This window comes from Streptomyces sp. TOM-9 (genome assembly GCF_056858595.1).
Genome location: NZ_JBXEQB010000001.1, coordinates 846625 through 899376, shown reverse-complemented (window position 1 = coordinate 899376; position 52752 = coordinate 846625). Strand labels below are relative to the sequence as shown.

Annotated in this window: 60 protein-coding genes and 1 tRNA gene; 33 read left to right on the top strand and 28 right to left on the bottom strand. The window is 72.7% G+C overall.

Annotation, left to right across the window (positions count from 1 at the left end; all coding sequences use genetic code 11):
- Positions 1 to 147: 147 nt before the first annotated feature.
- The 3 genes from AC1VWI_RS04130 to AC1VWI_RS04120 form a co-directional block, all read right to left on the bottom strand.
- Complete coding sequence (locus AC1VWI_RS04130) at positions 148 to 1344, bottom strand: PP2C family protein-serine/threonine phosphatase (RefSeq protein ID WP_499509533.1); 1197 nt, start codon at positions 1342 to 1344, stop codon at positions 148 to 150.
- 77 nt (positions 1345 to 1421) lie between these two features.
- Positions 1422 to 1856: a nuclear transport factor 2 family protein gene (locus tag AC1VWI_RS04125; RefSeq protein WP_499509532.1), complete on the bottom strand. Its 435-nt coding sequence runs from the start codon at positions 1854 to 1856 to the stop codon at positions 1422 to 1424.
- Between the two features lie 79 nt (positions 1857 to 1935).
- The gene (locus AC1VWI_RS04120; protein WP_499509531.1) at positions 1936 to 2214 is read right to left on the bottom strand and encodes a DUF6510 family protein; all 279 of its coding nucleotides are present in this window, start codon (positions 2212 to 2214) and stop codon (positions 1936 to 1938) included.
- A 398-nt stretch (positions 2215 to 2612) separates the two neighbouring features.
- Here AC1VWI_RS04120 and AC1VWI_RS04115 point away from each other — a divergent pair, with 398 nt between their 5' ends.
- The 3 genes from AC1VWI_RS04115 to AC1VWI_RS04105 all read left to right on the top strand — a co-directional run bounded on the left by AC1VWI_RS04115 (position 2613) and on the right by AC1VWI_RS04105 (position 5325).
- Positions 2613 to 2846, top strand: a complete 234-nt coding sequence (locus AC1VWI_RS04115) for a hypothetical protein (protein WP_499509530.1) — start codon at positions 2613 to 2615, stop codon at positions 2844 to 2846.
- A gap of 824 nt (positions 2847 to 3670) precedes the next feature.
- Positions 3671 to 3973, top strand: a complete 303-nt coding sequence (locus AC1VWI_RS04110) for a hypothetical protein (protein WP_499509529.1) — start codon at positions 3671 to 3673, stop codon at positions 3971 to 3973.
- A gap of 105 nt (positions 3974 to 4078) precedes the next feature.
- Positions 4079 to 5325 (top strand): IS3 family transposase gene (locus AC1VWI_RS04105; protein WP_499509528.1). Its coding sequence is split into 2 segments (ribosomal slippage): positions 4079 to 4361 and positions 4361 to 5325, totalling 1248 coding nucleotides; the frame shifts between segments, so codons are not numbered across the junction.
- Between the two features lie 694 nt (positions 5326 to 6019).
- On the opposite strand, the gene AC1VWI_RS04100 is transcribed toward AC1VWI_RS04105, so the two are convergent.
- The gene (locus AC1VWI_RS04100; RefSeq protein WP_499509527.1) at positions 6020 to 6298 is read right to left on the bottom strand and encodes a hypothetical protein; all 279 of its coding nucleotides are present in this window, start codon (positions 6296 to 6298) and stop codon (positions 6020 to 6022) included.
- 176 nt (positions 6299 to 6474) lie between these two features.
- Between AC1VWI_RS04100 and AC1VWI_RS04095 the strand changes: the two genes are divergently transcribed.
- Both AC1VWI_RS04095 and AC1VWI_RS04090 read left to right on the top strand, forming a co-directional pair.
- Positions 6475 to 7254 carry a hypothetical protein gene (locus AC1VWI_RS04095; RefSeq protein ID WP_499509526.1) on the top strand — a complete coding sequence of 260 codons (780 nt, stop codon included), beginning with the start codon at positions 6475 to 6477 and terminating at the stop codon, positions 7252 to 7254.
- Between the two features lie 261 nt (positions 7255 to 7515).
- Positions 7516 to 7590: transfer RNA gene (locus AC1VWI_RS04090), tRNA-Trp, on the top strand.
- Between the two features lie 249 nt (positions 7591 to 7839).
- Here AC1VWI_RS04090 and AC1VWI_RS04085 read toward each other — a convergent pair.
- Together AC1VWI_RS04085 and AC1VWI_RS04080 are read right to left on the bottom strand one after the other, a co-directional pair.
- A complete protein-coding gene (locus AC1VWI_RS04085) occupies positions 7840 to 8223 on the bottom strand; it encodes a VOC family protein (protein ID WP_499509525.1) in 384 nt (127 codons plus the stop codon).
- Between the two features lie 138 nt (positions 8224 to 8361).
- Positions 8362 to 8649, bottom strand: coding sequence for a DUF1905 domain-containing protein (locus tag AC1VWI_RS04080; protein WP_499509524.1), 288 nt, complete (start codon positions 8647 to 8649; stop codon positions 8362 to 8364).
- A 238-nt stretch (positions 8650 to 8887) separates the two neighbouring features.
- Between AC1VWI_RS04080 and AC1VWI_RS04075 the strand changes: the two genes are divergently transcribed.
- Positions 8888 to 9703, top strand: coding sequence for an SAM-dependent methyltransferase (locus AC1VWI_RS04075; protein ID WP_499509523.1), 816 nt, complete (start codon positions 8888 to 8890; stop codon positions 9701 to 9703).
- Between the two features lie 53 nt (positions 9704 to 9756).
- Here AC1VWI_RS04075 and AC1VWI_RS04070 read toward each other — a convergent pair whose 3' ends face one another.
- Positions 9757 to 10665, bottom strand: coding sequence for a Sco1979 family transcriptional regulator (locus tag AC1VWI_RS04070; RefSeq protein WP_499509522.1), 909 nt, complete (start codon positions 10663 to 10665; stop codon positions 9757 to 9759).
- Positions 10666 to 10754: 89 nt separating this feature from the next.
- Positions 10755 to 10991 (bottom strand): DUF397 domain-containing protein, encoded by a 237-nt coding sequence (locus AC1VWI_RS04065; RefSeq protein ID WP_499509521.1) that lies wholly within the window; start codon positions 10989 to 10991, stop codon positions 10755 to 10757.
- Positions 10992 to 11165: 174 nt separating this feature from the next.
- Between AC1VWI_RS04065 and AC1VWI_RS04060 the strand changes: the two genes are divergently transcribed.
- The 3 genes from AC1VWI_RS04060 (at position 11166) to AC1VWI_RS04050 (ending at position 14055) form a co-directional block, all read left to right on the top strand.
- Positions 11166 to 11627 carry an ATP-binding protein gene (locus AC1VWI_RS04060; RefSeq protein WP_499509520.1) on the top strand — a complete coding sequence of 154 codons (462 nt, stop codon included), beginning with the start codon at positions 11166 to 11168 and terminating at the stop codon, positions 11625 to 11627.
- 431 nt (positions 11628 to 12058) lie between these two features.
- Complete coding sequence (locus AC1VWI_RS04055; RefSeq protein ID WP_499509519.1) at positions 12059 to 13018, top strand: NAD(P)-dependent oxidoreductase; 960 nt, start codon at positions 12059 to 12061, stop codon at positions 13016 to 13018.
- Between the two features lie 137 nt (positions 13019 to 13155).
- Positions 13156 to 14055 (top strand): LysR family transcriptional regulator, encoded by a 900-nt coding sequence (locus AC1VWI_RS04050; protein ID WP_499509518.1) that lies wholly within the window; start codon positions 13156 to 13158, stop codon positions 14053 to 14055.
- A 9-nt stretch (positions 14056 to 14064) separates the two neighbouring features.
- Here the strand turns inward: AC1VWI_RS04050 and AC1VWI_RS04045 are convergent, their stop codons facing one another.
- Positions 14065 to 14697, bottom strand: a complete 633-nt coding sequence (locus AC1VWI_RS04045; protein WP_499509517.1) for a CGNR zinc finger domain-containing protein — start codon at positions 14695 to 14697, stop codon at positions 14065 to 14067.
- 68 nt (positions 14698 to 14765) lie between these two features.
- Between AC1VWI_RS04045 and AC1VWI_RS04040 the strand changes: the two genes are divergently transcribed.
- Positions 14766 to 15698 (top strand): 2-dehydropantoate 2-reductase, encoded by a 933-nt coding sequence (locus AC1VWI_RS04040; RefSeq protein WP_499509516.1) that lies wholly within the window; start codon positions 14766 to 14768, stop codon positions 15696 to 15698.
- A 42-nt stretch (positions 15699 to 15740) separates the two neighbouring features.
- On the opposite strand, the gene AC1VWI_RS04035 is transcribed toward AC1VWI_RS04040, so the two are convergent.
- Entirely contained in the window at positions 15741 to 17186 is a 1446-nt protein-coding gene (locus tag AC1VWI_RS04035; RefSeq protein ID WP_499509515.1) for an alpha/beta hydrolase, read from the bottom strand.
- Positions 17187 to 17326: 140 nt separating this feature from the next.
- Between AC1VWI_RS04035 and AC1VWI_RS04030 the strand changes: the two genes are divergently transcribed.
- Positions 17327 to 17587: an acyl carrier protein gene (locus AC1VWI_RS04030; RefSeq protein ID WP_499509514.1), complete on the top strand. Its 261-nt coding sequence runs from the start codon at positions 17327 to 17329 to the stop codon at positions 17585 to 17587.
- 82 nt (positions 17588 to 17669) lie between these two features.
- On the top strand, positions 17670 to 17882 hold the full coding sequence (locus AC1VWI_RS04025) for a hypothetical protein (RefSeq protein WP_499509513.1): 213 nt from the start codon (positions 17670 to 17672) through the stop codon (positions 17880 to 17882).
- A gap of 100 nt (positions 17883 to 17982) precedes the next feature.
- Here AC1VWI_RS04025 and AC1VWI_RS04020 read toward each other — a convergent pair whose 3' ends face one another.
- The 3 genes from AC1VWI_RS04020 to AC1VWI_RS04010 all read right to left on the bottom strand — a co-directional run bounded on the left by AC1VWI_RS04020 (position 17983) and on the right by AC1VWI_RS04010 (position 21692).
- A complete protein-coding gene (locus AC1VWI_RS04020; RefSeq protein ID WP_499509512.1) occupies positions 17983 to 18759 on the bottom strand; it encodes a class I SAM-dependent methyltransferase in 777 nt (258 codons plus the stop codon).
- 151 nt (positions 18760 to 18910) lie between these two features.
- Positions 18911 to 20314 (bottom strand): Si-specific NAD(P)(+) transhydrogenase, encoded by a 1404-nt coding sequence (gene sthA / locus AC1VWI_RS04015; protein WP_499509511.1) that lies wholly within the window; start codon positions 20312 to 20314, stop codon positions 18911 to 18913.
- Between the two features lie 133 nt (positions 20315 to 20447).
- Entirely contained in the window at positions 20448 to 21692 is a 1245-nt protein-coding gene (locus tag AC1VWI_RS04010) for a glycoside hydrolase 5 family protein (protein ID WP_499509510.1), read from the bottom strand.
- Positions 21693 to 22137: 445 nt separating this feature from the next.
- Between AC1VWI_RS04010 and AC1VWI_RS04005 the strand changes: the two genes are divergently transcribed.
- Entirely contained in the window at positions 22138 to 23166 is a 1029-nt protein-coding gene (locus AC1VWI_RS04005; RefSeq protein WP_499516713.1) for a LacI family DNA-binding transcriptional regulator, read from the top strand.
- 45 nt (positions 23167 to 23211) lie between these two features.
- A complete protein-coding gene (locus tag AC1VWI_RS04000; protein ID WP_499509509.1) occupies positions 23212 to 24180 on the top strand; it encodes an SDR family NAD(P)-dependent oxidoreductase in 969 nt (322 codons plus the stop codon).
- A gap of 39 nt (positions 24181 to 24219) precedes the next feature.
- On the opposite strand, the gene AC1VWI_RS03995 is transcribed toward AC1VWI_RS04000, so the two are convergent.
- On the bottom strand, positions 24220 to 24705 hold the full coding sequence (locus AC1VWI_RS03995) for a winged helix-turn-helix transcriptional regulator (RefSeq protein WP_499509508.1): 486 nt from the start codon (positions 24703 to 24705) through the stop codon (positions 24220 to 24222).
- 101 nt (positions 24706 to 24806) lie between these two features.
- On the opposite strand from AC1VWI_RS03995, the gene AC1VWI_RS03990 reads away from it, so the two are divergent.
- Both AC1VWI_RS03990 and AC1VWI_RS03985 read left to right on the top strand, forming a co-directional pair.
- Entirely contained in the window at positions 24807 to 26408 is a 1602-nt protein-coding gene (locus AC1VWI_RS03990) for an MFS transporter (protein ID WP_499509507.1), read from the top strand.
- A gap of 35 nt (positions 26409 to 26443) precedes the next feature.
- Positions 26444 to 26869 carry a PaaI family thioesterase gene (locus AC1VWI_RS03985; RefSeq protein ID WP_499509506.1) on the top strand — a complete coding sequence of 142 codons (426 nt, stop codon included), beginning with the start codon at positions 26444 to 26446 and terminating at the stop codon, positions 26867 to 26869.
- Positions 26870 to 26904: 35 nt separating this feature from the next.
- Here the strand turns inward: AC1VWI_RS03985 and ddaH are convergent, their stop codons facing one another.
- The 3 genes from ddaH to AC1VWI_RS03970 form a co-directional block, all read right to left on the bottom strand.
- The gene (ddaH, locus tag AC1VWI_RS03980; protein ID WP_499509505.1) at positions 26905 to 27741 is read right to left on the bottom strand and encodes a dimethylargininase; all 837 of its coding nucleotides are present in this window, start codon (positions 27739 to 27741) and stop codon (positions 26905 to 26907) included.
- Positions 27742 to 27863: 122 nt separating this feature from the next.
- Entirely contained in the window at positions 27864 to 28367 is a 504-nt protein-coding gene (locus tag AC1VWI_RS03975) for an Lrp/AsnC family transcriptional regulator (RefSeq protein ID WP_499509504.1), read from the bottom strand.
- Between the two features lie 17 nt (positions 28368 to 28384).
- Positions 28385 to 29356 carry a transcriptional regulator gene (locus AC1VWI_RS03970; RefSeq protein ID WP_499509503.1) on the bottom strand — a complete coding sequence of 324 codons (972 nt, stop codon included), beginning with the start codon at positions 29354 to 29356 and terminating at the stop codon, positions 28385 to 28387.
- A gap of 84 nt (positions 29357 to 29440) precedes the next feature.
- On the opposite strand from AC1VWI_RS03970, the gene AC1VWI_RS03965 reads away from it, so the two are divergent.
- Positions 29441 to 30655 carry an MFS transporter gene (locus AC1VWI_RS03965; RefSeq protein WP_499509502.1) on the top strand — a complete coding sequence of 405 codons (1215 nt, stop codon included), beginning with the start codon at positions 29441 to 29443 and terminating at the stop codon, positions 30653 to 30655.
- Here the strand turns inward: AC1VWI_RS03965 and AC1VWI_RS03960 are convergent.
- The 5 genes from AC1VWI_RS03960 to AC1VWI_RS03940 form a co-directional block, all read right to left on the bottom strand.
- Positions 30609 to 31295, bottom strand: coding sequence for an alpha-ketoglutarate-dependent dioxygenase AlkB family protein (locus AC1VWI_RS03960; RefSeq protein WP_499509501.1), 687 nt, complete (start codon positions 31293 to 31295; stop codon positions 30609 to 30611). The genes AC1VWI_RS03965 and AC1VWI_RS03960 overlap by 47 nt on opposite strands.
- A complete protein-coding gene (locus AC1VWI_RS03955; protein WP_499509500.1) occupies positions 31292 to 32128 on the bottom strand; it encodes an Ada metal-binding domain-containing protein in 837 nt (278 codons plus the stop codon). The genes AC1VWI_RS03960 and AC1VWI_RS03955 overlap by 4 nt, the downstream gene beginning before the upstream one ends.
- Positions 32125 to 32862 (bottom strand): 2OG-Fe(II) oxygenase, encoded by a 738-nt coding sequence (locus AC1VWI_RS03950; protein ID WP_499509499.1) that lies wholly within the window; start codon positions 32860 to 32862, stop codon positions 32125 to 32127. The genes AC1VWI_RS03955 and AC1VWI_RS03950 overlap by 4 nt, the downstream gene beginning before the upstream one ends.
- A gap of 11 nt (positions 32863 to 32873) precedes the next feature.
- On the bottom strand, positions 32874 to 33389 hold the full coding sequence (locus AC1VWI_RS03945; RefSeq protein ID WP_499509498.1) for a methylated-DNA--[protein]-cysteine S-methyltransferase: 516 nt from the start codon (positions 33387 to 33389) through the stop codon (positions 32874 to 32876).
- 104 nt (positions 33390 to 33493) lie between these two features.
- On the bottom strand, positions 33494 to 34975 hold the full coding sequence (locus AC1VWI_RS03940) for an AlkA N-terminal domain-containing protein (protein WP_499516712.1): 1482 nt from the start codon (positions 34973 to 34975) through the stop codon (positions 33494 to 33496).
- A 100-nt stretch (positions 34976 to 35075) separates the two neighbouring features.
- On the opposite strand from AC1VWI_RS03940, the gene AC1VWI_RS03935 reads away from it, so the two are divergent.
- Both AC1VWI_RS03935 and AC1VWI_RS03930 read left to right on the top strand, forming a co-directional pair.
- On the top strand, positions 35076 to 35597 hold the full coding sequence (locus tag AC1VWI_RS03935) for a hypothetical protein (RefSeq protein WP_499509497.1): 522 nt from the start codon (positions 35076 to 35078) through the stop codon (positions 35595 to 35597).
- 83 nt (positions 35598 to 35680) lie between these two features.
- Positions 35681 to 36649 carry a YihY/virulence factor BrkB family protein gene (locus AC1VWI_RS03930; RefSeq protein ID WP_499509496.1) on the top strand — a complete coding sequence of 323 codons (969 nt, stop codon included), beginning with the start codon at positions 35681 to 35683 and terminating at the stop codon, positions 36647 to 36649.
- Positions 36650 to 36692: 43 nt separating this feature from the next.
- Here AC1VWI_RS03930 and AC1VWI_RS03925 read toward each other — a convergent pair whose 3' ends face one another.
- Together AC1VWI_RS03925 and AC1VWI_RS03920 are read right to left on the bottom strand one after the other, a co-directional pair.
- A complete protein-coding gene (locus AC1VWI_RS03925) occupies positions 36693 to 37784 on the bottom strand; it encodes an NAD-dependent epimerase/dehydratase family protein (RefSeq protein ID WP_499509495.1) in 1092 nt (363 codons plus the stop codon).
- A 155-nt stretch (positions 37785 to 37939) separates the two neighbouring features.
- Complete coding sequence (locus AC1VWI_RS03920) at positions 37940 to 39106, bottom strand: MalY/PatB family protein (protein ID WP_499509494.1); 1167 nt, start codon at positions 39104 to 39106, stop codon at positions 37940 to 37942.
- Positions 39107 to 39254: 148 nt separating this feature from the next.
- On the opposite strand from AC1VWI_RS03920, the gene AC1VWI_RS03915 reads away from it, so the two are divergent.
- Positions 39255 to 39911 carry a class I SAM-dependent methyltransferase gene (locus tag AC1VWI_RS03915; protein ID WP_499509493.1) on the top strand — a complete coding sequence of 219 codons (657 nt, stop codon included), beginning with the start codon at positions 39255 to 39257 and terminating at the stop codon, positions 39909 to 39911.
- Between the two features lie 329 nt (positions 39912 to 40240).
- On the opposite strand, the gene AC1VWI_RS03910 is transcribed toward AC1VWI_RS03915, so the two are convergent.
- The gene (locus AC1VWI_RS03910; protein WP_499509492.1) at positions 40241 to 40987 is read right to left on the bottom strand and encodes a histone protein; all 747 of its coding nucleotides are present in this window, start codon (positions 40985 to 40987) and stop codon (positions 40241 to 40243) included.
- Between the two features lie 126 nt (positions 40988 to 41113).
- Here AC1VWI_RS03910 and AC1VWI_RS03905 point away from each other — a divergent pair, with 126 nt between their 5' ends.
- From AC1VWI_RS03905 to AC1VWI_RS03870, 8 genes are read left to right on the top strand one after another with little or no spacing between them, the layout of a single operon-like run.
- Positions 41114 to 41476, top strand: a complete 363-nt coding sequence (locus AC1VWI_RS03905) for a gas vesicle protein GvpO (protein ID WP_499509491.1) — start codon at positions 41114 to 41116, stop codon at positions 41474 to 41476.
- A gap of 29 nt (positions 41477 to 41505) precedes the next feature.
- Positions 41506 to 41985, top strand: coding sequence for a gas vesicle structural protein GvpA (locus tag AC1VWI_RS03900; RefSeq protein WP_499509490.1), 480 nt, complete (start codon positions 41506 to 41508; stop codon positions 41983 to 41985).
- Between the two features lie 2 nt (positions 41986 to 41987).
- Positions 41988 to 42701 carry a GvpL/GvpF family gas vesicle protein gene (locus AC1VWI_RS03895; protein WP_499516711.1) on the top strand — a complete coding sequence of 238 codons (714 nt, stop codon included), beginning with the start codon at positions 41988 to 41990 and terminating at the stop codon, positions 42699 to 42701.
- Positions 42702 to 42716: 15 nt separating this feature from the next.
- Positions 42717 to 42971, top strand: coding sequence for a gas vesicle protein GvpG (locus AC1VWI_RS03890; RefSeq protein WP_018559348.1), 255 nt, complete (start codon positions 42717 to 42719; stop codon positions 42969 to 42971).
- 14 nt (positions 42972 to 42985) lie between these two features.
- Positions 42986 to 43432, top strand: a complete 447-nt coding sequence (locus AC1VWI_RS03885) for a gas vesicle protein (protein WP_499509489.1) — start codon at positions 42986 to 42988, stop codon at positions 43430 to 43432.
- On the top strand, positions 43425 to 44231 hold the full coding sequence (locus tag AC1VWI_RS03880; RefSeq protein ID WP_499509488.1) for a GvpL/GvpF family gas vesicle protein: 807 nt from the start codon (positions 43425 to 43427) through the stop codon (positions 44229 to 44231). Before AC1VWI_RS03885 ends, AC1VWI_RS03880 begins: the two co-directional genes overlap by 8 nt.
- Complete coding sequence (locus AC1VWI_RS03875) at positions 44228 to 44443, top strand: gas vesicle protein (protein WP_499509487.1); 216 nt, start codon at positions 44228 to 44230, stop codon at positions 44441 to 44443. Before AC1VWI_RS03880 ends, AC1VWI_RS03875 begins: the two co-directional genes overlap by 4 nt.
- Complete coding sequence (locus AC1VWI_RS03870; RefSeq protein ID WP_499509486.1) at positions 44440 to 44838, top strand: gas vesicle protein K; 399 nt, start codon at positions 44440 to 44442, stop codon at positions 44836 to 44838. The genes AC1VWI_RS03875 and AC1VWI_RS03870 overlap by 4 nt, the downstream gene beginning before the upstream one ends.
- Before the next feature lie 25 nt (positions 44839 to 44863).
- Here the strand turns inward: AC1VWI_RS03870 and AC1VWI_RS03865 are convergent, their stop codons facing one another.
- On the bottom strand, positions 44864 to 45628 hold the full coding sequence (locus AC1VWI_RS03865) for a YqjF family protein (RefSeq protein WP_499509485.1): 765 nt from the start codon (positions 45626 to 45628) through the stop codon (positions 44864 to 44866).
- Positions 45629 to 45826: 198 nt separating this feature from the next.
- On the opposite strand from AC1VWI_RS03865, the gene AC1VWI_RS03860 reads away from it, so the two are divergent.
- The 4 genes from AC1VWI_RS03860 (at position 45827) to AC1VWI_RS03845 (ending at position 48877) form a co-directional block, all read left to right on the top strand.
- Complete coding sequence (locus AC1VWI_RS03860; protein ID WP_499509484.1) at positions 45827 to 46270, top strand: ATP-binding protein; 444 nt, start codon at positions 45827 to 45829, stop codon at positions 46268 to 46270.
- A 172-nt stretch (positions 46271 to 46442) separates the two neighbouring features.
- Entirely contained in the window at positions 46443 to 47654 is a 1212-nt protein-coding gene (locus tag AC1VWI_RS03855) for a PP2C family protein-serine/threonine phosphatase (protein WP_499509483.1), read from the top strand.
- Positions 47617 to 48231: a class I SAM-dependent methyltransferase gene (locus AC1VWI_RS03850; protein WP_499509482.1), complete on the top strand. Its 615-nt coding sequence runs from the start codon at positions 47617 to 47619 to the stop codon at positions 48229 to 48231. Before AC1VWI_RS03855 ends, AC1VWI_RS03850 begins: the two co-directional genes overlap by 38 nt.
- Before the next feature lie 49 nt (positions 48232 to 48280).
- Positions 48281 to 48877 carry a ferredoxin gene (locus AC1VWI_RS03845; RefSeq protein ID WP_499509481.1) on the top strand — a complete coding sequence of 199 codons (597 nt, stop codon included), beginning with the start codon at positions 48281 to 48283 and terminating at the stop codon, positions 48875 to 48877.
- Between the two features lie 127 nt (positions 48878 to 49004).
- Here AC1VWI_RS03845 and AC1VWI_RS03840 read toward each other — a convergent pair whose 3' ends face one another.
- Together AC1VWI_RS03840 and AC1VWI_RS03835 are read right to left on the bottom strand one after the other, a co-directional pair.
- Positions 49005 to 50807, bottom strand: a complete 1803-nt coding sequence (locus AC1VWI_RS03840) for a S8 family serine peptidase (protein ID WP_499509480.1) — start codon at positions 50805 to 50807, stop codon at positions 49005 to 49007.
- Between the two features lie 117 nt (positions 50808 to 50924).
- The gene (locus tag AC1VWI_RS03835) at positions 50925 to 51506 is read right to left on the bottom strand and encodes a hypothetical protein (RefSeq protein ID WP_499509479.1); all 582 of its coding nucleotides are present in this window, start codon (positions 51504 to 51506) and stop codon (positions 50925 to 50927) included.
- A 686-nt stretch (positions 51507 to 52192) separates the two neighbouring features.
- Here AC1VWI_RS03835 and AC1VWI_RS03830 point away from each other — a divergent pair.
- Positions 52193 to 52639: a nitroreductase family deazaflavin-dependent oxidoreductase gene (locus tag AC1VWI_RS03830; protein ID WP_499509478.1), complete on the top strand. Its 447-nt coding sequence runs from the start codon at positions 52193 to 52195 to the stop codon at positions 52637 to 52639.
- Positions 52640 to 52752: the final 113 nt, after the last annotated feature.

Sequence of the window (52752 nt, the reverse complement as noted above, 5' to 3'; positions counted from 1 at the left end):
GAACGCCCGCGCAACGCCAACCGAGCCACGGACTTCCCCCCTCTTCTGGTCTGTTCCGGTCGTGGTCTCCCCGTGTCACAGACCGGATACCCCGAGCGCCCTCCGGGATGCCGGGTGACCGCCGCTCTCCGCGGCGGTCAACGGGGTTCACCCCGGGGGCGCCGCCTGCTGGGGAGGCGGCGGGGCCGAGGGCGGGCGACCGCCCGCGCGGCCGGTCGCCGCCACCAGGGCCGGGGACCGGCTGATCGCCAGCACGGCCGCGTCGTCGCCGAGGCAGCCTCCCGCGTAGGCCAGCAGGTCGGTGCACAGCCGTTCCACCAGCGCCTCGGGATCACCGGCCGGCTGCCCGGCGAGCCGTCCGGTCAGCGGGTAGAACGCCCCGGCCACGTCGCGCGCCTCGACGACCCCGTCGGTGTACAGCAGCAGGGTGTCGCCGGGCTCGAAGGCGAACGTAAGCACCGAGGGCTCCCCGCCGGCGAACTGCGTCAGCCCCAGCGGCGGCGCGGGCGCCGGCATGTCGAGCGGGGTCACGCAGCCTTCGTGGAGCCGCAGCGGCGGGGGATGACCGCAGGTGACGAGGTGGACCACCGGCTCGTCGTCCGGGATGTCGGCGACGACCGCGGTGACGAAGGACTCCGCCTCGTCCTCGGCCGGCCCGGCGTCCGCCGCGGGGTCGGTGAGGTCGGAGGAGATCGCCTGTTCCAGCCACAGGACCAGCGCCGGCAACTCCGCCTGCCGGTGCGCCACGGCACGGAAGGCGCCCAGGGTCAGGGCGGCCTCGTTCACCGCCTCCATGCCCTTGCCGCGGACGTCCCCCACGATCACCCGGGTCCCGGTGTCCGTGCGCACGGCCGCGTACAGGTCCCCTCCGATCTGTGCCTCCTCCTCCGCGGCGAGGTAGACCGAGGCGATGCGCAGCGGCCCGATGCGCCGGGGGATGGGCCGCAGCAGCACCCGCTGCGCGGTCTCCGCCACCGAGCGCAGCCGGGTCACCTGCCGCTCGTGCTTCACGCGCAGATGGGCGAAGAAGGTCGCCAGCACCGACATCAGGGCCAGGGTGGCGATCTGCGCCGAGTGGTTGAGGTCCAGGGGTGTCGTGCGCACCGCCGCCACGAGGACCTGCGCGGCCACCGCGACGCCGCCGACGACCGCGGTCGTCCTGGCCCCCGCGAACGACGCGGTGATCGCGGGGGCGGCGACCAGGAACGGCCCCAGATGGACGTCGGGCGGTGACATGATGTCCACGACGGTGACCATCAGGATCAGCGTGAGCATGGCGGCGACCAGCAGATGCCCGGGCCGCCACGACCGCCCCCACTGTTCCAGGCGTCGTGCAACATCCATGACTCTTGGATACACCCGCGTCCGTGGCCCTGCCCGCTCGTACGCCCTCCGCCCCCTCCATCCGCTCCGCCCACGCCTCAGGAGCGCCACTTCTCCCGGACGAGCACCTCCTCGATCCGCCAGCCCGTCCCCGTGTGCCGCAGGCCGAAGGTGTAGCGGCCGCCGCACACGAAGTTGGGGGCGGTCGGGCCCGCCCCCACTTCGCCGAGCCGCATGGGGTTGACGTAGTCGGCGTGCGCCACGGCGGACGGCGGGTCGAGCGCGATCCGGCGGTTGACGACCAGGTGCTGGCGCACGGGGAACAGGCGCATGGTCGTGGCGAGCCAGTCGGCGACCTCGGTGGCGGGTCCGGCGATGCCGCCCGCGGACGAGTAATCGGCCCGGCCGTCCGGCGCGAAGAGCGCGACGTACGCCGCCCAGTCGCCGTCGTCGACGGCCGCCGCGTAGCCACTGATCAGCTCGTCGACGGCCAGCCGGTCCAGCAGGGTCTCCCATGCCGCTCGCGTCGTCATCGGCACAGTGTTGGGCATACGGCACGAAGAGCCAAGACCCGTGCGGCGGTCGACCGGGCCGGTAGTGGGCCCGGCGACGTCACTCGGGGAGCGGGATGCGCATGCTCACCGAGCCCCGCAGGTCCAGCCACGCGGCGGACGGCCCGCGCACCACCCGCAGGATCACCGTGTCGCACCCGGGACAGCGGGCCACCAGCCCGGGGGAGTGGTCGTACACCCGCAGCGTGGCCACCGGCCCGGTACGCCCGCAGCCCACGCAGCGGCCCTCGGCAGCCGTCATGTCCACCGCGAAGATCTCCCGGAGCGGCCCGGCCAGCGCGTTGCCGTCGGTGTACGCGTCCGTGCCCTGTGCGCTCATCCCAGCCTCCCGTAGGTAGCCCCGGCCGCCCCAGCGCCACCCACCCTATGCACGCGCAGCCCGCCCCGCGCGGTGCACCAAGGTCAACGGGGGCCGCCGTGAGCTTCCCGCATGACCTCACAGGGGGTGTTGCCACTGGTCGAAGCCGCTGCCGAGCCATCCAGGCCACGATGCGGCGTACGGCGCCTTCCGTCCTGGCCAGCCAGAGAACTCAGTCACCCGCCTTGCCTCGGGACGAAGTGGCCGGCAGCAGCCGCGGCGTCACGGCCGGCCTCGGATCGAGTCGGCCGCTGGGAACCCGTCCCTGAGCGACGTCCGGCGCTCGGCAGGTGAGATCATCGTCCGGTGGCAGAAACGCAGCTCCCCCCCCGGGATGGACCCTCCAGCAGATCCGCGACGTGTCCGGGGACCAAGAGGCTGTCGTCCTGGACCCGAACCGGACGGTGAAGTGGCTCTCCTTCGACGGAAATCACGAGATGCTGCGTCCAGAGATCATTTTCGGGTTCCATAGCCTGTGCATCGTGAAGCCTGTCGGTGATGATGACTGGTACATGGGCAGCATGTACGACGACGGCAGCGTCGATTGTTGGGCAGCCTACGACGATCTGTACGAGGCGCTGCGCGGTCTGTAGCGGAATGCAAGAGGAGTGTCCAACCGCGCTAGAGCGGCAGCGCATCAATGCGCACCCTCACGGCTTCTTGTGGACGTCCGTCCGCTCAGGCCGTAAGGCGGCCCGCATAGTTCGGGGCGAAGCAGGCGCCCTGCCAAGGCGCTCGACATGTCCAACGACGTTTGCGCCTGTCCCAGGCGCTCTGTGGGAAACGGTGAGCACGCACGGGTGATAACCATCGCGAGCCCGACGGGACCCGGACCGGGCCCATTTCTGCTCGTCTGGAGCTTGCTCGCCATCGCCGGCGGAGGCCTGCTGGCGACGAGGAAGTGGTCCGCTCGCTTCCACGGCTTGGTTGTGACCGGCCTGGAGGGCCGGCCGGAGTCGCAACAGCGGGCAACAGCAGCGCCGACATGGCTTCTTCGGCTCATAGGCGGCATCTTCGCCATCGGCGGCCTCATTGGCTTGCCGCTCTCAATGTTCATGATCGTGAACGGGTAGATCCAGAGACCGTCCGAGCCCCGGCAAGCCGATGGGGCCCCGATATGTCGCCCCATGACAGCTCCCACCCAAAGCCTGGGGCTCCCGTGCCGCCTTGCGTGTCACTTAAGGGCTGTCCCGTAATCGATCTCCCAGTCACGCTGGGCAGCGGCAGTCGCGGTGCGTGCGCTCGCCGCTATCCGGCCAAGGCGGAGGTTGTGCAGGTCGCAGGAGCAATTGTCAAGAGTTGTGGATCTGATGCCGGGCAGCAATCAGGCCGCCGGCCAAGTCAAGGTAGGTTGAGGGCGACTCGGCCGAAGGGGGGTCTGACGGTGAGCAAACGACCTTATCCATTCCGTGACGGCATGAACGTCGCATGGGACCTTGTGGTCTGGCGCGGTGACCAGGAGCGCGTTGAAATCGTCGTGCTGAGCCGCAAGGACATTGCTCAGGTTCGCGGACACTTTGACCGTGGCGACGATGCGTGGATGTACAACGTCTACCCCGTACCGGATGCTGTCCTGCCAAAGATCGCTGATCTTGTTCCAGGAGTGCAGCTCAATCCAGAGCTCGAGCACTACATTGAGGCGCGTCAGGAACTTCCGGGCGGAGAACTCTGGTCCCCTGAGCCTGGAGAGCTTCCGCCTGGTCACGTGCCGCCTCCGTGAGGCAGTCGTCAAGGCTCGGCGTTCGGTGTGATCAGGCGGCGGTGGTCTCCTCGCCTGAACCGTTCCGGGTTCGGTGGGGACTCGATCATTTGAGAGGATCGAGTCATGGCACGTCCTTCCCCTTATCCCCTTGAGCTGCGCAAGCGCGCGGTCCGCATGGTCGCCGAGGTGCGGCCCGAGTACGACACGGAGTGGTCCGCGATGAAGGCGGTCGCGGCGAAACTGGGGATCGGGACGACCGAAACGCTGCGCAAGTGGGTCCGCCAGGACCAGATCGACAGTGGTGCCAGGCCGGGCACCACGACGGAGGAGTCGGCCGAGCTCAAGCGCCTACGCAAGGAGAACGCCGAGCTCAAGCGGGCAAACGAGATTCTGAAGGCCGCGTCGGCTTTCTTCGCGGCCGAGCTCGACCGGCCACACACACGCTCGTGACGTTCATCGACGAGTACCGGAACCGCTTCGGCGGCGTCGAGCCGATCTGCACCGTGCTCACCGAGCACGGTCTCAGCATCGCCCCCTCCACCTACTACGCAGCCAAGAGTCGCCCACCTTCGCAACGGACCAACCGAGACGCGGAGTTGAAGGTGCTGATTCAGGCGGTGTTCGATGCCAACTACCGCGTCTACGGGGCTCGCAAGATCTGGCGTCACCTACAGCGACAGGGTCATCGGGTGGCCCGCTGCACCGTCGAGCGACTGATGCGGGAACTGGGAATCACCGGGGCAGTCCGCGGCAAGAAGGTCATCACGACGATCCAGAACCACGCGGCCGAGCGGGCACCGGACCTTCTTGACCGCGACTTCGTGGCTCCGGCCCCGAACCAGTGCTGGGTGGCCGACTTCACGCACATCGCGGCCTGGGCCGGCACCGTCTATGTCGCCTTCGTCGTCGACACCTTCTCCCGCCGCATCGTCGGCTGGTCCGCTGCCACCAGCAAGGAGACCCAACTGGTACTGGACGCACTGGAGATGGGGTTGTGGCAACGTGACCGCGAGGGCCATCGCCATGTCGCCGGGGAGTTGGTGCATCACAGCGACGCCGGGTCGCAATACACGTCCTTCAAGCTCGCCGAACACCTGGATACGGCAGGCATCGCGGCATCCATCGGTTCAGTCGGCGACGCCTACGACAATGCCCTGATGGAGTCGGCGATCGGCCTGTTCAAGACCGAGCTGATCAAGCCCCGGCGGCCCTGGAAGACTCTCTCCGAGGTCGAGTTGGCCACCGCCGAGTGGGTCGACTGGTTCAATCACCGCCGCCTGCACGGTGAGATCGGCCACGTCCCGCCCGCAGAATACGAAGCCGCCTACCACCAACAGAACGCAAATCCCCAGGTCACAGTCACAACCTAGAGTCTCGATCAAACCCGGAACGGTTCACCCGGAGAAGCCCCGGATCTGAACGAGGAGGGTCGTCTCTACTACGTCCAGCATCTGCCGGGTTGGCCTGCGGGCGACCGGTCGTTCTGGCCGGACACAGATGGGTTCCACACCCTGGCGGACGCGGTCGCTGCGGCAGAACTCACCGTTCCCGGCCCGATCTCATGGCGGTAGGGGCTTCCCGCAGCATCAGATCGATCGAACGCCGCAGCGGCTGTCCCGCCCAGCGATCGCATCGAGGGGCGCGTGCCACCCGCGTGCCACGTCAGGCAGAGCCGCACGGGGAACAGCAGTGAAGTCGGCGCATTGACCCACGTGGGCGTTGGGCCAGGTGAGGTAGGGTCCGCAGCCTCAGTCCCCGGGGCACGAGGAAGTGCCCGCCCGTGTTCCGGCCTCCCAGGCCAGAGCCATCCGCGTAGGCTGCAAAGGGAGGGGTAGCAGATGGAATCGCTCGGACACCTCGTCGGTGCTCTGATCTGGGGCATCCCGGTCGCGACGCTGTTGACCGGGTCGCTCGTCGGCGGTCCTGGTCGTGCGATGGCACCGCAGAGCCATCGAGGCCTTGGAACGTGCTGAGAACGATGCGACCTGACCTTCACCGTCCCTCCGGCGCCGCGCGGCGCGCCCATTGTTCACAGCGAGGGACGCCACCTCGGCTGGTGTCGACTCAGCTCTCTTGTTCCTCGGTCATGCCGATAGCGAAGGGGAACGACTCCAGGAACTCGCGTCGCGCAGGATCCTGCTCCGCTTCGGCCAAGTCTGCGAGCGTCTGCAAGAGCCGTGTGCGTTGGTCTGCCGGGAGTTGCTGCAGCACCCAGCCAACACCCTCCATCATCTTGACCGCAGAGTCGGGATCCACTTCCTCATCCCCGCAGCTCTCCAGCCACCAAACGACGTCAGCAAGCAGTCCGGTGAGCGCCGGCACGAGCGGATCCATGGCAGTCATTCGGGCAACCTAGCCGCCTCCTACGACACCGCCTCGGGGAGCGGGGAATGTGCAACTGCGCTACAACAGCCCCGCACGTGGGCATACGCCCATGGACACGTGCGGAACCTCGTGCGGAGGCGCACCCTGCTCCACGCATGACGCCCTGCGCCACGCCGGTGCTATAGCCTCCGCCCGTGACCTACCGCCGCAGCCGGGCCGGGAAGCCTCGTCGCCACGAGCTACCTCACTACCAAGCGCTTCTGGACGATACCGATTGGGCGTCGCTCGCCACCGTGCGCGGGACGGGCGAATCCCTGCCGACGGCGCTGGCGCGCGTCATCGACCCTGACCCGGCCGTCAGGGCGGCGGCCACCGACAACGCACTCAGAGAAGTGACCCACCAGAACACCATCTACGAAGCCACCGTGCCCGTCGCACTCTACGTTGCGGCCATCCTCAACCATCCGGTCATCACCACAGACGACTTCGGCCACAACGCCGGGAGACTACTTGAGTGGCTCGGCAACACCGCCTACGACGCCGACGACGAGTGCGTCACCATCGGCGAACGCCACGTCGGCAAGGGGTTCCTCGACGAGGACAGGGATATGCGGGCGTTCCGGGACCTGCGCCCGGCGATCTTCTCAGCTGTCCATCCCCTTCTCAGCCACGACAACGCGGACGTACGCGACGCGGCCCTCGTCGCTGCGATCCCTCTCGCCGAGCACCCCGTCCTCGCCGCGCACCGGGCCGATCTGGTCGACCACGCCGTCCGTTTGCTGGCCACCAGCACCGACCGCCGCAATCGAGACCGCGTCCTGGACGCCATGAAGGCATGGGGTCACGACACCAGTGCCCTGGAGAACGCGGACGACATCGCGGCCCGCGAGCGTTACGCCCGTCTCAAGGCGGAGCGTGATTCCTGGTGGGCGGCCCACGGGACAGGCGGCTACTCCGAAGACCCACCGTTCTGATCAGGGACGGACAGCGCCCCCAGGCATCCATCTGTCTCGGCGTGGCCGCATCACAGAGTCGCTCCTACGGAAGGCGTCCGAGCGCCCCGCCGGCCACGTCCAGCGCGCCCGCATCGCGACGTTTCTGGAGTTCCGCGACGGCAGGATCGCCGCCCAGCGCAACTACGACTGCTACGAACGCCCTGGCCTCTGACCGGCCTTCGCCACCCCGGAAATTGCGTGGCCCGCCCACCGCCGCGCATGCCAAGGTGGAGCCACCGAAGGGGCGTAGCTCAGCCCGGCCAGAGCAGCGGACTCCAAACCCGCACGCCGCAGGTTCAAATCCTGCCGCCCCTGCAAGCAACCGACGCGGCCCCGAGCGCACATGCGCGGCGTTCGCACCGCGGAGCGCAGGAACTCGTCGCGGGCAACACGCAAGGTGAGGCCGCGGCGTACGAGCTCGGCCTCCATCCCGTCCGCGCGGGCGGCGCTGACGCACGCGCCCACGACGACGCCGTCAGCGATCAACTCGTCGATCTGTGGGATCGCATGAGGCGTGCCGAGCGTGACGCGGCCGGGAGCACGCGTTCACCGCACCGCTCGCGCCTACTCCTCGTCCAGGCAGAGGCAGAAGGGGTGGCCGGCCGGGTCGAGGAGGACGCGGACGTTCTCCCGGGGTTGGTGGCCGGCGAGCGAGGCGCCCAGCGCGACCGCGTCGGCGACGGCGGCGTCGAGGTCGCCGACCTGGAAGTCGAAGTGCATCATGGGCCGCTGGTCACCATCTGCGGGCGGCCACGTGGGGGCCTGGTAGCCGGTCGCCTGCTGGAACACGAGGTAGGCCGGACCTTCGGGCGCGGCGACGACGGACGTGCCCGGTTCCTCGTGCACGACGGGCCACCCGAGCAGCTCGGCGTAGAACGCCGCGAGGGCGGCGGGATCCGGTGCTTCCATGGCGGTGCCCCACCACATGCCCCGCGTTCGTGATCGCACGGCCGTAGTCTGTCGCGGCGCCGGGGCGTTGTCCACGCCTTCGCGCGGAAGGGCGTTCGGCCTGCGACGACCGGTGGCGGGTCGGTTGAGCGCGCGCCGCCCCCACTGGACCGAACCGCGCGGGGCGTCGCCGTCACGTCAGAGGCGGACCGTCATCTCCACGGTCACGTCGTCCCCGGCCGCGATGCCCTGGGGTCTGCGTACGGCGACCTTCAGAGGCAGCAGGTAACCGCCGTCCTTGGGGAAGAGCGACGTCGTGAAGGAGGTGCCCCCGATGCGGGCCTCGACGGGGATGACGCCCCAGCCGTAGGTGGCCATCGCGGCCACCTCGCGGATGTGCTCGGACTCCTCCTCCGGCACGGTCACGAAGTAGTACGGCGATGGTCCGCGCCACTCGATCACACGGCCGGCGAAGACGAGCTCCATGAGGTCGGTCCCGTTCCTGCAGGGTGGCCGGACCGCCTCAGCGTACAGGCGGTGCCCCCGAAGGGAGGGGGAAACGTCCGGTAGCGCGGTGACTGATGGTGTTTCAGGAGTCAAACATGTTGGCGATCAATTCACTTCGCATGGGTGAAACCGCAGGGCGGGGAGGTGACTTGAGCCTAGAATGGGACTTCCGCGATCACCCCGCGTTCAGGGCGTGGGCAGGACTGTGAGGGGCCGGATGAGCCAGGAGCGAGAGCCGCTGCCGACCGCGATCGACACCGGGATTCCCAGCGTCGCCCGGATGTACGACTTCCTGCTCGGCGGCAAGGACAACTACGCCGTCGACCGTGAGGCCTCCGAGGAGCTGCTCAAGGTCGTCCCGAGCACCAAGGAACTTGCCGTCAACAACCGCAGGTTCCTGCAGCGCGTCGTGGGCGTGCTCGCCCGCGAGTACGGGATACGCCAGTTCCTGGACCACGGGTCAGGCCTGCCGACGCAGGACAACGTCCACCAGGTCGCCCAGCGCGTCGACCCGGCCGCGCGCGTCGTCTACGTCGACAACGACCCGATCGTGCTGGCGCACGGCCGTGCGCTGCTGGAGGAGAACGAGAACACGGCCGTCATCCAGGCAGACTTCCGTGACACCGACGGCATCTTCGGCCACTCCGAGGTGGAGCGGCTGATCGACTTCAGCCAGCCGGTCGCCGCCCTCTTCGTCTCGGTGCTGCACTGCATCCCCGACGAGGACGACCCGGCGGGCCTGGTCAAGCGCGTCGCGGAGCGGCTGGCGCCGGGCAGCTTCCTCGTGGTGTGCCAGCTCGTCAGCGAGGACAAGGCGGTGCGCGACTTCGTCACGGAGTTCATGGACGCCAGCACCCAGGGCAACTGGGGCCGGGTCCGCCAGGAGAGCGACGTCGAGGGCTTCCTCGACGGTCTGCGGATCCTGGAGCCGGGGCTGGTCGAGGTGTCCACCTGGCGCCCCGACACGGACCTTGCGCCCCGGCAGGCCACCCAGGAGTGGATCGAGTTCGGCGGGGTCGGCCGCAAGGCCTGAGGACGTCAGGGGTCCCGGGGCCGGAAGGGCCGGCCCCGGGGAACCGTGTCAGCTCACGACAGCTGCTTGAGGAAGTCGCGCAGGAAGTCCGGCGTCCGGACCGGGGGTTCGGCCTCGGCGCTGAGCCGGTCCATGACGGCCAGGTAGTTGTCGACGTCGTCCTGCTTGTCCAGGTACAGCGAGCTGGTGAGCTGTTCCAGGTAGACGATGTCGGGCAGGTCCGGCTCCAGGAAACGCAGGATCGTGACCGGTCCGCCGGCGGTGGCGAGGCCGCCGACGCTGAACGGCGCCACCTGCAGCGTCACGTTCGGCATCGCGGCCGCCTCGATGAGCCGCTCCAGCTGGCGCGCCATCGCCTCGGCGCCGCCCATCGGACGGCGCAGCGCCGCCTCGTCCACGACCGCCCACAGCCGGGGTGCGTTGGGCCCGTTCAGCAGGTGCTGGCGCTCCATGCGCAGCGCGACCCGGCGCTCGACCTCGACCCCGGACGCCCTGGGGTGCCCCAGCCGGATGACGGCGCGGGCGTACTCCTCGGTCTGCAGCAGACCGGGGATGAACTGCACCTCGTACGTACGGATGACGGAGGCGGCCTCCTCGAGGCCCACGAGCGTCTCGAACCAGCCGGGGAGCACATCGGCGTATCGGTGCCACCAGCCGGGGGTGTTGGCCTGGTGGGCGAGCTTGAGGCAGTCCGCGCGCTCGGTCTCGTCGGTCACGCCGTAGAGGGTGAGGAGGTCGGCGACGTCACGCTCCTTGTAGCCGACGCGGCCCAGTTCGAGGCGGCTGATCTTGGCGTGGGAGCCACGGATCGCGTCACCCGCCGCTTCGCGGGTGATGCCCCGGGACTCCCTCAGCCTCCGCAGCTGGGTGCCGAGCACGATGCGCAGCACCGTCGGACCACCGCGCGGGTGCTCCAGGTACTGCCTTATCGACGGTTCGTTGCTCGGCCGCGTCGCGGTCATGCCGGCTCCCGTGGTGACTGGGCGGACCGTCAGTGTCTCACTGAGTGGTGCCCGAATACAGCCGCATCTTATGGCATGCCGACGTTTTGTCAGCCGGTCATGTCATCGAAGTCCCCGTCCTTCACGCCGCCGAGGAAGGCCTCGATCTCCGCGCGCGTGTAGATGAGCGCAGGTCCGCCCGGGTGGCGGGAGTTGCGCATCGCGAAGCCTCCACCGGGCAGCGCCGCCAGCTCGACGCAGTTGCCGCTGGGGTTGCTCCGGCCGCTCTTCCTCCAGACCGCGCCCTCGATGTCGGTGGCCGGTACGCCGTTGTCGAACTCCCGCATGGCTACGCCTCCTTGACGGGCCATCTGCACGTGCAGATGCACGTGCAGATGTACTTACCCTTGCACTTACGACTGTAATTGCAGATGTGCTTGCACGGGTAGGGATCCGGCGGGGATAGTGGTGGACGCAGACAGCACCGCGCCCCCCCGCCCGACAGCTCTGCGGAGTTCCCGATGACCACGCATCCGGCGATCCCCCTCGACTACGGCCTGACCGAGGACTCAGGGTCACGCTTTGCCGCCTGCGGCCTGAGCGGTGACCTCCACGCCGCAGGTTCCGCACGGCAGTTCACGCGTGCCACCCTGAGCAACTGGGGGATGCTCGCGATCGTCGACACCGCCTCGATCGTGGTGTCGGAGATGCTGACCAACGCCGTGCGCTACGGCCTCGACGACCCGGCGTACGCGCCGCTGTCGAGCCGGCCGGTCTGGCTGGGCCTGCTCCGCCGCGACGAGTCCGTGCTCTGCACGGTCGCCGACCCCGGCACGGGCGTCCCGGTGGTGAAGGAACCGGACTGGTTCGCCGAGACCGGGCGGGGGCTGCACATCATCGACTCGCTGAGCGAGTCCTGGGGGTGGACACCGCCCGACGAGGCGGGCAAGTCCGTCTGGGCGCTGATCTCCGCGCCCATGTGACTTCCGCCCCACGGCGTCCCGCAGACCGGACGCCGTGGGACGGGGGAACGGGGGCCAGAAGCGCCGCGGCGGGGCACCGGGGGGATGCCTCGCCGCGGCCTGACGGTTCGCCGCTCCGCTCCGCCGCTCCGCGCGGCCGGGAGGACGCATGCGCTCCCCGAGGGCGGTCGATGACTGCGTCTTTGCCCTTCCCGGGACAGGAATTCACCTTTTGTTGACGCGCCGCCGGTTCCTGCCGCTCGCCGTCAATGGCCCTTTCGTCAGGTGTGCTAGCGTTCGTGAGGTTCACGGTTTGACAACGATGTCAGATTCTCCGGGCCCGCGGACGCGTCCGTCCGCGACGGAAGGGCCCCTGCTCTGAAGGACGGAGCCCCGGGGCACCCGGCGTGGCACGCCCGTCCTCCGAGCTCCACAGAAAAGCACAGCGAATCATGCAAGAAAGCCGCGCGGTCTGGCTCCCCTATCGGTCCGGTGAATTCGCCGGACCGCTGCCCGACGGCCTGTCGTACCACTTCTGGGACGGTCTTTCGGCCTTCCCCTCCGATCCCCGGGACGTACGGTTCGTCGTCGTCCCGCCCGTCCCGGCCAAGCAGCACCAGATCCTCGACCGGCTGCTGCACCACGCCGAGCGGCTGGAGGTCCTCCAGGTCCTCAGCTCCGGGCACGACTACCTCGCACCCTTCCTGGGGCTGCTGCCCTCCGGCACCCGTGTCGCCACGGCCAACGGCGTGCACGGCGAGGCCACGGCCGAGCTGGCGGTGACGCTGCTGCTGGCCGCGGGGCGCGGTCTCGACGACTTCTCCCGCCGGCACGCCCTGGGTCAGTGGCAGCCCCGTGTCTTCCCCACGTTGTCCGGCAAGGAGGTCCTGATCGTCGGACAGGGCGCGGTCGGAAGGGCCGTGGCCGCCAGGCTCGCCCCGTTCGGCTGCCGGGTGGTCCGGCTGGCACGTACCGCGCGCGACACCGCGGACGGCCACGTGCACGGGTTCGCGGACCTGCCCGGGCTGCTCCCCTCCGCCGACGCCGTCGTGCTGTGCGCGCCCCTGACGGACGAGACCCGCGACCTGATGGACGGCTCCCGCCTGGCCCTGATGAAGGACGGGGCCGTCCTGGTCAACGTGGCCAGGGGGGAACTCGTCGACACGCGGGCGCTGGTGCGGGAAGCCGGACGCGGGCGGCTGCGTGCCGCCCTGGACGTCACCGCGCCCGAGCCGCTGCCCAGCGGCCACCCGCTGTGGTACCTGCCCGGCGTCCTCATCACCCCGCACGTCGGGGCCTTCACCGACGCCTTCACGCCCACCTCCCTCGCCTTCATCGCGCAGCAGCTGGCCCGCTACGCGGGCGGCGAGTCCCTGGTGAACGTCCTGCCGCTGATGGCCGCCGCGCGCTGAGCGGTGGCGGCCCCCGGGAAACATCCCGGGGGCCGGTCGGCCCGGCGAATCACCCCCAGGGGTCGGCGTGTTCCCCGATCGGGAATTCGCCTGGCCTGTCGGGACGTCCTTCCGGCGCCGCGTGGTGGGATGGCCGGATGGAACTGCGGGAGTTGCGTGTCTTCGTCGCCGTGGCGGAGGAGGGCGGGATGTCCGCCGCGGCGCGGCGGCTGCACGTGAGCCAGTCGGCGCTGTCGCAGACCGTCACCGCGCTGGAGCGTCAACTCGGCGTCAAACTCCTGGTGCGGTCCAGTTCCGGCGTACGGACGACGGAGGCCGGGGCGGTCCTGCTCTCCGAGGCGCGCGCCGTGCTCGCGCGCCACGACCAGGCCGTGCGGACGATGGCGGCCCTGACGGCGCAGGGCGGGGGCACCCTGCGGCTGGGCATCCCGCTGGAGCTGCCGCCCGACCTGCTGACCCCCGTGCTCACCGAGTTGTCCCGGGCCTACCCCGACACCCGGGTGCAGGCCCGTCATCTGTCCACGGCGGCCCAGTTGGAGGCGCTGCACGCGGACGAGCTCGACGTCGGCCTGACGCGTGAGCGCCCGGCCGGGCCCGAATTCGACGCGATGCTGGTGGTCCGGGAGAACCTCGGAGTGCTGCTCGCGGCCGACCAGGCGGCCGAACTCGCCGGACCGGACGGCGTCCGCCTGGAGTGCCTGGCGGGGCTGGAGTGGGTGGGCTTCCCCCGGGCCGGCAGTCCGGTCTGGTGGGACGAACTGACCTCGGTGCTGCGCAGCCACGGGCTGGACGTGGGTCCCGAGGCGGGCGCGGGGGAGCCGCTGATCGCGGAGGTGAAGCTGGCGGCCGTGATCACCGGGCGGGCGTTCGCACTGGCCCCGCCGAACTGGGCGCAGCCGATCCCCGAAACGGTCGTGTGGTCGCCCCTGGTGGGAGACCCCCTGGTCCGCAGGACCTGGGCGGTGTGGCCGTCCAGTTCGCACCGGCGTGACCTCGGGCATTTCATCGCGGCCTTCGCCCAGCCGGTGTCGCCTTAGGCGGTGGGGCTACGGGGTGGGCGCGGAGGCGCGGTGCCGGTGCCGGGCGGCCTTCGCGTTGTTGCCGCAGCGCTCCATGGAGCACCACTTGCGCGGCTTCCCGTTGCCGGGGTCGAGGTAGAGCATGCCGCAGATCTCCGCGGCGCAGGTGCGCAGCCGGTCCCGCAGGCGCGGCTCGGTGACCAGCGCGATCAGGTCCCGGGCGACGGCGGAGAGCAACTGGGCGGCCGACAGCGGTTCCGTCCCGGCGCTCGGGCGCCCTTGGGCGTCGATGCGGAGGAGGGGCGCGGGGGGTTCGATGCGGGCCAGGTCGTTGAGCAGGCCCACGCTCTCCGCTTGCGGCGTGCGGCCGTCGACGACCGCGGTGGCGACGTCGGTGGCGGCGGCGCGCAGTTCGTGGAGGGCCCCGAGCAGGGCCGTTGCGTCCTCCCCGTCCCGCAGGGTCAGTCCGACGCCGCCGCACCAGGCGCGGAGGCGGTCGTGATCGCCGAGCCGCTCCACGGGGGTGCTGGGACGGCGGCCGACGGTGGCGACGAGGTCGAGCGAGAGGGTGCCCGCGTCGAAGCGCAGTGCACGGACCTTGGCCGTGACGCGGGTGCGGGGAGTGGCCGGGGCCCTCGTGGCCGGTGCGCGCTCGCTCATGTGTCCATAGTAACCTTGAAGACGGTTATTAAGCCATCGGCCAGGCCGGACCGGGAAGGGAGCACGCCATGCGCATAGCGGTCGTGGGAGCGGGCGGAGTGGGGGGCTACTTCGGCACCCGCCTCGCGGAGGCGGGCAACGAGGTCACCTTCGTCGCCCGCGGTCGGCATCTGGAGGCGATCCGGGCCAACGGCGGGCTGGCCGTCCGGAGCCCGCTGGGGGAGTTCCGGGCACCGGCCGACGGGTTCGTGCCGGACATCGGCGAGGTCGGTCCCGCCGACGTCGTGCTGGTCGCGGTCAAGCTGTGGGACACCGAGGACGTCGCCGCGCAGTTGCGTGGCCTCGCCGAGGCGGGCGCGCGGGTGATCTCCCTTCAGAACGGCGTCCGGAAGGACACGGTCCTGCGCCGGCACCTGCCGCCCGAGGCCGTGTGGGGCGGGGTCTGCTACATCTCCGCCGTCATCGAGGAACCCGGCGTCGTCTCCCACCGCGGGACGATGCAGAAGCTGGTCTTCGGCCCGTACGACGGGGAGGGGGCGGCGCGGGCGGAGGAGTTCCGCGAGGTGTGCGCGAAGGCCGGCGTGGACGCGGAGGTCAGCGTCGACATCGCGCGGGTCGTGTGGCAGAAGTTCGTGTTCCTCACGGGCCTGTCGGGCACCACCTCGGCCGTGCGCCAGCCGATCGGCGTCGTCCGCGCCGATCCCGCGACGCGGTCGCTGCTGCGGGACGTCATGGCGGAGGTCGTCGCCGTCGGCCGGGCCTCGGGCGTGCACCTCGACGAGTCCTTCGTCGACGAGCAACTGGCCTTCTGCGACACGCTGCCCGCCACGATGACCTCCTCCATGCACAACGACCTGGAGCAGGGCAACCGCCTGGAACTGCCGTGGCTCAGCGGAGGCGTCGCCGACCTCGGCCGCGAACTGGGCGTCCCCACGCCCCGCAACCGCACCGTGGCCGACATCCTCGCGCCCTATGTGCCGGGCCGGCCGCGCGTGGGGTGACCGCCGTACGGGGTCGCCGGTCGCCGGTCGCCACGCCCCGGGTCAGCGCACCGAGAGCGTGTCCTGCAGCCAGTCGAAGACGACCTCGCAGTGCTGCTGGGGGGCCATCGGGGAGCAGTGCAGCTGCGCCCCGGTGGCCGCGGTGAGCTTCACGTAGTCCTTCGGGGCGGTGAGCCCGTCGTACATCCGGCGCGGCTGCCCTGGGTAGAACTGCTCGAACTCGTAGTCCAGCACCAGGGTGGGCGCCTTGATGCGGCCCAGCACATCGCTGACGTCCAGTGAGGCGATGAGCCGGGCGGGGGTGAAGAAGTCGGTGAACATCCTGCCCTCCCGTGCCTCGGTCATCGCCGGGGCCGAGAAGGGTTCGAAGCGCTTCTTGAGCGTCGCCGCCTCGGACGGGCTCAGCGCCGGGACGACCTCCTTGTTCCAGACGGCGTTGGCCCGCTCCTTGTCGGCGGTGAGGATCTCCCGGACCTCCCGGGGGAAGGCCAGCCAGGGGGACACACAGCCGGGCATCGCCACCAGGGCGGCGATCCGGTGCTCGAAGGCGGCCGCCCGGGGCGCCAGGTTGCCGCCCATGCTCAGCCCGGTGAGGGCGATCCGGTCGGGGTCCACGTCGGAGCGGGCGGTCAGCCAGTCCACCAGCGGGGTGACGACCTTCTCCCAGCGCGGGGTGAAGACGACTTCTTCCACGAAGAGCACATGGCCCTGCCCCGGGCCGTCGTAGACGAGCGCGTTCCAGCCGCGGTCCAGGGCCGCCGCCACACCGTAGGTCCACATGTCGACGTTCTGGCCGTCACTGCCGTTGGTCAGGATCACGGTGGGCCGCCGCCGTTGCGCCCCTTCCGGGCGGAAGAACCACACCGGCATCCGCGTCCTCCCGTAGTCCACCGCCGCCGTCACCGGGGCCGGATCGCAGCGTTCGCAGAAGGCGTCCCAGGCGCGGCGCCCGGCACGGTAGAGCTGCTCCTCGCTGCCCGGGTCCTCGGAGCCGAGGACGAAGAACAGCGCCTGGCCGTAGTACTGGGCCGCCCGCAGCGTCCGGAACCGTGTCGTCTGGCGCCCGGGCATGCTGCCCCTCGGCGTCGTGAGCAGCCGGTCGCCCAGCTCCCTGAAGGTGCGGGTGTACGACTGCGCCGACACCCCCGCCGTGGTGACGGCGTTCACGGCGGTGAGCACCTCGCCGGCCTCGGCGGAGCCGTAGCCGCAGGCGCCGAGGGCCAGGAGCGCGTTGAAGTCGTAGGCGGGGTCGTCGAAGAGGGCCATCACCCCGGGGGTGGCACCGCCCGCGGGACCCGTTGCGGAGGCCGACGTCCGCCCGGACCCGGGCCCCGTTCCCGGACCGCCGGGCGAAGGCGGGCCCGCGGGGGAGGCGCCCGAGGGCGTGCACCCGGCGGCCGCCGCCAGGGCCCCGGCCCCCACCGCGAGCCCGGCCAGCGCGGTGCGACGGGTGGGCGCGGGGGCGGAGTCGTGCGGAAGGTGCGTCATACCGGCCGAACGTACGAGCCGCGCCCCGGCACGCCGCACCACGACACCGGCCGTTCCCCCGAACGGCCCGGCGCACCGGTGCGGTCCTCCGCCGCCGGCGGGGTAGGCGTATCGGGCAGTCACCGGAGGGGAGAGGGAACATGACCGAGGATGTCGCCGGCATCGTGCGCAGGGTGGTCGCCGGATGTGCGGACGTGGCTCCGGAGGAGATCGGGCCGGACACGACCTTCGCCCAGTTGCGCCTGGGCGACCGGGCCAAGCAGCATGCCGCCGACGCCGTCGAGCGCGAGGTCGGAGTGATGCTGCTGGCCGACGAGGTCGAGCGGATGGGCACCGTGCGCGACCTCGTCGAGCACGTGGCCGGCAAACGCGCCGAACAGGAGGCCGCGGAGGCCCCCTGACGACGGCCGCGCCTCGTCGGCGGCGTGGTCGTCCCACACCGCGCACGGCACCACGTAGCTCTCGCCGAGGACCGGGAAGGCCGTGTCCCGCGGCAGGTCCGGGTCACGGGACGCGGGTGCGGGCGGGGCCGGCACCGGGGACGCCGCGCTGCGGCACTGCGGCATCGACACCGGCCGCCCGGCCGCGGTGACGGAGCCGGGCTCGCAAGCGCGCCCGCACGGCCTCGTGGCCGACGTCGGCCCTGCGGGTGACGGCTCCCTCGATGCGGGAGCCTGCGTGCTACGCGCCTCCTGAACACGTCGCCGTCGTACGCGCGGGGGCCGTCACCGGCGGGAGGACCCTTCCGGCCCCACGACGGGGTCCGCCCCCGGCGTGCCCGGACGTCCGGCACGGCTCAGCCCGCGTGGACGCGGATCTTCGACTGCCCGTGGCCGCGCAGCTCCCAGTCGTCCATGAAGCGGGCGCGCAGCTCGTGCCGGGCGGCCAGGTCCACCAGCGTCTCGGTGCGGTAGTAGAAGTCCTCGCGCAGCACGTGGTGTTCCTTCCCCTCGGTGCGGTCGAACGTGAAGTCGAACCACCCGCCGGGGGCCAGGATCCGCGCCACGTGGGCCAGGCACTCGTCGATGACCTCCAGGGGCGAGTGGGAGAAGACGCTGTGCGCGTGGACCACGTCGAAGTGGCGGTCCGGCAGGAAGTCGAAGGTCAGGTCGTGGGTGAGCGTGAGGTACGGCAGCTTGCGCTGCAGGCCCTGCGCGGTCACGGTGCGCTTGGCGGCGATCAGGATGTCGGGGGAGATGTCGATGCCGTAGTAGTGGCCGGCGTCCAGGTGCTCGATCAGGCGCCAGCCCGCCCGCAGGTTGCCGCACCCGATGTCCAGCAGCCGGTGCCGGGGCGACAGGCCGTGCTCACGCAGGTAGTCGAACTGCATCGCGCCCAGCGCCAGCCAGCGGTCGTGGCTGGCGCTGCCGACGGCGGCCTCGGGGTCCCGCGCGGTGTCGCTGGCCATGACGGCCCGGTAGTACGCCACGTGGTCGCGGTGCCGGTGCGCGAGCCAGCGGTCCCGCGCGGCCCGGCGCGCGTATCCGGCGACCCGCGTGGGGTGCCGGAGGGCGTAGCCGACCTTGTGGGTGAGGCTCGTGCGGTCGGCCCGGAGGTTCTTCCTGGTGGCCATGGCGGGTACTCCCTCGGAGGTCACGGGGGACGCGTTCTCCGTCCCTCTCGGGAGGCTGCCACGCAGCGCCCCCGCCGTTCCCCCTCCGAACGGGTGGTACCGGTGTGCGGGGCGCCCCCGGCCGGGGCACCCCGCACGCGACGGCCCGGCGTCAGCCGGTGAGGCGGTTGATCTGGCGGAGCTTGTTGGTGGCGTCGAGGGCGGCCACCTTGTACGACTCGGCGAGGGTCGGGTAGTTGAACACGGCGTCGACCAGGTAGTCGACCGTGCCGCCGCAGCCCATCACCGCCTGGCCGATGTGCAGCAGCTCCGTGGCGCCGGTGCCGAAGCAGTGGACGCCGAGCAGCGTGCGGTCCTCCGTGGACACCAGCAGCTTCAGCATGCCGTGCGAGTCGCCGATGATCTGGCCGCGGGCCAGCTCGCGGTAGCGCGAGATGCCCACCTCGAAGGGCACGTTGTCGTCGGTGAGCTGGTCCTCCGTACGGCCGACGAAGCTGATCTCCGGGATCGTGTAGATGCCGATGGGCTGCAGGCCGTGCATCGCGTTCACCGGTTCGCCGCAGGCGTGGTACGCGGCGAGCCTGCCCTGCTCCATGGAGGTGGCCGCGAGCGCCGGGAAGCCGATGACGTCGCCGACGGCGTAGATGTGCGGCACGGAGGTGCGGTAGTGCTCGTCCACCGATATCCGGCCCCGCTTGTCGGCGGTGAGGCCCGCCTTGCCGAGGTCGAGGGCGTCCGTGAGGCCCTGCCGCCCGGCCGAGTACATCACGGCGTCCGCGGGGATCTTCTTCCCGCTCTGCAGGACGGTCAGCGCGCCCGTCGCGTGCCGCTCCACGGCCGCCACCGTCTCGCCGAAGCGGAAGGTGACGGCGAGGTCCCGCAGGTGGTACTTGAGCGCCTCGACCACCTCGACGTCGCAGAAGTCCAGCATCCCGTCGCGCTGTTCGACCACCGTCACCTTGCTGCCCAGCGCGGCGAACATCGAGGCGTACTCGATGCCGATGACGCCGGCGCCGACGATGACCATGGAGCGCGGGACCCGGTCCAGGTTGAGCACGCTGTCGGAGTCCATCACCGTGCGGTCGTCGAACTCCACGGTCGACGGACGGGCCGGGCGCGTCCCGGTGGCGATGACGATGTTCCCGGCGGTGACCAGCACCTCGCGGCCGGAAGGGTCCTCCACGGCGACCGTGTGGTCGTCCATGAAGCGGCCGGTCCCGGTGAGCATGGTGACGCGGTTGCGGGAGAGCTGACTGCGGATCACGTCCACCTCGCGGCTTACCACGTGCTGGGTGCGCGCGGTGAGGTCCGCGATGGTGATGTCCTCCTTGAGGCGGTAACTCTGGCCGTACAGGTCCCGCTGGGTGAGCCCGGTCAGGTAGAGCACGGCCTCGCGAAGCGTCTTCGACGGGATGGTGCCGGAGTGGATGGAGACCCCGCCGACCATGTCGGGGCGGTCGACGACGGCGACCCGGCGGCCCAGCTTGGCCGCGGCGATGGCGGCCTTCTGGCCACCCGGGCCGGATCCGATGACGAGCAGGTCGAATTCGGTCACCGGACGAGTCTGTCAGGCCACGGCGTCCCCGGGAAAGGGCTGTCGGCGATGCGGCCGGTGGCGTCCCCGGGTCCCCGGGCACGGGTGCGGGACCCGTGCCCGGGGGCCCGCCGGGGGACGGGGCACGGGGGGCTCAGCGGGCCTGGGCGGGCGTGACGACCTCGGTGATGCCGCGGGCGGCCAGGTGCGCCGCGTCCGCGGCCCGGTCGGCGAGCACCAGGGCGGGCCGTACGCCCCGGGCGGTCAGCGCGGCCCACGCCTCGAACACCTCGCCGCCGGGGGCGCATCCGGCCCGGCGGGGCGCCGTCAGGGCGTCGCCCGCGTCGACGACGAGCGCGGTCGTCCGCGGCCGCGGCGCGTACCCGCGGTCGCGCAGCTCCGCCACGGCGCGGGCCACCGCGGTGCCCGCCGGCTTGACCTCGCGGTCGTTGGTGAGGAGCCCGAGGGTGTACTCGAGTTCGGGGAAGTCGGCGAGGGACCGGGCGACGTCGTGCGAGCACCACCAGGTCACCCCCCACACGTCCTCGCAGTCCAGGGCGCCCGCGACGGTGGCGGTGGCGAACGCCGCCGCGTGCTCGGGCGGCACCACCGGCGCGGGGGCGCCGACCTCCTGGAGCCAGACCGGGCGGTGCGGATCGGTGGCCCAGGCCTTCGACAGCTCGATCAGGTACGCGGCGTGGTGCTCGGTGGCCACGCCCGCGTGGCCGTGGCGCTGGGCCGTTCCGTTGAAGACCCAGGAGTGCACCGCGGTCGCGAAGCCGAGGCGGGCGGCCTGCGCGGGGGTGAAGGCGTGGTCGTCCTGGTACCAGGCGGCGTCGTACTCGGCGTGCAGGTGGAGCTTGCCGGGGGCGCCGCGCTCGCACGCGTCGAGCATCAGGCGCAGCCAGGCCTCCGCCTCGGCCGGGCCGATGGGGTCCGGGTCCGGGTGCGGCGGGCCGGAGAACTGGTTGATCTCGTTGCCCACGGTCATGCCGAGGAAGTTGGGCCGGTCCGCGAGTGCCGCGGCGAGCGTGCGCAGGTACTCGGCCTCGGCGGCGACGACGTCCGGGTCGGTGAAGATGTTCCGGCGGTGCCAGGTGGCCGTCCAGGAGGGCAGGAAGTCGAAGCTCGACAGGTGGCCCTGCAGCCCGTCCACGTTGACGTCCAGGCCGTGCTCGGCCGCGGCGTCGACCAGCGCGACCAGTTGCTCCACGGCGCGCGGCCGGATCAGGGTGCGGTTGGGCTGGAACAGCGGCCACAGCGGGAAGACCCGGATGTGGTCCAGGCCGAGGCGGGTGATGGAGTCCAGATCGGCGCGGACGGCGTCGAGGTCGAAGTCGAGCCAGTGGTGGAACCAGCCTTGGCTGGGCGTGTAGTTGACGCCGAAGCGCGGTGTCATGGCGGTTCCCGTGATCGTACGAGCTGGGGTGGGCGCGCGGCGGCGGAACCGGTGGTCGCAGGGCGGTCGGGGGATGTCCGTCCCGTGATCGGCGCGGCTGGGGGAGTCGCCGCCGGCGCCCACGACAAGGTGACACCGCGCCCCCGGGAAAGTCAACTCGGCCCTCTCGCTTACGTCTTGGGGCCGTGAATCCGCAGATCAACGGAGTGCGAAGGGAATTCGGGCGTCAGCGCTAATGCGCTTTAGGGCCATGTCGCTCAAGCGCTTTAGTGCCCAACCCTCCCGGGCTGGGGGATACTGGTCCCCGCGTCGCGCCGCCCGGGGCCCGGCGCGTACGACGTCAGGCGGACGATCCGAGGGGGCCACGATCGCGGCGCACGAGCCACCGGTGGAGCCGCCGCCCGCTGCCCGGACCGGCCGGCGCGTCCCCGCCCGGCGCCCCACGATGAAGGACATCGCCCGGCGGGCGGGCGTCTCCGAGAGCGCCGTGTCCTTCGCGCTCAACGACCGTCCCGGGGTCTCCGAGACCACCCGCAGGCGTGTGCGCCGGGTCGCCGACCAGCTCGGCTGGCGGGCCAGCACGGCCGCGCGGGCCCTGTCGGGGGAGGGCGCCGCCACCGTGGGCCTGGTGCTCGCCCGCCCGGCGAGCTCGCTGGGCATCGAGTCGTTCTTCCTCCAGCTCGTCTCGGGCATCCAGGAGGTGCTGTCGGAACGCCATCTCGGCCTGCTCTTCCGGGTGGTGGCGGACGCCGAGGAGGAGTGCGCGGTCTACCGCAGGTGGTGGGCCGAGCAGCGGGTCGACGGGGTCATCGTCGTGGACCCGCGGATCGGCGATCCCCGGCCGGCCCTCCTGGACGCCCTGGGCCTGCCCGCCGTGGTGGTCGGCGGCCGCGACGTCGACCGTGAACCGCACGAGCCGGTCCCGTACCCGGTGATCTCCACCGTCCGGGTGGACGACGCGGCCGCCATGGGCGCGATCGTCGACCACCTGGCGGGGCTGGGCCACCACCGTGTCGTGCACGTCGCGGGCCTGGCCGGCCTGGCGCACACCACGCGCCGCATCGGCTCGCTGCGGGCCGGGGCCGCGCGCCGGGGGATGTCCGGTGTCCGCTCGGTCACCACCGACTACTCCGAGGGCCAGGGCGCCGAGGCCACCCGCCTCGCGCTGGCCGGACCCGAGCCGCCCACGGCGATCATCTACGACAACGACGTGATGGCGGTCGCGGGCGCCGGTGTGGCGCTCGGCATGGGCCTGTCCGTACCGCGCGACCTGTCGGTGGTCGCCTGGGAGGACTCGGCGCTCTGCCGGGCCACGCATCCGCGCCTGACCGCCCTGGACCGCGACGCGACGGCCTTCGGGCGTCGTGCGGCGCAGGAACTGGTCTGCCTGCTCGGCGGCCGCCCGGCCCGCGACGTGGCCCAGCCGACGCCGGCACTCGTCGTCCGCAACAGCACGGCGCCGCCGCGCGGCTGAGCGGGCACTTGCCCTGGAGCGCACTCCAGCTCCCAGCATGGGGGCATGACAGCTCAGACCAGGATCGGAACCGGATTCGGTGCCCGCACGACCGCGCGGGAGGTGCTGCGCGGGATCGACCTCACCGGGAAGCTCGCCGTCGTCACCGGTGGTCACGCGGGCCTCGGACGGGAGACCACACGTGCCCTCGCCGGCGCGGGCGCCCACGTCGTGGTGGCCGCCCGGCGTCCCGAAGCGGCCAGGAAGGCCCTCGCGGGGATGGGCGGGACGGAGGCCGACGCGCTCGACCTCGCCGACCTCGACAGCGTCCGCGACTTCTCCGAGCGCTTCCTCGCCTCCGGCCGCGGCATCGACCTGTTGATCGGCAACGCCGGGATCATGGCCTGTCCGGAGACGCGGGTGGGCCCGGGCTGGGAGGCGCAGTTCGCCACCAACCACCTCGGGCACCACGCCCTGGTCAACCGGCTGTGGCCGGCGCTCGCCAGGCGCGGTGGGCGCGTGGTCTCGGTGTCCTCGCAGGGCCATCAGCTTTCGGGCATCCGCTGGGACGACGTCATGTTCGAGCGCGGCTACGACAAGTGGGCGGCGTACGGGCAGGCGAAGACGGCGAACGCGCTGTTCGCCGTCGAGCTGGACCGGCGGGGCCGGGAGTGGGGTGTACGGGCGTTCTCGGTGCACCCGGGCGTGATCCTCACGGACCTGGCCCGTCACGTCCCGCTGGAGGAGAGGGTCGCCGCGGGCTGGATCGACGCGGAGGGCAACCCCGCCGATCCGGCGCTCAAGACACCGCAGCAGGGCGCGGCGACCCAGGTCTGGGCCGCCACGTCACCGATGCTCGACGGCAGGGGCGGTCTCTACTGCGAGGACTGCGACGTGGCGGAACGCCTCACCGAGGACGCGGACCGGCTCACCGGCGGGGTGCGCGACCACGCCACCGACCCCGAGCAGGCCGCGCGCCTGTGGCGGCTGTCCGCGGAGCTGACCGGCGTCGACGCGTTCGCCGCGGGCGCCTGAACGCCCGCGCCCCCCACCCCGGGCGCCGCGCGGCCGGTCTCAGGCCGTCGCGCCCGCGGTGGGGCGGGGCCGGGCGCTGGGGCCGGGGCGGCGGTCGACCTCTTCCGGGGCGTCGATCACATGGCCCTCCTCGCAGACCAGCCTGGCCCGGATGGGCGCGCCGCAGCCGTGGTGGGTGGTCAGGAGGGAGGGCCCCTCGGGGTCGGCGAGGTACTTGTCGCCCCACTGCCGCAGGGCGGTGATCAGCGGGTACAGGTCGCGGCCCTTCTCGGTGAGCACGTACTCGGAGCGGCTCCGGGCGCCGGGCTCCCGGTACGCGCGCTGCCCGAGCAGCCCTTGGGCGACCAGGCCGTTCAGCCGGTCGGTCAGCACCGAGCGGGACACGCCCAGGTGCTCCTGGATGTCGCTGAAACGCCTGACCCCGCGGGTGACCTCGCGAAGGACCAGCAGCACCCAGGAGTCGCCCACGAGGCCGATGGCGCGGCCGACGGAGCAGTTGGAGACGTCCTGGTCGAGGTATTCCATGGTCCGGATCCTACCTGAGTTCGCGGAAAGAACTCAGGGCTGGTAGCGTTCGACCCGCAGCTAGGTTCGAAATGCGGACTCAGCTCAGGAGGGAACCGTTCATGACGAGCACGAGCGCCGCCGCGGCAAAGGCCGTGACCGTGGGTGCGACCACAGCAGGGACCACAGCAGGGACGACCGCGAGGACACCGCACGCGGGGGAGTCGAGGAAGCGCTGGATCGGCTTCGTCGTCGCGAGCCTCGGCCAGATGGCGATGTTCGTGAACATCACCCAGACCGTCGCGGTCCTCGCCCCGCTCCAACAGGACCTGCGGGTGTCGGGTGCGGCGTTCGTGTGGATCGCGGGCATCTACTCGATGATGGTCGCCAGCTTCGTGCTCGCCGCCGGCACCGTCGGAGACCGCTTCGGCCGTCGCCGCGTGTTCGCCCTCGGCATGCTGCTGCTCGGCGCGGGCAGCCTGGTCACCTCGCTGGCCTCCGGCGCCGCGGGCGTCATCGCGGGCCAGGCCCTCATGGGCCTCGGCGGCGCCGCGATCCTGCCGAACAGCCTGTCCCTGGTGACGCACATGTTCGCCGAGCCGCACGCCCGCACCCGGGCCGTCGGCATCTGGGTCGCCGTGTCCGGCATCGGCCTCGCCTTCGGCCCCGTGGCCGCCGGGCTGATCCTGGAGCACTGGTCCTGGCACGCGGTGTTCCTGGTCAACGTGGTCCTCGCCGTCCTGGTGCTGGTCCTCACGCCCCGTTTCGTCACCGAGAGCCGGCAGGCCGGACGCCACCTCGACCCGCCGGGCCTGGTGCTCGCGGTCGTGTCCATCGGCGCGCTGAACTACGGCCTGATCGAGGGCGGCCACACCGGCTTCGGCACGGCCAAGGCGATCACTGCCTTCGCCGTGGCGGCCGCGGCGCTCGTCGCCTTCGTCGTGCACGAAGCGCGCACCCGTACGCCCATGCTGAAGCTCGGGCTCTTCCGCGGCCGCTCCTTCGCCACGGCCAACGTCGTCGCGATGATCGCCCAGTACGCCTTCGTGGCCACCGCCTTCGCCCAGGTGCTGTACTTCGAGCGGATCCGGCACGAGTCCATCCTCGACGCGGGACTCCTGCTGCTGCCGATCATGGGTTCCTACGTGCTGGTCAGCTACGTCGCCGCGGGGATCGCACGCCGGATCGGTTTCAAGGCCACCCTCGGCGCGGGCGCGGCGCTCGCCGCGGCCGGCGCGCTGCTGATGACCGCCCAGACCCCCACCGCGTCCATACCCGTGCTCGCGGTGCTGATGGCGATGTTCGGGGCCGGCGCGGGCCTGGTCCTGCCGCCGAGCACGGCCGTGGCCGTCATCAGCGTGCCGCACACCGACGGCGGCATGGCCAGCGGCACCGTCAACCTCTTCCGCCAGGTCGGCGGCACGCTCGGGGCGACCGTCACGGGCACCGTGCTGACCAGCGGCCTCGCCTCCCGGCTGCCCGGCGAGCTCGCCGACCGGGGCGTCCCGTCCGGCCTCGCCGACCAGGTGACCCAGGCCGTCGGCACCGGAGACCAGGGCTCCACGTTGCCGGCGGCGATCCGCGACACCGTCACCGCGGCCGTCGGCGACGCCTTCACCGGAGCCCTGCACCTGGCCGTGCTCATCCCGGGCGTCGGCCTGGCGGTCGCCGCCGTCGCGGCCCTCGTGCTCATCGCCAACCGTCCCGCCCCGCAGGCCCACTGAACCCGGGCACGTCCAGGACGAACAGGAGAGTCACGATGACGGAGACGACCGGCCCCGACCCCGCCCTCGACCCGGAGGCCGCCGGCGCCTTCCTGCGCGCCGTCGGGCTGCGCTTCGACGCGATCAGCGCGCAGGAGGTCACCGCCCACCTGGAGGTCACCGAGGACCACCACACCCCGTGGGGGATCACCCACGGCGGCCTCCACACCACCGTCATCGAGAGCGTGGCGAGCGTCGGCGCCTCCCACGCGGTGCGCTCCGAGGGCCGGTTCGCCGTCGGCGTGAGCAACCAGACCGACTTCCTGCTCCCGTACGTCAAGGGCCGCCTCGACGTCCGCGGCACACCCCTGCAGCAGGGCCGGAGCCTGCAGCTGTGGCTGGTGGTGATCACGGACGCCGAGGGCCGGACCATCGCCCGTGGGCAGGTGCGGCTGTTCAACCGGTCGCTGCCCGGTCGATGACCCCGGTCAGCGGCCACGGGCAGCGACCACGGACGTCAGACCGCCGGGCGGAGCTCCTGCGTGCAGCACTTGATGCCCCCGCCGGCCTTGTGGAACTCCGTGAGGTCGACCGGGACGGGCACGTAGCCCCGCCCGGCGAGCTGCTCGACCAGCCCCGTCGCCGCGGGTGCCACGAACACGTGCCGCCCGTCCGACACCGAGTTGAGGCCGAACGCCAGCGCGTCGTCCGCGGTGGCGACGACCGCGTCCGGGAACATCCGGCGCAGCACCTCACGGCTGCCGGGGGAGAAGGCCTCCGGGTGGTACGCGATGTTCGCCTCGCCGCCGCCCGCCCCGTCGTCCAGGACGAACAGCGCGGTGTCCAGGTGGTAGAAGCGCGGGTCCGTCAATTGCAGGCCGATCGTCGGCACGCCGAAGAACTCCTGCACCTCGTGGTGCGCCGCCCGGACCGTACGGAAGCCCGTACCCGCCAGGACGAACCCGCCGACCGGCACCAGGTCGCCCTCGCCCTCGCAGACCGACTCCGGGCGGTGCACCTCGAAACCCGCCGCCTTGAACCAGGCCGCGTACTCGTCGGCCTCCGGGCGCCGCTCGGGCGCGTGGAAGGACGAGCCGAACACCCGTCCCTCCACCACCAACGCCGCGTTGGCGGCGAACACCATGTCGGGCAGCCCCGCGACCGGCCCGACGGACTCCACTGTGTGGCCGTGCTCCCGGTAGGCCCGCACCAGCGCGGCCCACTGCTCCCGGGCGAGCGCGGTGTCGACCCGCACGCCCTCCCGCATCCAGGGGTTGATCGCGTAGCGCACGTCGAAGTGGTCGGGCGGGCAGACCAGATAGCGCCGGGGGCGGGCCACACGGTTCTCGGGCACGGCGAACTCCTCCGCTTCCTGCGGGACGGCCAGGGGATGGCTCAACGGTAGGAAGCGCAGCCCGCGGGCGACAAGATCGGGACGCTGCGCACAGGCGCAGCGATGCTGCGTCGAAGGGCCCGTCAGCGCAGGTCCGTTGCGCTTTCCGCGGCGGACCGCCCCGCCCCCGCCTCCGGGCTCTCCGGCAGCAGGTGCGACAGCACCATGTAGCTGATCGTCTTCCGGATGAAAGGCTCGGTCCTGATCCGCTCCAGGACCTCCTCGAAGTGCTCGACGTCGGTGGCCCGGACGTGCAGCAGGGCGTCCGCGCCGCCCGTCACCGTCATGGCCGCCGTGATCTCCGGGTGGTTCCTGACCACCTCGGCCAGCCGCCGGGGCGGCGCCGCGCCCTCGCAGTACACCTCCACGTACGCCTCCGTGCGCCAGCCCAGCGCGGCGGGCCGGACGGTGGCGGTGAAACCCGTGATGATCCCGGACTCGCGCAGCCGGTCCACCCGCCGCTTGACGGCCGTCGCCGACAGGCCGATGTCCGCGCCGATCTCCGCGAAGCTCGTCCTGGCGTTCACGATCAGGGCCGCGACGATCTTGCGGTCGAGTTCGTCGAACGGCACGGGTCTGTGGACCATGCCCGGTGCTCCTTCCCTCAGCCGTCCTGCTGGGCCGCGACCAGGGCGTCGCCGGTCTCCGTCCGGTAGTAGAGCACGGAACGCCCCGCGCGCCGCCGCCGCACCAGACGGGCGTCGAGCAGCACCCTCAGATGACGCCCCACCGAGCCCAGCCCCTGGCCGGTCAGGGCCACCAGCTGCGTCGTGCTCATCGGCGTCGCGAGCAGCACCAGGACCGCGGCCCGCGCCGGACCGAGCAGCGCGCCCAGCGCCTCGGGGACCCGCTGCCGCCCCGCCTCGGCCAGCGCCCCCGAGCACGGGTACACCACCGCGTACCGTACGTGCTCGTCCCAGGACACCCAGCCGGTGCGCGGGGTGACGGGCACGAACATCAGCCGGGCGCCCGACAGGTCGCGCGGCGGGTACTCCCGCGTGTTGATCTGCAACCGGCCCTCACCGAGCCAGCGCATCCCCCGGCGCATGTCGTCCAGCGCCTCGGCCCAGCCGCCCCGGCCCAACTGGGCGGTACGCGCCACGATGTCGGCCTCGATGACCCGCCGGCGGCGCGGCCAGTCCGGCAGCACCGTGTGCGTCCACACCCAGGCGACGACGTCCGCCGCACGCTCCGGCAGGTCAGCGCGGCGCAGCCGCTCGGGGACCGGTCCGCCCAGCGACACCGCCAGGTGCTCGCGGGCGGCCTCCGGCGAGGTCTCCCGGATCCGCGTCAGCTCCTCCTCGAATCCCGGACTGCCCTCGCCGCTGGGCGTGGGCGTCAGGAAGTCCGCGTTCCAGGTGCGCCCCAGGGCGGCGCGCACCAGCAGCCCGGTCACCGGGTCGGCGGCCAGCCGCTCCCGGTACGCCGCCAGGTGCGCGTCGAGCCAGGCGCGCTCCCCGGGATGCGCGGCCGTGCCCCGCTCGAGCAGCTTCAGGGCCGCGATGGTCTCGGCCAGCGGGGAGACGACGAAACGGCTCGCCACCAGCGTCTCCGCGTCGACCAGCCACCAGCCCATGCCCCGCCCTCCTCACCTGTCGCGACCTTTCGCGTCTGTGCGAAACATTAACCGCCCGGTGCGCCGCCGCCGAGACTCAGGTCCATGCGCACTTACCAAGAACTCCTCCGCACAAGGGAGTTCACCCCGCTGTTCCTGGTCTCCACCGGGCAGGTCGCGGCGCAGACGGTGAGCGGTCTGGCCCTGAGCACCCTGGTCTACGACGCCACGGGCTCGCCGCTGCTGTCCGCAGTCGCCATGTTCGGCCCGTCCCTCGCGCAGGTGGTGGGCGCGACGACGCTGCTGTCGGCGGCCGACCGGCTGCCGCCGCGTGCCGCGCTCACGGCGGTCGCCCTGCTCTTCGCGCTGGGCACCGCCGTTCTGGCCGTCCCCGGTCTGCCGATGTGGGCCGTCTTCGTCATCCTCCCCGTCGAGGGCCTGGTGGCGTCGCTGGGCGGCGGAGTGCGCTACGGACTGCTCCACGAGATCCTGCCCAAGGGCGGCTTCCTGCTGGGTCGTTCCGTGCTGAACATGGCGACCGGCACCATGCAGATCTGCGGCTTCGCCGCCGGCGGCCTGCTGCTGGCCGCACTCTCCCCCCGCGGGGTCCTGCTCGCCGGCGCGGCGCTCTACCTCGCGGCCGCGGCCGCCGCCCTGACCGGACTGCGCCCCAGGCCCCCGCGCGCGGGCGGCCGCCCCTCGGCGGCCGAGACCTGGCGGACCAACGTACTGCTGTGGTCCGCCCGGCCCCGCCGCTACGTGTACCTCGCGCTCTGGGTGCCCAACGGCCTGATCGTCGGCTGCGAGTCGCTCTTCGTGCCCTACGCGCCCGACCACGCCGGGCTGCTCCTGGCCGCCGCGGCCTGCGGCATGCTCGCCGGCGACACGATGGCAGGCCGGTTCGTCCCGCCGTGGTGGCGCGAACGTGCGGGCGCCGCGCTGCGACTGCTGCTCGCGGCCCCCTACCTGCTCTTCGCGCTGCACCCGGCCCTGCCCCTGGCGGCGGCCGTCGTCGCCGTCGCCTCCGTCGGCTACGCGGCGAGCCTGCTGCTGCAGGAGCGTCTGATGGCCCTCACCCCCGACGAACTGAGCGGTCACGCCCTCGGGCTGCACTCCTCGGGCATGCTCGCCTGCCAGGGCCTGGGCGCCGCGCTTGCCGGTGCCGTCGCCCAGCACACCTCCCCGGCCACCGCGATGACGGTCATGGCCGCGGTCTCCGTCGCCGTCACCTTGGCGCTGGCCCCGGGCCTGCGCCCGGGCACCGCGGACACCGTCACCGCCGCGGCGCTCGCCCCCGCGTCCCGTCGTCCAGTCCCGTGACCCGCATCGTGATGTTCAGCCGGCCGGAGGCGAGACCGGTGGCCGGGTCACCCGTGCCCGGATGGACCTTCGGCACGGCGTGGTAGGCGAAGCGGGACGGGCCGCCGAAGACGAACAGGTCGCCGGAGGCCAGCTCCAGGTCCGTGTAGGGGCGGTTGCGGGTCTCGGTGTTGCCGAAGCGGAACACACAGGTGTCGCCGATGGTCAGCGACACGACGGGGGCGGCGCTGCGCTCGTCCTTGTCCTGGTGCATGCCGAGCGTGGCGTCGCCGTCGTAGAAGTTGATCAGCGCGGTGTCCGGGGTGTAGCCGTCGCCTGCCGCGGGGTCCTCGTACGCCTCGACCAGGGCGCGGCGGCCCAGGTCCACCATCCAGTCGGGGAAGGGGGCCACCCGGGCGCCGTTCACGTCGTCCGCGGTACGGGTGTAGCGGTAGGGCTGCCAGTGCCAGCCGACGCACACCGTGCGCACCGACATCACCCCGCCGCGGGGGAGGCGGGTGTGCCGGATCGGGACCGGGCCCATGGCCCAGGCACGGCAGGCGACGACCAGCTCCCGCTGCTGGTCCAGGGTGAGCCAGCCCGGCACGTGCACCGCGCCCGGCGCCACCTGCAGCCGGGGGCGCGGGATGAGCGCGCTCACCGGGCGCCGTCCGTCCCCGGGGCGGCCGCGGTCACCCAGCCCCGGTCCACGCGCCAGGTCCCGCCGTCGGCGGCCGCGCCGCGCAGGCCCTGGAGCGTCTCCGCGCCCGCGGCGGCCACCACGCGTGCGTCGCCGAGGGAGGCGAAGCCGTACGTACGGGCCGGGTCCCACGGTGTGCTGTGCCGCAGACGGCGAGCCAACTGCGCCCACCCGGCGGGCGCCGCGGCCACCACCCAGGCGTCCGGCGCCGGCGCGGTCAGCCGCCCGGCGGCCCGCAGCCAGGACGCGGCCCGTTCGGGCCAGTCCACGACGGCCACCACGGTGCCGCCCGACGCGCGCCACGCCGCGGCGAAGGCCCCTGCGGCGGCACGGGAGGGGGCGTCCCGGCTGTGACCGACGGCGACGGCGCGCGGGCGGGGGCGGGCGTCACCGAGCAGTCCGAGCAGGGCGGTGAGCTCGGTCCCGGTGTGCGGCCGCGGCGCCGGCACGCCGTCGAGCACGGCGAGCCCCTCGGGCGTCACCAGCGGCGAAGCCGGTACCGCGGCGGGTGCGTCGGGGTAGGTCATGGCGTTCCGCTCCGTCGGTGTCGCCTTCCATTGTCGGTACGGTCCGGGCAGGCAGCGGGCGCAGGGCCGGTAGCCCGCGGCGACCGCCGTCGCCTCGTCCGCGAAGAACACCCGCTCCCGCACGTATCCGCCGCGGGCGATTGCCTGCTGGGCTGCCGGGCAGTCGAGGCGGCCGTACAGCCGGCCGCGCCGGTGCCCGCCCAGCGTCCCCGGGACCGCGCTGCGGTACGGCAGCCCGTCCGGGCCGGTCAGCACGTACGTGGTCACGCCGCGTCGTGGAAGACCAGGCCCAGCGTGTGGCGGCGGCCGGCGCGCACGGTGCTCACCCCGTGCCGCATCGGGCCGGCGGACCAGCCGCGGGCCGAGCGTACGGGCCGGTCGCGGGTGGTGAAGACCAGCGCGTGGCCCTGGGCCAGGGTGGTGGACGAGCCCCGGGTCTGCGCCCGCGGCCGCTGCTCCGTCATCAGGAACTCGCCGCCGGTGTAGTCCTCGCCGGGGGCGTCGAGCCCGATCACGACCTGGAGCGGGAAGACGAGGTCCCCGTACAGGTCGCGGTGGAGCGCGTTCCAGTCGCCCGCGCCGTAGCGCAGCAGGATCGGGGTCGGCCGCGTCTGGCCGGCGTCGTGGCACATGGCCAGCCACGCGTCGAGGGTGTCCGGCCAGGGCGCGGGCTGCCGGAGCCGGGCCGTCCAGTCGCGGGCGATCGGCAGCAGCCGCGGGTAGAAGGCCGCCCTCAAGGCCCGCACCGGCTCGGGGACGGGGTACGCGAAGTAGCGGTACTGACCCGAGCCGAAGCGGTGCCGTGCCATGTCGACGGTCGAGCGGAACCGCCCGGTCTCGTCGTAGAGCGCGACGACGGCCCGGCACTCTGCGGGGGAGAGCACCGGACGGGCCGTCAGGGCGCTCCCGTGGGCGTCGAGTCCGGCGGCGAGCGCGGGCCAGTCCATGGCGTCGACCCGCTCGGTCAGGGGTGCCGTGGGCGGTGCGGCGGTGGTGGTCATGGCCGTCGTCCTCACGCCGTACCGTGCCCGGCCTCGAGGTCCAGCAGCAGCCGCTTGCGCTCCGCCCCGCCCGCGTAACCGGTGATCGCGCCCTTGGCGCCGAGCACGCGGTGGCAGGGGCGGACGACGAGCAGCGGATTGCGGCCGATCGCGGTGCCGACCGCGCGCGACGAGGTCCGGGGGATGCCCATCGCGTCGGCGACGTCCGCGTAGGTCAGCGTGGTGCCGTAGCCGATGGTCTCCAGGGCCTTCCACACCTGCTGCTGGAAGGCGGTGCCGGCGGTGGTGAACTCGATGTCGAAGTCGGTCAGTTCGCCGGCGAAGTAGGCCCGCAGCTGACGCGCGATCTCGGTGAACGCGCCGTCGTCGGCACGCGCGCCGTCCGCCAGGTCCGCCGCGAGGACGCCGCCCTTCTGGTCCGGCACGGACAGCGAGGAGAGCGCGGTGCCGCCCTTCGCGGTGGGCGACTCCTCGCCGACCAGCAGCAGTTCGCCCAGCGGGCTGTCGAGCGTCGTGTAGACCGTCATCGGTCTTTCCCTTTCCTCGCACTTTCAGTGACATCTACGATTCTGCGGTGGTTCATCACCGATGTCCGGCGGGATTCGGACGTCGCATTCCCGCTGCCTCCCGGTCAACCGGCGCCCCACAGCAGGTGCATCGCGTAGGTGCGCCACGGCCGCCAGCCCTCGGCGTCCTCCAGCGGCACACCGGCACGCGCGGCCCCCGCACGCACGGCGACGTCGCCCTCCAGCAGCACGTCGGGATCGCCCAGGGCGCGCATCCGGATGTAGCCGGCCGTCCACGGCCCGATGCCGCGCAGCGCGAGCAGGGCCTTCTCCGCGCCGTCCCGGTCCGCGCCCGGGTCGAGGACGACCTCGCCGGTGGCGAGGGCGCGGGCCAGGCCGCGCAGCGTCTCCCGCCGGGCCTGCGGCATCCCGACCGCCTCCAGCGACGCCCCGGCGAGGGTGTCCGCGTCGGGGAACAGATGCGTCAGGCCACCGCTCGGCGCCGCCAGCGGCTCGCCGTGGGCGGCGACTACGGCGGCACCGAGCCGGCGTCCCGCCGCCACGGAGACCTGCTGCCCCAGCACCGCCCGCACCGCCAGTTCGTGCGGGTCCACCGCCCCGGGAGCGCGCAGCCCGGGGCGGGCGCGGGCCAGGGTACCCATCGACGGGTCCGCGGACAGCCGTTCCGCTACCGCGTACGGATCGGCGTCCAGGTCGAACAGGCGCCGCACCCGCTGCGTCCCGGTGGTCAGGTCGCGCAGCCCGGTCAGGTGCAGCCGGCACTCGAGCCAGTCACCGCCCCTGCCGGGTGCCGCCTCCTCGACCTCGGCGACCGCGGGCCCGTGCGGCAGCCGGAGGGTGCGCCGGTAGACACGCCGGCCGCGGGTCCCCGTGATCTCCTCGACGCCGGTGATCGCGCGGGCCGCCAGGTAGTCGAAGACCTGCCCGGTGTCGTACGGCCCCCGGTACGCCAGCCGCAGCGGCACCCCGGCGGCGGAGTCGGCGGCCGCGTGCCGGGCGGGGCGCGCCTGCCGCAGCGCGGTCGGCGTGAGCGCGTACACCTCGCGGACGGTGTCGTTGAACTGCCGTACGCTCGCGAAACCGGCCGCGAAGGCGATCTCCGCGGCCTGCATGTCCGTGGTCTGCAGCAGGATCCGGGCGGTGTGCGCCCGCTGCGCACGGGCGAGGGCGATCGGACCCGCCCCCACCTCGGCGTTGAGCTGCCGTTGCACCTGCCGCGCGCTGTACCCGAGCCGTGCGGCCAGCCCCGCGACGCCTTCCCGGTCGACGACGCCGTCGCCGATCAGCCGCATCGCACGGCCCACCACATCGGCCCGCGCGTTCCACGCCGCAGACCCCGGCACCGCGTCCGGACGGCACCTCCGGCAGGCCCGGAAACCGCCCCCCTGGGCGGCCGCCGCCGTTCGGAAGAAGCGGACGTTGCGCCGCTTGGGCGTGACCGCCGGACAACTCGGGCGGCAGTAGATCCCCGTCGTCGTCACCGCGAAGAAGAACTCGCCGTCGAAGCGCGCGTCGCGGCTGCACACCGCCTCGTACCTGCTGTCCTCGTCGGTCGCGTCGTTCGTCACCCCTCCACTGTGCGGCATCGCGGGGGCGGGACGCTGGCGGGATTCGGACGTCACGTTCCGGGCGTGGCCCGCCCGGCACGGTCGTGCGGGGGCGGGTCGCCTCGGTGATCCTGAAGGGGTGACAGCCGGCTCCGCCCCGCGGGACCTCGCCGGCCGGGAGGCTCCCGGCACGGGACGCGCCAACTACACGGGCGCCGTCTACGGATCGCTGCTGGCCGCCTCGGTGGTGGCCGGGGCCGGCTCGGCGGGGCCGTACCCGCGCCTGGAACTGGTGCTGCTGCTGATCTGCACCGGCCTGGTGTTCTGGGCCGCCCACGTCTACGCGGGCTTCGTCGGCGACCGGTTGCGCGGGGGGAGGGTCACCTGGCACGAGATCCGCCAGGTGTGCGTCCGCGAGTGGCCGATCGTGCAGGCCGCGCTGCTGCCGGCGACGGCGGTCGCGGTGAGCCCCCTGCTGGGGCTCGGGCTGGAGGGTGCGGCCTGGCTGGCCCTGACCATCGCCGTCGTCCAGCAGGTCGTGTGGGCCAGCGCGGCCGTCATCCGGGTGGGCGCCTCCCGCTGGGCGGTGGTGTCGGTGGGGATCGTGAACCTGGTGCTGGGCCTGGTCATCGTGGCGGCGAAGGTCGCGCTCCAGCACTGAGGGCCGGTGCGTCGTTCATGCGTTATGGGCCGGTTTGCGTTGTTTCCTGTGGGGGACGTGTGCCCTGAGGAGAGTGATCGCGCATGGCCCGCCACCCGCAGACCGGCGTCAGCAAGCCGACCGAGCTCCCCCAGGAGTCCTGGCGCGTGGTGCTCCGGCGCACGGTGAAGGAGTTCTGGGCGGACCACCTGACCGACTGGGCCGCGGCGCTGACCTACTACGGCGTCCTGTCGGTCTTCCCCGCCCTCCTCGTCATGGTCTCGGTCGTCGGTCTGCTGGGCGGCCCCAGCGTCAAACCCCTGATCGTCAACGCGAGCGGACTCGCGCCCGGACCGGTGCGCGACACGCTGACCGGTGTGCTCGGGCAGTTGCAGCACGGCGCCGGCCGCGGGGGACTCGCCCTCGCGATCGGCATCGCGGTCGCCGTGTGGTCGTCCTCCGCCTACGTGGCGACCTTCATGCGGGCCGCCAACGCCCTCTACGACATCGACGAGGGCAGGCCCGTGTGGAAGACCCTGGCCGCCCGATTCGTCATTCCCGTGGTGCTGTTGGTGGTGACGGCGCTCATCGCGCTCGGCGTGGTCTTCACCGGAGCCCTGGCCCGCAGGACGGGTCAGGTGCTGGGGGTCGGTGACGCCGCGCTCGGAGTGTGGGGGATCGCCAAATGGCCCGTGATGCTCGTGCTGTTCAGCCTGGTCCTGGCGCTGCTGTACTGGGCCGCGCCCAACGTGAAGCACGGCGGCTTCCGATGGGTGAGCCCCGGCAGCATCCTGGCCGTGGTCATCTGGGCCGCCGCCTCCGCCCTCTTCAGCTTCTACGTGTCCAACTTCAGCAACTACAACCGGCTCTACGGCAGCCTGGCGGCGATCATCGTCTTCCTCGTCTGGTTGTGGATCTCGAACATCGCCGTTCTCCTCGGGCTGGAGTTCAACGCCGAGCTCGAACGGGCACGGGCGCGGCCGGACGGAGGCCCGGACGACGGTCCGGACGAGACGGTGCCCAAGGCCGAGCCGCAGGACACCGAGCGGCTCCACGCCGACGAGGGGCGATGACGGGACGGCGCCACGGCCGCCGCACCGTCGCGGCCGTGGACCGTCACGGCCGTGAGCCGACGCCGGTCGCGACCTCATGGAGCCGGCTGCCGGCCCCTCCCGGTGCCAGTGGGGCGGTGGAGGTGTCGCCCGCGCCCTCGCGCAGACCCGCGAGGAACTCCTCGATCGCCTGCGTGGCGGTGTGGCGGGGCTCCCAGCCCAGCTCGCGGCGGGCCCGCGCGGTGTTCATCAGCGGCAGTCTGACGACGGCGTCGAACAGGCCGGGCGACGACGGCACCAGGTGCAGCCGCCACGCCCCGGCCAGCGCCGCCCGCACCGCGCCCCGCGGCATGCGGACGACCTGCGCCCCGAGCAGCGTGGCGAGTTCACCCGCGTCCAGCGGTGGATCGGCCGCGAGGTTGAAGGCGCCGCGCACGGGACGGTGCAGCGCCGCCCGGTAGGCCTCGGCCGCGTCGTCGGAGTGCAGCGCCTGGAAGCGCAGACCGCGCAGGTCGGGCACGACCGGCACCAGGCGGGGCCGTACGAGCCGGTTCGGCAGGAACGGACCGGCGAACAGCCTGCGTTGCTGAGCGGCGGACTCCCGTTTGAAGATGAAGCCCGGCCGCATGCGCACCACGCGCAGCCGCGGGTTCTCCCGCTCGAAGGTGTCGAGGTAGCGCTCGACGTACGCCTTCTCCCGGCAGTACGCGGCCCCTGGCCAGCCGTGCGTGGGCCACGACTCGTCGACCGGGTACCGCTTCGGGCCGGGCGAGTACGCCGCCACCGACGAGGCGTGCACCAGGGCCGGCACACCGGCCGCCGCGGCCGCCTCGAAGACGCGGATGCTGCCCAGGACGTTGGTGCGCCACGTGATCGCGGGGTCGTGGGTGGGCTGCAGCAGCCAGGCCAGGTGCACGACGGCGTCGGCACCGCGGAAATGCTCCACCAGGCGCGTCCTGTCGTCGCCCAGGTCGGCGTGCACCCACGAGGTACGGGCGGGCCGCCAGTCCTCGGGGATCCTGCGGGCGATGCCGACGATCCCGGCCACCGCCGGGTCCTCGCCGAGCGCCCGCACCAGACTCGTCCCGACGTTTCCGGTCGCCCCTACGACGACGACGCGCAGGCCGCCGCTCCCGGGCGTGGAGTCGTCCGTCACGTTCCTCGCCTCCCTGGGGCCGCCGCGAGCGCCCGGGCACCGCACGGTGCCGGACCGCGCTGCCCGGCGTGACGGCGGCCTCGTCCGGTGCCTGCTTCGGTCTGCCAGGGCGGCTACCCGGCCAGGGACGTTTCAGACCCCGGCCGCGGCGGCCGTCAGGCGACCGCCTTCGCCATCCGGCGCACCGCCTCCGTGAGCACCTCGGGCGTCGTCGCGAGGTTCAGCCGTACGTGCCCGTCGCCGCCCGTGCCGAAGTCGGCCCCCGCGCTGAGGGCGACCCGCCCGCGGGCGAGGAAGGCGGCCGCCGGGTCGTCGCCCAGGCCCAGCTCCCGGCAGTCCAGCCAGGCCAGGTAGGTGCCCGGGGCCGGCCGGTAGCCGACCGACGGCAGGTGCTCGGCCAGCAGCCCCGCGAGCAGCCGCCGGTTGTGCGCGAGGTCGTCCAGCACGGCGTCGAGCCACGGGCCGCCGTCGCGCAGCGCCGCCGTGTGGGCGATGACGCCCAGGTGGCTCGGTCCGTGACTCACCTCCTCCGGCATGCGCGCCAGGTCGTCCGCCGCGGCGGGCCCGGCCAGGGCGAGGGCCGCCTTCAGACCGGCCAGGTTCCACGCCTTCGAAGCGGACATCAGCGACAGGCCGCTCTCGCCGCCGGGCACGCTCAGGTACGGCACGAACGCCGCCTCGGCGGTCACCAGCGGCGCGTGGATCTCGTCCACCACGACCCGCACCCCGTACGACCCGGCCAGCGCCGCCACCGCGGACAGCTCCTCGGCGGTGTGCACCGTGCCGGTCGGATTGTGCGGGCTGCACAGCAGGTAGGCGGCCCGGCCGCCGCCGGCCGTGGACCGGGCGAAGGTCTCCTCGAGCGCCGCGAGATCCAGCCGCAGGCCGGAGCCGAACGGGGTCTCCACCACGCGTCGGTCCATGTGCGTCACGAACTGGTAGAACGGCGGGTACACCGGGCAGTTGACGATCACCGGGTCCCCGGGGTCCGTGACGAGCTTCAGCATCTCGACGACACCCAGCATCACGTCGGGCACGATGGAGGCGCGCTCCACGGCCAGACCGTCCCAGCCCCACCGCTCACGGGCGAAGTCCGCCAGCGCCTCCGCGTACGCGGTGCCCGCCGGATACCCCGTGTCGCCGACCGCGATCGCCTCCGTGAGCGCGCGGGCCACGGGACCGGCCAGCGGCACGTCCATCTCCGCCACCCACAGGGGCAGCACGTCCTGCGGATGGGTGCGCCACTTCATGCTCGTCCGGAGCCGGAGCTGGTCGAGCGTGAGGCGGCGCAGCGGGTGGTCGTCAGTCGACGCGGTGTCCATGACACCAAACATAGGTGCCGGTCAGCCGCCGGGGCAGAGGACGCCCGGCGGACGTGTTGCCGAACCGGCAAGAAGGCTTGCCCGCCGAGCGCGCGGGACCGCATGGTCGGGGCAGGTCCACATCCACGGCACGGAGGAGACGACACCCATGACCGACGGCACCACCAGCGCGACCGGCGCCGCATCCGAGGCGGAGTTCTGGGACGCCCGGTACGCCGGGAGCGACCGCGTCTGGAGCGGCAAGGCCAACGACGTCCTGGTCCGCGAGGTCGGGCGCCTGAAGCCCGGTACGGCGCTCGACCTGGGGTGCGGCGAGGGCGCCGACGCGGTCTGGCTGGCCCGGCAGGGGTGGCGGGTCACCGCCGTCGACATCTCCCGCGTCGCCCTGGAGCGTGCCGCCGCCCACGCGACGGCCGAGGGCATCCCCGACGGCGCCATCGACTGGCAACGGCACGACCTGTCCGAGACGTTCCCCGGGGGAACCTACGACCTGGTCTCCGCGCAGTTCCTGCACTCGCCGAACGACATGCCCCGCGAGCGCATCCTGCGCGCCGCGGCGGCGGCCGTGGCACCCGGCGGCGTGCTGCTCGTCGTCGGGCACTCCGGGTTCCCGGCCTGGCAGACCGAGCCGCACCCTGAGGTGCACTTCCCGACGCCGGAAGAGGTGCTGCGGAGCCTCGAACTTGCCGAGGAGGAGTGGGAGGTGCTGCTGACCGACGAGCACGAGCGCGTCCAGAACGACCCCGACGGACGGCCCACGACGCGTCTGGACAACACCCTGGAGATCCGCCGCCTGGAGCGGTGACACGACGCGCGGCGGGCCGTGCCGACCACGGCCCGCCGGGGCATTGTGAGTGGGGCGGAGTGACGGGCCGTCAGCGGCACGCGCCGCACGTACCGCTGGAAGTGCTTGAAGTCGCAGACCGCGGCCTTGGGCGCGCCGGCTGAGGACGATGTGGGTCAGTGCAGAGAGCCAGACGATGCATCGACTCGTTGTCCGTGCAGAGCCTTTGGCGCCCGCCGGCCAGGCTCTCCACTCGGGCCCCGACGAAGTTGACGGACTCCTCGGCAGTCGATCGATCCAGGCCGGCAGCCTGTGCCATACCGGTGTCCTGTGCTGTTATGGCGATAGGGCTACCTCCGCCGTGTGGACGCCCTCTTGGCCGTCGACTTCTTGGCGGCCGTCTTCTTCGCGGCGGACTTCCTCGCAGGTGCTGCAGTCTTCTTCGCCGCCCTCTTCCCGGCCGGCGCCGCGGTCTTCTTGGCGGCGGACTTCTTCGCCGGCTGTGCCTTCTTGGCGGGGGTGGGGGTCCTCTTGGCGGGCGCCTTCTTGGCCGCGGTCGTGCGCGCCGGTGGCCTGGGGGCCTGCCGCTTGGCCGGGCGACGGCGCCGAGGGGCCTGCTCCTCCGCCTCCGGCTCTTCTTCCTCCTCGGGTTCCTCGTCCTCGAGTTCCTCTTCTTCCTCCTCGGGTTCTTCCTCTTCCTCTTCCTCCTCTTCCTCCTCCTCGTCCTCCGGTCCGTACTCCTCTTCCTCCTCGTCCGGTTCCTCGTCCTCGCGCTTCTCCTTCTTGCTGCCGATCAGGGCCGTACGGTCGTGCAAGGTCCCTGCGAGATCCGCGAGCTTCCGGTCCGCGACGGCGACGACCGCCTTGCGCCCGGCGTCCATCAGTTCTCCGCCCACCTGTTCCTTGAGCTGGGCGACCTGAGGCAGGTCCTTGAGTTTGTGAATACCCTCGGTCACCAACTGTTGCGGATCGAGTCCGGCGCGGCGACCGGCGAGAAAGGTCGCCATTCCGAGGGCGAGCCGCCCCTTCTTGGTGCGACCGAGAACGTAGCCGCCCGCTACCGCGGCAGCCAGAGCGAGCCTGGTCGAGTCCTTCATCACTTGTTCCCTTCGGGAGTTGCGCCCTGCGGGAGGCGACCCGTCGCCGCGCACCTTGTGAGGTGTATATGCTGAAATAGTACGTTTTGTTGTAGGGGTGGCGCCGCTCCAGAGCCGGAGATGTGGATGGCCGCAAGCGACAAGAGCGACCCCGGAAGGGGCCCGCGCTCCACCCGGAGCGAAGGCACGGCACGGCGTTCGAGCGCCGAGCGGTCCCGGCGGCCCCGCAAACGTTCGGCGGCCTGGGCCATGCGGTCCGCGTCCGAACAACTCTCCGAACTCCTCGGTCGCAGGCCGGAATCCGTTTCCGCGGTGAAACCGACCGAAGACGGCTGGGAAGCGGACGTCGAGGTCCTGGAACTGGAGCGCGTGCCCCAGACGACCAGTGTGATGGCCACGTACCACGTGACGTTGGACGAGGAAGGAGACCTGGTGGCGTACGAGCGGACACGCCGTTACACGCGGGGGCAGATAGACCGACGCTCCTGACCCGACACAAGGCGCTGAAGGGAGGCGCCATGACCGTGGTGCCGCAGAGCGGGGGCGGCATGTCGAGGGGTGGTGGCGGGGGGAGCCTCTACGACGTCCTGGAACTGATCCTGGACCGGGGGCTCGTCATCGACGTCTTCGTCCGCGTGTCCCTTGTGGGCATCGAGATCCTCAAGATCGACGCCCGGATCGTCGTGGCGAGCGTCGACACGTACCTCCGTTTCGCCGAAGCCTGCAACCGGCTTGACCTGGAATCCGGGCGCAAGCAGCCCACCCAGCTCACCGATCTCGTGGGTGAGATCACCGAGGGCGGGGCCAAGGGCAAGTCGAAGGGTGCCCTGTCCGGCGCCGTCGAGGCCGTGACCGACACCCTGAAGGGCGGGAGCGACGAGGACGAGGAGGACGAGTACGAGGAGGAGCCCGAAGAGGAGGAAGCGGAGTACGAGGAGGAGCCCAGGCAGCCGCGGCGCAGGAGCACCGGGCGGGCTTCCCGGCGGGAGAGGGAATGACCATGGCCGTCTACGTCTACTCCATCACCGCGAAGGACCACCCGTTGCGCCTGGACGGCCTCACGGCCGTCGGCGGATCGGACCGGGAGCTGCGCACGGTGACGAATGCCGAGCTCTCCGCGGTCGTGAGCGAGGCCCCCGAGGACCTGCGCCCCCGGCGCAGGGACGTGCTCGCCCATCAGGAGGTCCAGGAACGGCTGATGGCCGACGGTGCCGTGCTGCCGCTGCGCTTCGGCTTCACGGCACCCGACGAGGAGGCCGTGAAGGCCGTTCTGGAGGACCGTGCGGTGGAGTACCGGGAGCAGCTGAAGAACCTGCAGGGCTGCGCCGAGTACCACCTGAAGGTCTCGTGGGACGAGGACTCCCTGCTGCGCCGGGTCCTGGAGGAGAACGACGAGGCACGCCGGCTGAACGAGGAGATCCGCGGCGGAACCGCGTCCCCCGACATCCCCCTGATGCTGGGCGAGCTGCTCGCCAACGAGGTGCAGGCCCGCCAGCAGGCCCTCGGGGCGGGCATCGTCGAAGCGCTGCGCCCCTTCGTCCGCGACGACGTGGCCTCCGCGCCGGGCGGACAGGACTTCCTCAGCGTCTCCTTCCTGGTGGACGACAGCAAGGAGGAGATGTTCCTGGCCACGCAGCTGAGCCTCGCCAACCAGGTGGGCGAGGAGTGCGACTTCCGGCTGCTGGGACCGCTGCCCCCGTACAGCTTCGTGTGAGAGGGAGTGGCCCCCATGGGACTGTTCACCCAGATCGTCACCCTCCCCCTCGCGCCGGTGCGCGGGGTGGGCTGGGTGGTCGAGCGCGTACTGGAGGCCGCAGAGCAGGAGTACTACGACCCCGAGCCCGTCGAACGCGAACTCGCCGCCCTGGAGAAGGAACTCCTCGCCGGACGGATCGACGAGGAGACCTTCGAGGCCCGCGAGGAGGAACTGCTCGACCGGCTCGACGAGATCGCGGCCTTCCGGCGCGGCGAGCCCGCGCCCTGAGACGAGGTGACGCAGTGACGGATTCCCCGGCGGGCCGGCTCGGCTCGTACCCCACGAGGGCCGGTCCCCAGTCGTACGCCCAGGGGCAGGGGTCCTCGGCCAACCTGGCGGACATCCTCGAGCGGGTCCTGGACAAGGGCATCGTCATCGCCGGCGACATCCAGATCAACCTGCTCGACATCGAACTGCTCACCATCAAGCTGCGTCTGCTGGTGGCCTCCGTCGACAAGGCCAAGGAGATGGGCATCGACTGGTGGGAGCACGATCCGTCGCTGTCCTCCCGTGCCCACGGGGAGAGTTCGCTCGCGCAGGAGAACCGCCGGCTGCGCGAGGAGATCGAGGCGCTGAAGGAAGGGCGGGAGCTGACGGACACGCCGCGGGGCAGCGTGGCCTCCCGCCACCGCACGCGGTCCTCCTCGACGACGCACCGCCGCGGCGATCCCGGGACGGACGATGGATGACCGGGTCAGCTACGCGTACGCCGTGCTGCGCGGCGGCGGCGTTCCGGAGGGCGCCCTGGCCGCGCTGACGGGCGTCGCCGGGGCACCGGTGGGGCTCGTGACGGCGGGTCCGCTGGCCGCGGCCGTCAGCCCGGTGCCCGCCGCGGACTTCCGAGAGGAAGCCCTGCGCCGGCACCTGGAGGACCTGGACTGGCTGGAGGCCGTCGCCCGCGCCCACCACACCGTCATCGAGGCGCTCTCGGCGCACACCACCGTGCTGCCCCTGCGACTGGCCACGGTCTACCTGGACGACGCACGCGTCCTGGCCGTGCTGCGGGACGACGACGCGGCGTTCACGCAGGTCCTGGAGCGGCTCGCAGGACACCTCGAATGGGGGGTCAAGATCTACGTGGAGGCCCCGGCGGCGGCTGCGTCCGCGGGCACCGCCGGAGCCGGCGCCGGCGAGGACCTCAGCCCCGGCCGCGCCTACCTGCGTGCCCGCCGCGCCCAGCGGCACTCCCGCGACGAGGCCTACCGCGCGGCGGAGGAGGCCGCCGCACGCGTCGAGACGATCGGCCGCGAACTGGCGACCGGGCACGCCCGGCACCGCGTGCAGCAGGGGCAACTCGCCGCCGGCGCGGGGGAGAACGTCCTCAACGACGCCTTCCTCCTCGCGGACGAACAGGCCGAGGCCTTCCGCACCCGCGTCCTCGCCGCCGGCGAAGGACTGCCCGGGGTGCGCGTCGACGTCACCGGCCCCTGGGCCCCGTACTCGTTCGCCGCCCTCCCCGGCGCGGACGTGGCGGACGCGCCGCCATGACGGCCGCCGACCGGACCCCCGAACCCCTGGCGGAGCGTCAGGTGGCCCTCGTCGACCTGCTCGACCGCCTCCTGAGCGGCGGCGTGGTCCTCACCGGCGACGTGGTGCTCTCCATCGCCGACATCGACCTCGTCCGCATCTCCCTGCGTGCCCTGATCGTCTCCGTCAGCGAACGCAACCCCTCCCCGTGGGGCCCGGAGTCCGGCCCATGACACCCCCGGCACCCCCCGGCGACGACCACCCCCCGGACCGCCTCGGCGAGGTCGCCGACGCCGCCGCCCGCGCCTTCCGCCTGCTCCCCGCCGTCCCGCGCGACACCCCGTCCCCCCGCCCCGCGCGCCGCATCAGCACCGACCCCGACACGGTCGAACGCGACCTGATGAAGCTCGTCCTGACCCTCGTCGAACTCCTCCGCCAGCTCATGGAACGCCAGGCCCTCCACCGCGTCGACGCGGGCGACCTCACCGAGGAGGAGGAAGAACGCCTCGGCGCCACCCTGATGATCCTCCACGACCGCATGGAAGGCCTGTGCGTGCAGTACGGCCTGTCCATGTCCGACCTCAACCTCGACCTCGGGCCCCTGGGCACGCTCCTCCCGCCCGACTGAGCCGCGGCGCCGGAGCCGCAAGGCCTCAGGGCGTGGGGATGCCGCCCGGGCGGGAGGGCCGGCCGAAGCGGACGGGGACGCCGGGGGAGTACAGGACGCTGACCGGGGGGCCCACGGGGGCGGGGAGGCCCGCGGCCGTGATCAGGCTCTCGTCGCAGTCGAGCAGTTCGGCGCGGTGGAGCGGCCAGCGGGGGTGGGAGTTCGGCAGGTACAGCTGCCGCTCGAAGAAGGTGTTGTGCAGACCCCAGCGCGCGGTGAGGAAGTGCTCGAGCTCGGTGGGTTCCGCGACGGGCTCGCCGACCCGCACGGTGATGCGCGAGTGCGCCCCGCGCGGGCCCGGCCAGCGGCGCGTGCTGGTGTACGTGAGGGTGTCGCCGTCGCGGCGGATCGCCATCCGCGACCACAGGTACGGCAGGCGGAACGCGGCGCGCGCGACCGCCACCGGTATCAGCCGGGACGCGTCGAGCGACCGGAAGACGACGCCGCGCCGCCCGTGGGCGTCCACGGAGTACAGCCGGACGTTCGTCTCGGGGAAGGTGCCCAGGTAGGGGACGCCCGGGAGGCGGAACCAGCCGACGCGGTGCATGCGGAAGGCGACGAGGCCGACGTAGGTGACGCCGTCGAGGGTGTCGGGGACGGTGCCGGCCGGCAGGAGCGGCGCGATGTCGGCGGGGTCGGCCGCCCAGTGGAGGAAGGCCAGGTCGAGCCACGACTGGGTGAGCAGCGGGCCGGCGGCGACGTCGGGCGGGTCCGCGGTGATCGGTTCGGGTGTGGTCTGCGGGGGCGGCACGCGACCAGCATCGCAGACGTGTCACGGGCCTCCGGGAGGCGCTGCGCGACCGCTGTGACACGTGGGGTTCAGGAGGTCACAGCCGGGTACACCATGTGAGCGGGTGCCGGGGCCCCGCATCCGTTGGGGACGGACAGGGGGCCCTTCCCCATACCGGTGACGCTGCGGAGCAGCCCTTCGGCGTGGGGAGTGATGGACATGACGCACTGGTACGCCACCTCGTCATCGGCCGGCCGTACCGACGTGTACGTGTGCGAGCTGGAGCACCGTGCCGTGGCCGTCGCCGTCGCGCGACGTACCGCGCGCACCGTGCTGACCGGCTGGTCGGTGCCGGAGGAGGCCGTCCACGACGCCGTCCTCGTCGTGTCGGAACTGGTGACCAACGCCGTGGAGCACGCGCTGCCACCGGTCGCCCTGCGCCTGCGCCTGCGCCTGCGCCGCGGCGAGGTCGACGGCACGGCGGTCATCCGCGTCGAGGTCACCGACGGCGGGCCCGCACCGTGGCACGGCGCCTGGGCCGCCGGCCGCGGCCCGGGCGAGCACGGCCGTGGAGCCGCCATCGTCGACAGCCTCGGCATCGGTTCCGGCGTCGGTACCCGCAGCCGTGGCGGCGGGCGCTGGGCGGATCTGCTGGCCGCCTGAGCCCCCGGAAAGTGCCCGTGGGTCTCCCGCCCACACCCCCGGACGTCGGATGATGGATTCTCGTACGAGAATTTTGTCCGGAAGAAAACGAAAAGCCCGTATGTTGAGACGCGCAGAGCGAGGGCTTGTCGTGGTCGCACCCGGCCCGGGTGCGGGAAGGGAGGCACCCGCAATGGAGCTCGGGTCCCGTCTCTCGGCGATGCAGGATCCCATCGGATCGGGTTGCAGGGTCTTCCTCGCCGTGATGATCGCGATCATCACGGCGGTGCCGGTCGCCGACCACTTCCTCCCGGAGGACATCCACCTCGCCCACGTGCTGGTCATCCCCGTCGCGCTGGCCTCCGCCTTCGCCGGAGCCGTACGCGGCGCCCTGACGGGACTCGCGGCGGTGCTCGCACTCGTCGCCGCGGGCGCCGAGCGGCACACGCTCCTCACCGAGAACGTCCTCGTCCAGCTCGGTTCCCTGGTGCTGCTCTCCTTGCTGCTCGTCCTCATCAGTGCCCTGCGCGAGCGCCGCAGACATGAGCTCGCGGAGCTGCGCGCGGTGTCGCAGGCGACCCAGGGCGTGCTGCTGCGGCCGCTGCCGCGCCAAGCCGGGCCGGTGTCCATCGCCACGGCGTACCGCAGCGCCGGTGACGGCGAGCGCATCGGCGGCGACCTGTACGCCGTCGCCCGCACGGCACGGGCCACCCGCCTGCTCATCGGCGACGTGCGTGGCAAGGGACTGGGTTCCATCGGCGACACCGAGACCGTCCTCGGGGCGTTCCGCGCCTCGGCGCACCGGCAGGCGCCCTTGGCGGAGCTGATGGAGTCGTTGGAGGGCAGCGTCCGCTGGGAGCTGACCCAGGCGTGGGACGGGCCGGGCGGAACCGACGTCGGGGAGCGCTTCGTCACCGCCGCCGTCGTCGAGATCCCCGACGACGAGCCGTACGTGCACGTGGTCAGCTGTGGGCACCTGCCACCGATCCTCCTCCACGACGGAACGGTCACCACCCTCGACGTCCCCGAACCGGCGCCCCCGCTGGGACTCGGCGGACTGACCGGGAGCAGCTACGCTCCCACCACCTTCACCTTCGCCCCCGGCGACCGGCTGCTGCTCTACACCGACGGAGTGACCGAGGCCCGCAACGGCGACGGGGAGTTCTACCCGCTCATCAGCCGGGTCGCGGAGTGGGGCGACCGCGGCCCCGACCAGCTCGTACGGGAGATGACCGACGACCTGCTGGCCCACACCTCCGCCCCGCTGCAGGACGACATGGCCGTGGTCGCGATCGTGCGCGACGCCCTGGGAGGACCGCCACCGCATGCACGGACCCCCGCCGGAGCCGGCACGGCAGCGGACGCCGATGAGCCAGGCGTTCGACCTGCTGGCCGCGGACTATGACGACGACCATCACGACGCCGTCGCCGCGGCACTGATCGAGCTGGCGGGCCCCACGCCGATGGACCGGCGAGTGGCCGACGTGGCCTGCGGCACCGGGGCGGTGGCCCTGACGCTCGCCCGCTCCCGTTCGTCCGCCGACCCCGCGGTGCTGGCCGTGGACGTCTCCGCGGCCATGATCGCCGCGGGCCGGGCGCGCGCCGAGCGCCTGTCGGCCCCCGGGGCGATCGACTGGCGGGTCGCGGACGCCGTGCCGCTGCCCTGCGCCGAGCGTGCGCTCGACCTGGTCCTGTGCGCTTCGTCCCTGCACTTCCTCGGTGGGCGGGCCCTCGCCGACTGGCGGCGCGTCCTGCGGCCCGGTGGCCGTGTCGGGTACAGCCTCCCCCTCGCGCCCGGCTTCCGGGCTTCCGGCCCCTTCGCGTCGCTCGTCGCACGCGACCTGCCGCTCCCGGTGACGGCACGGGACGCCGCGGACCTGGCGGCCGCCTCGGGCCTGCACGCCCCCGTCGTCCGCGTCGTCCGGATCGGCGACCGCTCCGTCGCGCTGACCGTCGCCCGCACCCCCGGCGCGGCGCCCTGACCGTCCGCCCGCGATACTCGCTGCCGTCGACGGACGGGGAGAAGACGACGTGCACGCCTACTGGGATCCGCTGCCCACGGCCCGGCGCCTGCTGGCCGCCGAGGAACCGGGCCGGGAGGTCTTCACCGGCGACTGGGCCGACCGCAACTGGCGCAACGTCCCCGGCCCCTTCTACGGCGCCGCCACCGACTCGATGGCGACCGGGCGGCTCGACGCCCCGCGCCACATCGCGTACGACGACGACATGGGCGGTGGCTTCGGGACGGAGTTCGTCTTCCGTCAGCCGGTGGACGAGGCCGAGACGGAGGCCCTGGTCGCGGCCGCCCGCCTGGAGCTGTACAGCGGCTACGGCTGGGACGGCGACGACCACTGGACCCCCGGCCTCGTCCGCGCCTGGTGGCGTGACCGGGGCCGGGTGCGCGAGTGGGCGGTGGCGATCGCGGCCGACTGGGGCGCCGACGCGCATCCCGGCTGGGGCGACAACGCCGCGCCGAGGTACCGGCCGCACTACCAGGACGCCTCCCGCGGCCACCGTGACTTCGTCGCCTACCTCGACGACGGTCTGGAGACCTATCTGCGCGGCTACGTCCACTGGCTGGACCTCCGCCGTCCCCGCCGCCGCTGGGAGGCCCTGCCGCGGCTGTGAGCCCGCCCCGACGCCACGTACGGCGCGTGGACGGGCACCGGAAACGATGCGCACGCGCCGGCGGGACGTGAGCGGGCGGTGGTCCGGGAGACGGGACCGGACCACCGCCCGGTGTGCGGGGCGCGCCTCAGTTGGGTGAGGGCGAGCCCGTTGCCAGGGGGTCGGCGGACGCGTCGAACGTCGCCGTCGAGGCGGCGAGACCGAGCGCGGTCGGGGCGTCGGGCAGCCCGGCGCCGAGGCGGAGCGGTTCGGTGACGGGCAGCGGCCGGCTGGCACCGCGGAGCAGGGCCATCAGCTGGTCCGTGCGCGCGGCGCCGCGGGCGTGCGGCGTCGCCCGCAGCTGCTCGTGGTGGGCGAGCAGCAACGCGGCCAGCCCGGTGAGATGGGCCGCCGCGATGGCGGTGCCCTCGGCGACCGTGTAGGTGGCGCCGAGCGCTGTGGTGACGATCGCGGTTCCGGGTGCGGTGAGGTCGACGCCGGGCCCGGTGGGCGTGAAGGGCGCCGGGTACGGACCGGGCCACGGAGGCTGGGTGGCGGCCGCCGGGCTGTCCGGCGGGTAGGTGCCGGTGTGCGCGAGCGCGCCCGCGGCCAGCACGGTGGGCAGGGCGGCGAGCGGGCTGAGCGCACCGGAGGTGTCGCCCGCCGGGGCGATGACGGCGATGCCCGCCGCGTGCGCGTCCATCAGCTTCCACGCCGCCAGCTGCGAGGGCTGGTCGTACGTGACGTTGATCTGCGCGACGTCGATGTCGTGGGAGATGCAGTGGTCCACCGCGCGCAGCAGGTCGGCGACGCGGCCGCCGGGGAACAGCTTGAGGGCGTGCACCGTGGCGTCCGCCGCGATGCCGGTGACCCCGGTGCGGTTGTCGGCGGCGGCCACGATCCCGGCGCAGCGGGTGCCGTGCCCGGTCGCGTCCGTCCGCCAGCCCGCGTCGTCGGCGGCGGGGGTGAAGTCGGCGCCGGAGCGGACGGTGTCCTTCAGGTCCGGGTGCGCGGTGTCGACGCCGGAGTCCAGCAGGGCCACCGAGACGCCGTGGCCGCGGTAGGTCGGGGGGATCTCGTGCAGGCGCATCGCCTGCCAGCCCCATCCGGTGAGCGGCCGGTCCGGGAAGCCCTCGAAGGTCTCCGCCAGGGAGCGGACCACCACCTCCACCTCGGCGCCGGACAGGGTGTCGTCGTCCGGGAAGGGGCGGCCGGTGCGCACCGGCCAGTGGTCGCCCGCCGGGCGCACGTACAGGGACCGGAGGGTGGCCGGGGTGTCCGCCGGCAGGACGAGCTCGGCCCGGCCGTCGGCGCCGGTGACGGCGTACGCCGTCGCGCCCGTTCCGGTCGCCCACACCTGCGCGTCGGGTACGCCCTGACCGCGACTCGTCACGCGCACCGTGACGCGCGGCGGCTCCTGGAGGGTGACCTCCATCGCCGGGTCCACGGCCGCGGCGGCCGGGCGCGTCGCGGGGGCCGGCGAGTAGGCGAGCGGCTGGTCGGCCTCGACCACCACCTGGGGGTTGGCGGCCAGCGCCCGCGCACGCTCGTGGGGCATCGTCACCACGGCCACCGGGGGGCACACCGGGTGGGGCTCGGCGATCGCCTCCAGGCCGCGGGAGCGGGAGGGGTGCACCTGGGCGACCACCTCCACCTCCGGATCCTCCTCGAGCAGCGTGAACAGCGCCGAGGCCTCGACGGGCGGAATGCCCGCGGTCAGCCAGGGGGCCGGCCGGGGCGCCACCAGGTACCGGCCCCAGCCCGCGCGGCCCGGGTGCCCGGCGTGCGTCCCCGCCATCCCCATGTAGTGCTCGGGGCCCTGTTTCGTGCCGCCCGGTCCCGCGACCGGACCGTTCGCCCCGCCGGCTTCCGATCCGGCACCGGGCTTGCGGCCGCCCTTGGCGCCGCCGTGTCCCTTCGCCATGCCGCCGTTGCCCTGCTGCTCACTCATCACGCTTCCGCCTTCACCGATCACCTTGCGTTGGACCACACCGCGCCGCTGCCGCGGCCGGACGGCCCGGTCGACCGGGGCAGCCGCAAGGGCCGCCCCGGCCGACCGGGAGACCGCTCAGATGCCGAGCGGCATCTGACCGACGTGCTGCCCGTACGGGGACTGGCCGTTCTGGAACGGGCTGTTCTGGAACTGACCGTTCTGGAACTGACCGTTCTGGAACTGGCCCGGGAACTGGCCGTACTGGCTGAACTGGCCGAACTGCTGGCCGTACTGGCCGAACGGGGACTGGCCCTGGGCGATCTGGCTCAGCGCGCTGTGCACGACCGGCGCGATGCGGCGGGCGCACTCGGTGAGCACGCTGCTCCAGGCGTGCGGGGGGATCTGGCCCTGCGCCTGGATGCCCATCATGATCTGCGGGTCGATGCGCACCTGCTCGACCACGGCGTTGACCGCGGTGGCCGCACAGCGCAGCGAAAGCTCGGTCACCAGCAGCGGCAGCTGCTGCTGGCCCTGCCCGATGCCGGGCTGGCCGAAGTGCTGCTGCCCGTAGCCCTGCAGACCCATGAACGGCTGGCCGATGCCCTGCTGTCCGTAGCCCTGCTGGCCTGCCCACGGCTGCGACTGCTGCTGACCGGACTGCTGCCAGTGCGGCTGCTGCAGCTGCTGACCGTACTGCTGGGGGGTGTAGACCGACATCAAGCTCCTCCTTGAGCTGTGACGGAAAAGGGGATGGGACGGCGGCTCCGTGGAGGGGGCTCCCAGAACCGGTCCGCCGCCATGCGCAGCAAATCACCACCGGACAAAAACCGCTTCCTGTGACATACCGCCACCAGAGGGTGCGTGGCGGCCGAGCTGCAGCGACCTCTTCGTGGCCGCCTCACCCGGACGGCCCACGCCGGGGGCGCGCCGCGGCCAGGGGCCGCCCCTCCTGTGCGTCTCCGGGGCGGGCGGCGACGCGGGTGTGTGGACGAGGACGGCCGAGGCGCTCGCCGACGATCGACGAGCAGACCGACGATGCCGCCGGGCTGCTCCGCGGCCTCGGCCTCGGCCCGGCGGCCGTCCTGGGCTCCGGGAGCGGGGCGGAGATCCTGCTCGACCTCGCGCTGCGCCATCCTGAGACGGTGCGGGCGGCCATCGTCCACGAGCCCCCGTTCCTGTCGGTGAGCTCGGATCCCGCCAAGGTACGCGCCCGGTTCGGCCGGACAACGGCGAGGTGTACGTCCGGATGGAACTCGGGGCCCTCGAACTCGCGTACTGCCTGCGGCCGTTGCTACACGAGGTGGCCGGGTGAGCACGCGCATGCGGTGGGGTGTGCGTCGCAACGAGGCGGCGGGCGGGGGAGGATGGGGCGGGACAGCACCACCGAGACCGAGGAGGAGCCCGTGCCATTGGAGGGCGAGTACGAACCGAGCCCGCAGACGTGGGCGCGCGAGCAGGTCGAGCGGTACGAGAGCTCCGGGGGCACCGAGGGGACCACGATGCGGGACCTGCCCGTGGTCATCCTGACGACCCGCGGAGCGAAGAGCGGGAAGATCCGCAAGACGCCCCTGATGCGGGTGGAGCACGGCGGGCAGTACGCGGTGGTCGCCTCGCTGGGCGGCGCTCCGAAGAACCCGGTCTGGTACCACAACGTGGTCGCCGATCCCCGGGTCGAGCTCCAGGACGGCCCCGAGCGCCAGGACATGACGGCGCGTGAGGTGTCCGGCGAGGAGAAGGCGCTGTGGTGGGACCGGGCCGTCGAGGCCTTCCCCGACTACGCGGACTACCAGAAGAAGACCGACCGCGAGATCCCGGTCTTCGTCCTGGAGCCCGCGGCCCGTCCCCACTGATCGCGGCGCGGGGTTCATGCGCACCGGGCGCGGCCCGGTGCGCATGAACGGCGTCATCACGGACAGGCGTGCGGTGCGGGTGCCGGACCGCGTTTCCCCCGTCGCGGTCCGGC

Excerpts from the sequence above, each read along its gene's own strand:
- AC1VWI_RS04130 (WP_499509533.1), bottom strand. The coding sequence starts at position 1,344 with ATGGATGTTGCACGACGCCTGGAACAGTGGGGGCGGTCGTGGCGGCCC.
- AC1VWI_RS04125 (WP_499509532.1), bottom strand. The coding sequence starts at position 1,856 with ATGACGACGCGAGCGGCATGGGAGACCCTGCTGGACCGGCTGGCCGTC.
- AC1VWI_RS04120 (WP_499509531.1), bottom strand. The coding sequence starts at position 2,214 with ATGAGCGCACAGGGCACGGACGCGTACACCGACGGCAACGCGCTGGCC.
- AC1VWI_RS04110 (WP_499509529.1), top strand. The coding sequence starts at position 3,671 with ATGAACGTCGCATGGGACCTTGTGGTCTGGCGCGGTGACCAGGAGCGC.
- AC1VWI_RS04100 (WP_499509527.1), bottom strand. The coding sequence starts at position 6,298 with ATGACTGCCATGGATCCGCTCGTGCCGGCGCTCACCGGACTGCTTGCT.
- AC1VWI_RS04080 (WP_499509524.1), bottom strand. The coding sequence starts at position 8,649 with ATGGAGCTCGTCTTCGCCGGCCGTGTGATCGAGTGGCGCGGACCATCG.
- AC1VWI_RS04075 (WP_499509523.1), top strand. The coding sequence starts at position 8,888 with ATGAGCCAGGAGCGAGAGCCGCTGCCGACCGCGATCGACACCGGGATT.
- AC1VWI_RS04070 (WP_499509522.1), bottom strand. The coding sequence starts at position 10,665 with ATGACCGCGACGCGGCCGAGCAACGAACCGTCGATAAGGCAGTACCTG.
- AC1VWI_RS04065 (WP_499509521.1), bottom strand. The coding sequence starts at position 10,991 with ATGCGGGAGTTCGACAACGGCGTACCGGCCACCGACATCGAGGGCGCG.
- AC1VWI_RS04060 (WP_499509520.1), top strand. The coding sequence starts at position 11,166 with ATGACCACGCATCCGGCGATCCCCCTCGACTACGGCCTGACCGAGGAC.
- AC1VWI_RS04055 (WP_499509519.1), top strand. The coding sequence starts at position 12,059 with ATGCAAGAAAGCCGCGCGGTCTGGCTCCCCTATCGGTCCGGTGAATTC.
- AC1VWI_RS04050 (WP_499509518.1), top strand. The coding sequence starts at position 13,156 with ATGGAACTGCGGGAGTTGCGTGTCTTCGTCGCCGTGGCGGAGGAGGGC.
- AC1VWI_RS04045 (WP_499509517.1), bottom strand. The coding sequence starts at position 14,697 with ATGAGCGAGCGCGCACCGGCCACGAGGGCCCCGGCCACTCCCCGCACC.
- AC1VWI_RS04040 (WP_499509516.1), top strand. The coding sequence starts at position 14,766 with ATGCGCATAGCGGTCGTGGGAGCGGGCGGAGTGGGGGGCTACTTCGGC.
- AC1VWI_RS04035 (WP_499509515.1), bottom strand. The coding sequence starts at position 17,186 with ATGACGCACCTTCCGCACGACTCCGCCCCCGCGCCCACCCGTCGCACC.
- AC1VWI_RS04030 (WP_499509514.1), top strand. The coding sequence starts at position 17,327 with ATGACCGAGGATGTCGCCGGCATCGTGCGCAGGGTGGTCGCCGGATGT.
- AC1VWI_RS04020 (WP_499509512.1), bottom strand. The coding sequence starts at position 18,759 with ATGGCCACCAGGAAGAACCTCCGGGCCGACCGCACGAGCCTCACCCAC.
- AC1VWI_RS04010 (WP_499509510.1), bottom strand. The coding sequence starts at position 21,692 with ATGACACCGCGCTTCGGCGTCAACTACACGCCCAGCCAAGGCTGGTTC.
- AC1VWI_RS04005 (WP_499516713.1), top strand. The coding sequence starts at position 22,138 with ATGAAGGACATCGCCCGGCGGGCGGGCGTCTCCGAGAGCGCCGTGTCC.
- AC1VWI_RS04000 (WP_499509509.1), top strand. The coding sequence starts at position 23,212 with ATGACAGCTCAGACCAGGATCGGAACCGGATTCGGTGCCCGCACGACC.
- AC1VWI_RS03995 (WP_499509508.1), bottom strand. The coding sequence starts at position 24,705 with ATGGAATACCTCGACCAGGACGTCTCCAACTGCTCCGTCGGCCGCGCC.
- AC1VWI_RS03990 (WP_499509507.1), top strand. The coding sequence starts at position 24,807 with ATGACGAGCACGAGCGCCGCCGCGGCAAAGGCCGTGACCGTGGGTGCG.
- AC1VWI_RS03985 (WP_499509506.1), top strand. The coding sequence starts at position 26,444 with ATGACGGAGACGACCGGCCCCGACCCCGCCCTCGACCCGGAGGCCGCC.
- AC1VWI_RS03975 (WP_499509504.1), bottom strand. The coding sequence starts at position 28,367 with ATGGTCCACAGACCCGTGCCGTTCGACGAACTCGACCGCAAGATCGTC.
- AC1VWI_RS03970 (WP_499509503.1), bottom strand. The coding sequence starts at position 29,356 with ATGGGCTGGTGGCTGGTCGACGCGGAGACGCTGGTGGCGAGCCGTTTC.
- AC1VWI_RS03965 (WP_499509502.1), top strand. The coding sequence starts at position 29,441 with ATGCGCACTTACCAAGAACTCCTCCGCACAAGGGAGTTCACCCCGCTG.
- AC1VWI_RS03950 (WP_499509499.1), bottom strand. The coding sequence starts at position 32,862 with ATGACCACCACCGCCGCACCGCCCACGGCACCCCTGACCGAGCGGGTC.
- AC1VWI_RS03945 (WP_499509498.1), bottom strand. The coding sequence starts at position 33,389 with ATGACGGTCTACACGACGCTCGACAGCCCGCTGGGCGAACTGCTGCTG.
- AC1VWI_RS03940 (WP_499516712.1), bottom strand. The coding sequence starts at position 34,975 with ATGCCGCACAGTGGAGGGGTGACGAACGACGCGACCGACGAGGACAGC.
- AC1VWI_RS03930 (WP_499509496.1), top strand. The coding sequence starts at position 35,681 with ATGGCCCGCCACCCGCAGACCGGCGTCAGCAAGCCGACCGAGCTCCCC.
- AC1VWI_RS03920 (WP_499509494.1), bottom strand. The coding sequence starts at position 39,106 with ATGGACACCGCGTCGACTGACGACCACCCGCTGCGCCGCCTCACGCTC.
- AC1VWI_RS03915 (WP_499509493.1), top strand. The coding sequence starts at position 39,255 with ATGACCGACGGCACCACCAGCGCGACCGGCGCCGCATCCGAGGCGGAG.
- AC1VWI_RS03910 (WP_499509492.1), bottom strand. The coding sequence starts at position 40,987 with ATGAAGGACTCGACCAGGCTCGCTCTGGCTGCCGCGGTAGCGGGCGGC.
- AC1VWI_RS03905 (WP_499509491.1), top strand. The coding sequence starts at position 41,114 with ATGGCCGCAAGCGACAAGAGCGACCCCGGAAGGGGCCCGCGCTCCACC.
- AC1VWI_RS03900 (WP_499509490.1), top strand. The coding sequence starts at position 41,506 with ATGACCGTGGTGCCGCAGAGCGGGGGCGGCATGTCGAGGGGTGGTGGC.
- AC1VWI_RS03895 (WP_499516711.1), top strand. The coding sequence starts at position 41,988 with ATGGCCGTCTACGTCTACTCCATCACCGCGAAGGACCACCCGTTGCGC.
- AC1VWI_RS03890 (WP_018559348.1), top strand. The coding sequence starts at position 42,717 with ATGGGACTGTTCACCCAGATCGTCACCCTCCCCCTCGCGCCGGTGCGC.
- AC1VWI_RS03880 (WP_499509488.1), top strand. The coding sequence starts at position 43,425 with ATGGATGACCGGGTCAGCTACGCGTACGCCGTGCTGCGCGGCGGCGGC.
- AC1VWI_RS03875 (WP_499509487.1), top strand. The coding sequence starts at position 44,228 with ATGACGGCCGCCGACCGGACCCCCGAACCCCTGGCGGAGCGTCAGGTG.
- AC1VWI_RS03870 (WP_499509486.1), top strand. The coding sequence starts at position 44,440 with ATGACACCCCCGGCACCCCCCGGCGACGACCACCCCCCGGACCGCCTC.
- AC1VWI_RS03860 (WP_499509484.1), top strand. The coding sequence starts at position 45,827 with ATGACGCACTGGTACGCCACCTCGTCATCGGCCGGCCGTACCGACGTG.
- AC1VWI_RS03855 (WP_499509483.1), top strand. The coding sequence starts at position 46,443 with ATGGAGCTCGGGTCCCGTCTCTCGGCGATGCAGGATCCCATCGGATCG.
- AC1VWI_RS03850 (WP_499509482.1), top strand. The coding sequence starts at position 47,617 with ATGAGCCAGGCGTTCGACCTGCTGGCCGCGGACTATGACGACGACCAT.
- AC1VWI_RS03840 (WP_499509480.1), bottom strand. The coding sequence starts at position 50,807 with ATGAGTGAGCAGCAGGGCAACGGCGGCATGGCGAAGGGACACGGCGGC.
- AC1VWI_RS03835 (WP_499509479.1), bottom strand. The coding sequence starts at position 51,506 with ATGTCGGTCTACACCCCCCAGCAGTACGGTCAGCAGCTGCAGCAGCCG.